General features: G+C 40.0%; 53 protein-coding genes, 2 tRNA genes, 3 rRNA genes and 1 pseudogene (1 of these 59 running past the window's edge). 36 read left to right on the top strand and 23 right to left on the bottom strand.

What is annotated here, in order from left to right:
• The 10 genes from AC52J8_RS17420 to AC52J8_RS17375 form a co-directional block, all read left to right on the top strand.
• A protein-coding gene (locus AC52J8_RS17420; protein WP_002114115.1) for a metal ABC transporter solute-binding protein, Zn/Mn family crosses the window boundary here: on the top strand, nt 1-412 show its 3' portion. It extends 428 nt beyond the left edge of the window; 412 of the gene's 840 nt are visible here — the last part of the coding sequence; the start codon falls outside the window, past its left edge; its stop codon occupies nt 410-412.
• A gap of 170 nt (nt 413-582) precedes the next feature.
• Complete coding sequence (locus tag AC52J8_RS17415; RefSeq protein WP_005072004.1) at nt 583-981, top strand: ATP synthase subunit I; 399 nt, start codon at nt 583-585, stop codon at nt 979-981.
• A 104-nt stretch (nt 982-1085) separates the two neighbouring features.
• Nucleotides 1086-1961 carry a F0F1 ATP synthase subunit A gene (gene atpB / locus AC52J8_RS17410; protein WP_002114072.1) on the top strand — a complete coding sequence of 292 codons (876 nt, stop codon included), beginning with the start codon at nt 1086-1088 and terminating at the stop codon, nt 1959-1961.
• An 84-nt stretch (nt 1962-2045) separates the two neighbouring features.
• Complete coding sequence (gene atpE / locus AC52J8_RS17405; RefSeq protein WP_000424060.1) at nt 2046-2291, top strand: F0F1 ATP synthase subunit C; 246 nt, start codon at nt 2046-2048, stop codon at nt 2289-2291.
• A 38-nt stretch (nt 2292-2329) separates the two neighbouring features.
• Nucleotides 2330-2800, top strand: a complete 471-nt coding sequence (locus tag AC52J8_RS17400; protein WP_001024691.1) for a F0F1 ATP synthase subunit B — start codon at nt 2330-2332, stop codon at nt 2798-2800.
• A 12-nt stretch (nt 2801-2812) separates the two neighbouring features.
• On the top strand, nt 2813-3349 hold the full coding sequence (locus AC52J8_RS17395) for a F0F1 ATP synthase subunit delta (protein WP_002114070.1): 537 nt from the start codon (nt 2813-2815) through the stop codon (nt 3347-3349).
• A 46-nt stretch (nt 3350-3395) separates the two neighbouring features.
• A complete protein-coding gene (gene atpA, locus AC52J8_RS17390; protein WP_002114049.1) occupies nt 3396-4940 on the top strand; it encodes a F0F1 ATP synthase subunit alpha in 1545 nt (514 codons plus the stop codon).
• A gap of 77 nt (nt 4941-5017) precedes the next feature.
• On the top strand, nt 5018-5887 hold the full coding sequence (gene atpG, locus AC52J8_RS17385) for a F0F1 ATP synthase subunit gamma (RefSeq protein ID WP_002114131.1): 870 nt from the start codon (nt 5018-5020) through the stop codon (nt 5885-5887).
• A 30-nt stretch (nt 5888-5917) separates the two neighbouring features.
• The gene (gene atpD / locus AC52J8_RS17380; RefSeq protein WP_002114045.1) at nt 5918-7312 is read left to right on the top strand and encodes a F0F1 ATP synthase subunit beta; all 1395 of its coding nucleotides are present in this window, start codon (nt 5918-5920) and stop codon (nt 7310-7312) included.
• Nucleotides 7313-7329: 17 nt separating this feature from the next.
• Complete coding sequence (locus AC52J8_RS17375; RefSeq protein ID WP_002114076.1) at nt 7330-7749, top strand: F0F1 ATP synthase subunit epsilon; 420 nt, start codon at nt 7330-7332, stop codon at nt 7747-7749.
• A 58-nt stretch (nt 7750-7807) separates the two neighbouring features.
• Here the strand turns inward: AC52J8_RS17375 and AC52J8_RS17370 are convergent, their stop codons facing one another.
• From AC52J8_RS17370 to AC52J8_RS17355, 4 genes are all read right to left on the bottom strand, one after another.
• Complete coding sequence (locus AC52J8_RS17370; RefSeq protein WP_014208127.1) at nt 7808-8404, bottom strand: PM1805 family lipoprotein; 597 nt, start codon at nt 8402-8404, stop codon at nt 7808-7810.
• Between the two features lie 141 nt (nt 8405-8545).
• Nucleotides 8546-9091, bottom strand: coding sequence for a glutathione peroxidase (locus AC52J8_RS17365; RefSeq protein ID WP_086398783.1), 546 nt, complete (start codon nt 9089-9091; stop codon nt 8546-8548).
• A gap of 120 nt (nt 9092-9211) precedes the next feature.
• The gene (locus AC52J8_RS17360; protein WP_208753430.1) at nt 9212-9976 is read right to left on the bottom strand and encodes a helix-turn-helix transcriptional regulator; all 765 of its coding nucleotides are present in this window, start codon (nt 9974-9976) and stop codon (nt 9212-9214) included.
• Nucleotides 9977-9997: 21 nt separating this feature from the next.
• Nucleotides 9998-11212 (bottom strand): MFS transporter, encoded by a 1215-nt coding sequence (locus AC52J8_RS17355; protein ID WP_046813020.1) that lies wholly within the window; start codon nt 11210-11212, stop codon nt 9998-10000.
• A 135-nt stretch (nt 11213-11347) separates the two neighbouring features.
• On the opposite strand from AC52J8_RS17355, the gene AC52J8_RS17350 reads away from it, so the two are divergent.
• Together AC52J8_RS17350 and AC52J8_RS17345 are read left to right on the top strand one after the other, a co-directional pair.
• Nucleotides 11348-12001 carry a TetR/AcrR family transcriptional regulator gene (locus tag AC52J8_RS17350; RefSeq protein ID WP_079380979.1) on the top strand — a complete coding sequence of 218 codons (654 nt, stop codon included), beginning with the start codon at nt 11348-11350 and terminating at the stop codon, nt 11999-12001.
• Between the two features lie 104 nt (nt 12002-12105).
• The gene (locus AC52J8_RS17345; protein WP_002114137.1) at nt 12106-13026 is read left to right on the top strand and encodes a DMT family transporter; all 921 of its coding nucleotides are present in this window, start codon (nt 12106-12108) and stop codon (nt 13024-13026) included.
• A gap of 392 nt (nt 13027-13418) precedes the next feature.
• Here the strand turns inward: AC52J8_RS17345 and tsaC are convergent, their stop codons facing one another.
• Genes tsaC through AC52J8_RS17330 form a run of 3 tightly spaced genes read right to left on the bottom strand, consistent with a single transcriptional unit; the run spans nt 13419 to nt 16348 of the window.
• On the bottom strand, nt 13419-13988 hold the full coding sequence (tsaC, locus tag AC52J8_RS17340) for an L-threonylcarbamoyladenylate synthase type 1 TsaC (RefSeq protein WP_086398782.1): 570 nt from the start codon (nt 13986-13988) through the stop codon (nt 13419-13421).
• A gap of 51 nt (nt 13989-14039) precedes the next feature.
• On the bottom strand, nt 14040-15173 hold the full coding sequence (gene dprA / locus AC52J8_RS17335; RefSeq protein ID WP_086398859.1) for a DNA-processing protein DprA: 1134 nt from the start codon (nt 15171-15173) through the stop codon (nt 14040-14042).
• Between the two features lie 20 nt (nt 15174-15193).
• Nucleotides 15194-16348 (bottom strand): LysM peptidoglycan-binding domain-containing protein, encoded by a 1155-nt coding sequence (locus AC52J8_RS17330; RefSeq protein ID WP_086398781.1) that lies wholly within the window; start codon nt 16346-16348, stop codon nt 15194-15196.
• Between the two features lie 122 nt (nt 16349-16470).
• Here AC52J8_RS17330 and def point away from each other — a divergent pair, with 122 nt between their 5' ends.
• The 4 genes from def (at nt 16471) to AC52J8_RS17310 (ending at nt 19917) form a co-directional block, all read left to right on the top strand.
• Nucleotides 16471-17001, top strand: coding sequence for a peptide deformylase (gene def, locus AC52J8_RS17325; RefSeq protein WP_032055797.1), 531 nt, complete (start codon nt 16471-16473; stop codon nt 16999-17001).
• A gap of 43 nt (nt 17002-17044) precedes the next feature.
• On the top strand, nt 17045-17470 hold the full coding sequence (locus tag AC52J8_RS17320; RefSeq protein WP_002114087.1) for a DUF2946 family protein: 426 nt from the start codon (nt 17045-17047) through the stop codon (nt 17468-17470).
• Nucleotides 17471-17542: 72 nt separating this feature from the next.
• A complete protein-coding gene (locus AC52J8_RS17315) occupies nt 17543-19657 on the top strand; it encodes a TonB-dependent copper receptor (protein ID WP_086398780.1) in 2115 nt (704 codons plus the stop codon).
• A gap of 53 nt (nt 19658-19710) precedes the next feature.
• Nucleotides 19711-19917 carry a hypothetical protein gene (locus AC52J8_RS17310; protein ID WP_086398779.1) on the top strand — a complete coding sequence of 69 codons (207 nt, stop codon included), beginning with the start codon at nt 19711-19713 and terminating at the stop codon, nt 19915-19917.
• Nucleotides 19918-19984: 67 nt separating this feature from the next.
• Here the strand turns inward: AC52J8_RS17310 and AC52J8_RS17305 are convergent, their stop codons facing one another.
• Nucleotides 19985-21199, bottom strand: coding sequence for an oxygenase MpaB family protein (locus tag AC52J8_RS17305; protein WP_086398778.1), 1215 nt, complete (start codon nt 21197-21199; stop codon nt 19985-19987).
• A gap of 87 nt (nt 21200-21286) precedes the next feature.
• Here AC52J8_RS17305 and AC52J8_RS17300 point away from each other — a divergent pair.
• The 7 genes and pseudogenes from AC52J8_RS17300 to cysK all read left to right on the top strand — a co-directional run bounded on the left by AC52J8_RS17300 (nt 21287) and on the right by cysK (nt 28847).
• Nucleotides 21287-21857: pseudogene (locus tag AC52J8_RS17300) on the top strand (TetR/AcrR family transcriptional regulator).
• 519 nt (nt 21858-22376) lie between these two features.
• Nucleotides 22377-23914, top strand: a 16S ribosomal RNA gene (locus tag AC52J8_RS17295).
• Between the two features lie 59 nt (nt 23915-23973).
• Nucleotides 23974-24050 (top strand) — tRNA-Ile (locus AC52J8_RS17290).
• A gap of 55 nt (nt 24051-24105) precedes the next feature.
• Nucleotides 24106-24181 (top strand) — tRNA-Ala (locus AC52J8_RS17285).
• A 352-nt stretch (nt 24182-24533) separates the two neighbouring features.
• Nucleotides 24534-27424 (top strand): 23S ribosomal RNA (locus AC52J8_RS17280).
• Nucleotides 27425-27610: 186 nt separating this feature from the next.
• A 5S ribosomal RNA gene (gene rrf, locus AC52J8_RS17275) occupies nt 27611-27725 on the top strand.
• The 16S, 23S and 5S rRNA genes sit together here with 2 tRNA genes alongside, the layout of an rRNA operon.
• A 123-nt stretch (nt 27726-27848) precedes the next feature.
• On the top strand, nt 27849-28847 hold the full coding sequence (cysK, locus tag AC52J8_RS17270) for a cysteine synthase A (protein WP_086398719.1): 999 nt from the start codon (nt 27849-27851) through the stop codon (nt 28845-28847).
• Between the two features lie 56 nt (nt 28848-28903).
• Here the strand turns inward: cysK and AC52J8_RS17265 are convergent, their stop codons facing one another.
• From AC52J8_RS17265 to AC52J8_RS17250, 4 genes are all read right to left on the bottom strand, one after another.
• A complete protein-coding gene (locus AC52J8_RS17265) occupies nt 28904-29485 on the bottom strand; it encodes a lytic transglycosylase domain-containing protein (protein ID WP_214287875.1) in 582 nt (193 codons plus the stop codon).
• Nucleotides 29486-29792: 307 nt separating this feature from the next.
• On the bottom strand, nt 29793-30026 hold the full coding sequence (locus tag AC52J8_RS17260; RefSeq protein ID WP_086398721.1) for a DUF2798 domain-containing protein: 234 nt from the start codon (nt 30024-30026) through the stop codon (nt 29793-29795).
• A gap of 4 nt (nt 30027-30030) precedes the next feature.
• Complete coding sequence (locus tag AC52J8_RS17255; protein ID WP_086398718.1) at nt 30031-30597, bottom strand: flavodoxin family protein; 567 nt, start codon at nt 30595-30597, stop codon at nt 30031-30033.
• A gap of 18 nt (nt 30598-30615) precedes the next feature.
• Nucleotides 30616-31101: a DUF2938 domain-containing protein gene (locus AC52J8_RS17250; protein WP_086398717.1), complete on the bottom strand. Its 486-nt coding sequence runs from the start codon at nt 31099-31101 to the stop codon at nt 30616-30618.
• Nucleotides 31102-31182: 81 nt separating this feature from the next.
• Between AC52J8_RS17250 and AC52J8_RS17245 the strand changes: the two genes are divergently transcribed.
• From AC52J8_RS17245 to AC52J8_RS17230, 4 genes are all read left to right on the top strand, one after another.
• A complete protein-coding gene (locus AC52J8_RS17245) occupies nt 31183-31587 on the top strand; it encodes a helix-turn-helix domain-containing protein (RefSeq protein WP_086265381.1) in 405 nt (134 codons plus the stop codon).
• Nucleotides 31588-31737: 150 nt separating this feature from the next.
• A complete protein-coding gene (locus AC52J8_RS17240) occupies nt 31738-32997 on the top strand; it encodes an esterase-like activity of phytase family protein (protein WP_086398716.1) in 1260 nt (419 codons plus the stop codon).
• A 212-nt stretch (nt 32998-33209) separates the two neighbouring features.
• Nucleotides 33210-35588, top strand: coding sequence for a YgiQ family radical SAM protein (locus tag AC52J8_RS17235; protein ID WP_005065662.1), 2379 nt, complete (start codon nt 33210-33212; stop codon nt 35586-35588).
• Nucleotides 35589-35902: 314 nt separating this feature from the next.
• A complete protein-coding gene (locus AC52J8_RS17230; RefSeq protein WP_017385843.1) occupies nt 35903-36403 on the top strand; it encodes a DUF2726 domain-containing protein in 501 nt (166 codons plus the stop codon).
• Nucleotides 36404-36550: 147 nt separating this feature from the next.
• Here AC52J8_RS17230 and AC52J8_RS17225 read toward each other — a convergent pair whose 3' ends face one another.
• The 5 genes from AC52J8_RS17225 to creB form a co-directional block, all read right to left on the bottom strand.
• Complete coding sequence (locus AC52J8_RS17225; RefSeq protein ID WP_086398715.1) at nt 36551-36904, bottom strand: RidA family protein; 354 nt, start codon at nt 36902-36904, stop codon at nt 36551-36553.
• Nucleotides 36905-36979: 75 nt separating this feature from the next.
• Complete coding sequence (locus AC52J8_RS17220) at nt 36980-37183, bottom strand: hypothetical protein (RefSeq protein ID WP_014208145.1); 204 nt, start codon at nt 37181-37183, stop codon at nt 36980-36982.
• Between the two features lie 47 nt (nt 37184-37230).
• A complete protein-coding gene (creD, locus tag AC52J8_RS17215) occupies nt 37231-38634 on the bottom strand; it encodes a cell envelope integrity protein CreD (protein ID WP_086398714.1) in 1404 nt (467 codons plus the stop codon).
• Nucleotides 38635-38709: 75 nt separating this feature from the next.
• Entirely contained in the window at nt 38710-40137 is a 1428-nt protein-coding gene (gene creC / locus AC52J8_RS17210; protein WP_250621367.1) for a two-component system sensor histidine kinase CreC, read from the bottom strand.
• A gap of 42 nt (nt 40138-40179) precedes the next feature.
• Nucleotides 40180-40902, bottom strand: coding sequence for a two-component system response regulator CreB (gene creB / locus AC52J8_RS17205; protein ID WP_086398712.1), 723 nt, complete (start codon nt 40900-40902; stop codon nt 40180-40182).
• A 167-nt stretch (nt 40903-41069) separates the two neighbouring features.
• On the opposite strand from creB, the gene AC52J8_RS17200 reads away from it, so the two are divergent.
• Entirely contained in the window at nt 41070-41186 is a 117-nt protein-coding gene (locus AC52J8_RS17200) for a hypothetical protein (RefSeq protein WP_081310191.1), read from the top strand.
• A gap of 4 nt (nt 41187-41190) precedes the next feature.
• Here the strand turns inward: AC52J8_RS17200 and dinB are convergent, their stop codons facing one another.
• From dinB to AC52J8_RS17180, 4 genes are all read right to left on the bottom strand, one after another.
• Nucleotides 41191-42246: a DNA polymerase IV gene (gene dinB / locus AC52J8_RS17195; protein ID WP_002121640.1), complete on the bottom strand. Its 1056-nt coding sequence runs from the start codon at nt 42244-42246 to the stop codon at nt 41191-41193.
• A gap of 1 nt (nt 42247) precedes the next feature.
• Entirely contained in the window at nt 42248-43006 is a 759-nt protein-coding gene (locus AC52J8_RS17190; RefSeq protein WP_086398711.1) for a glycoside hydrolase family 25 protein, read from the bottom strand.
• A gap of 76 nt (nt 43007-43082) precedes the next feature.
• Entirely contained in the window at nt 43083-44474 is a 1392-nt protein-coding gene (gene mdtD / locus AC52J8_RS17185; RefSeq protein ID WP_033851272.1) for a multidrug transporter subunit MdtD, read from the bottom strand.
• Nucleotides 44475-44645: 171 nt separating this feature from the next.
• Nucleotides 44646-45269, bottom strand: a complete 624-nt coding sequence (locus AC52J8_RS17180) for an LOG family protein (RefSeq protein WP_002062375.1) — start codon at nt 45267-45269, stop codon at nt 44646-44648.
• Nucleotides 45270-45595: 326 nt separating this feature from the next.
• Between AC52J8_RS17180 and AC52J8_RS17175 the strand changes: the two genes are divergently transcribed.
• The 6 genes from AC52J8_RS17175 (at nt 45596) to AC52J8_RS17150 (ending at nt 54166) form a co-directional block, all read left to right on the top strand.
• Nucleotides 45596-47185: a TerC family protein gene (locus AC52J8_RS17175; protein ID WP_002121643.1), complete on the top strand. Its 1590-nt coding sequence runs from the start codon at nt 45596-45598 to the stop codon at nt 47183-47185.
• 73 nt (nt 47186-47258) lie between these two features.
• Nucleotides 47259-47726, top strand: coding sequence for a YchJ family protein (locus tag AC52J8_RS17170; protein ID WP_057084826.1), 468 nt, complete (start codon nt 47259-47261; stop codon nt 47724-47726).
• Nucleotides 47727-47771: 45 nt separating this feature from the next.
• Nucleotides 47772-48416, top strand: coding sequence for a trimeric intracellular cation channel family protein (locus AC52J8_RS17165; protein WP_002121256.1), 645 nt, complete (start codon nt 47772-47774; stop codon nt 48414-48416).
• A gap of 82 nt (nt 48417-48498) precedes the next feature.
• Nucleotides 48499-49818 carry a niacin transporter NiaP gene (gene niaP, locus AC52J8_RS17160; protein ID WP_068930527.1) on the top strand — a complete coding sequence of 440 codons (1320 nt, stop codon included), beginning with the start codon at nt 48499-48501 and terminating at the stop codon, nt 49816-49818.
• A gap of 151 nt (nt 49819-49969) precedes the next feature.
• On the top strand, nt 49970-52189 hold the full coding sequence (parC, locus tag AC52J8_RS17155; protein ID WP_086398710.1) for a DNA topoisomerase IV subunit A: 2220 nt from the start codon (nt 49970-49972) through the stop codon (nt 52187-52189).
• Between the two features lie 297 nt (nt 52190-52486).
• The gene (locus AC52J8_RS17150) at nt 52487-54166 is read left to right on the top strand and encodes a long-chain-fatty-acid--CoA ligase (RefSeq protein ID WP_002121274.1); all 1680 of its coding nucleotides are present in this window, start codon (nt 52487-52489) and stop codon (nt 54164-54166) included.
• A 40-nt stretch (nt 54167-54206) separates the two neighbouring features.
• Here the strand turns inward: AC52J8_RS17150 and AC52J8_RS17145 are convergent, their stop codons facing one another.
• Nucleotides 54207-54599, bottom strand: a complete 393-nt coding sequence (locus AC52J8_RS17145; protein WP_014208156.1) for a hypothetical protein — start codon at nt 54597-54599, stop codon at nt 54207-54209.
• Nucleotides 54600-54705: 106 nt separating this feature from the next.
• On the opposite strand from AC52J8_RS17145, the gene AC52J8_RS17140 reads away from it, so the two are divergent.
• The gene (locus AC52J8_RS17140; protein ID WP_002121258.1) at nt 54706-55104 is read left to right on the top strand and encodes an MAPEG family protein; all 399 of its coding nucleotides are present in this window, start codon (nt 54706-54708) and stop codon (nt 55102-55104) included.
• 127 nt (nt 55105-55231) lie between these two features.
• A complete protein-coding gene (gene ppa, locus AC52J8_RS17135) occupies nt 55232-55756 on the top strand; it encodes an inorganic diphosphatase (RefSeq protein ID WP_002121243.1) in 525 nt (174 codons plus the stop codon).
• A 106-nt stretch (nt 55757-55862) separates the two neighbouring features.
• Here the strand turns inward: ppa and AC52J8_RS17130 are convergent, their stop codons facing one another.
• Nucleotides 55863-57158 carry an OprD family outer membrane porin gene (locus AC52J8_RS17130; RefSeq protein WP_086398709.1) on the bottom strand — a complete coding sequence of 432 codons (1296 nt, stop codon included), beginning with the start codon at nt 57156-57158 and terminating at the stop codon, nt 55863-55865.
• Between the last annotated feature and the right edge of the window lie 513 nt (nt 57159-57671).

Raw genomic sequence — 57671 nt, 5'->3', positions numbered from 1 at the left:
ACACCCTGAAAATAAGGCAAAGTATTGGAATAACGCCAATGTGTTCGCTCGTAAAATGTTCCAGGCAGCACAAGCTTACGATAGTTCAAGTAATGGCAAACCGTATTGGGCATATCATGATGCCTATCAATATTTAGAACGCTCACTAAACTTAAAGTTCGCTGGTGCTTTAACAGATGATCCTCACGTTGCACCAACAGCAGCTCAAATTAAGTATCTTAATGATAGTCGACCAAAAAATCAGATGTGTTTGTTGGCAGAGAGTTTTACCACTAAGAGTCAATATCAAAAATTAGGTAACATTACTTTTCAACCAGTAGACGAGAGCATGAATAATGAGGATGATTTCGTCACTGCATGGAAGAAACTGGCTATAAAAACAGATAAATGTGTATTAAGTACGCAAAAGTAAGATAAAAAGTAAACAAAGGCTGACTGTAGCGTCAGCACCACCTGTCATGAAAAACCCCGACTAAAGTCGGGAAAAGATTGCATGTTCAGGGGTGTAACTCTATAATGCCTGCGATTAAAAGCGATCATCAGCTAAACTTGTCAAGCATTTATGCTGTGAGTGGATAAATAATGAGCCAAACTAGTCGCTTGATTGACCGACGATTAGCAAAAGCTTTGGTCTTCTTACAAGCATGTATGATCCCTGTTTCCGCACTTGTGGCGTGGAGCATAAAAGACATGACAGCAGCATTAAGTGCGGCACTTGGTGCGTTGGTCTGCTGGCTTGCTACGGGTTATTTTTCGTGGCAATCCTTCAGAACAGCAGGTGCACGAGCATCAAAACAAGTGCTGTCTAACATGTATAGGGGCATGTTAGGCAAATTTGCAATCATGATCGTTGGATTTATTTTGATTTTGAGCAATGTTAAACCTTTATCACCGTTAGCATTGCTGTTTGGTTTTATTCTCGTTCAGGCAATGTCGTGGGTCGCTCCGTTTTGGGTGTCACGTCTACAAAAACGGGTGTAGAAACAAGAAGAATTGAAGATTTTTTGGAGGGTGGCGAGATATCGACAGTACGCCGATGTTCGTTTCCCTTCTTTTTAGTAATTGACATTGACCAGGTGTGATTTATGGCTGCTGAAGAACATGCCCTCACTTCGACAGAGTATATCAAGCATCACTTGACCAATATGACCTATGGCAAAATGCCAGACGGTACATGGAAATTGGCTGAGACTGCTGAAGAAGCTCATTCGATGGGGTTCACTGCAATTCACTTGGATTCAATGGGTTGGTCAATTGGCCTTGGTGTGATTTTCTGTTTGATGTTCTGGATCGTTGCGAAAGCTGCAAATGCAGGTGTTCCAACTAAATTCCAGTCAGCAATCGAAATGATCATTGAGTTTGTTGACTCAAGTGTCCGTGATACTTTTCATGGCAAATCACGTTTAATCGCTCCGCTTGCACTCACTATTTTCGTGTGGATTTTCCTCATGAACTTAATGGACTTGATCCCAGTTGACTGGATTCCTCAAGTTGCAGCGTTTGTAGGTGCAAACGTATTTGGTATGGACCCTCACCACGTTTACTTCAAGATCGTTCCATCTACAGATCCAAACATTACTTTAGGTATGTCTTTATCTGTATTTGTACTTATCTTGTTCTACAGCATCCGCGAAAAGGGTGTTGGTGGTTTCGTTGGCGAGTTGGCACTTAACCCATTTAACCCAAGTAATCCAGTTGCAAAAGCGTTGCTTATTCCAGTGAACTTGATTTTGGAATTGGTAACATTCCTTGCTCGTCCGATTTCATTAGCTCTCCGACTATTCGGTAACATGTATGCCGGTGAGTTGATCTTTATCCTAATTGCTTTATTGCCGTTCTGGATTCAATGGGCGTTGTCTGTGCCTTGGGCGATCTTCCACATTCTTGTAATCACGTTGCAGGCATTCATCTTTATGATGCTTACCATCGTTTACTTGAGCATGGCAAGCGAAAAACATTAATGGTATTGCCTAACTATCAAATGATGGTTGGGCTGAATTTTTTTAATTTAATTTGGTAATAACCTAACCTCTGAGGAATTTTTCATGGAACTCACTTTAGGTCTAGTTGCAATTGCATCTGCTATCTTGATCGCTTTCGGTGCTTTAGGTACTGCGATTGGTTTTGGTCTTTTGGGTGGTCGCTTTTTAGAAGCTGTTGCTCGTCAACCAGAATTGGCTCCACAACTTCAAACTCGTATGTTCTTAATCGCGGGTCTTCTTGATGCTGTGCCTATGATCGGTGTTGGTATTGGCTTGTTCTTCATCTTCGCTAATCCATTTGTAGGTTAATCATCTTAATTCCTAAATCCACTATTTGAGGAATTGCAATGAATATCAACCTCACATTGATTGGTCAAGCGATTGCGTTTGCATTCTTTGTTGCATTCTGCATGAAGTTTGTTTGGCCACCACTAATCAATGCGATTAGTGAGCGTCAGCGTAAAATCGCTGATGGCTTAAATGCAGCAGAAAAAGCGAAAGCTGACCTTGCCGATGCACAAGCGCAAGTTAAGCAAGAACTTGATGCAGCTAAAGCACAAGCGGCTCAATTGATCGAACAAGCGAACCGTCGTGCAGCGCAATTGATCGAAGAAGCTCGTACTCAAGCTGCGGCTGAAGGTGAGCGTATTCGTCAACAGGCTAAAGAAGCTGTTGATCAAGAAATCAATTCTGCTCGCGAAGAATTACGTCAACAAGTAGCTGCTTTGGCAGTAACTGGTGCAGAAAAAATCCTGAACCAGCAAGTTGATGCAGAAGCTCATAACGCCATGCTGTCTCAGCTGGCTGCTAAACTTTAAGCGAGGCGAATTATGGCTGAACTCTTGACGTTGGCACGTCCGTATGCCAAAGCAGCATTTGCTTATGCTTCTGAGCAAGGTGCAACAGACAATTGGTCGAATGCGTTACAAGTGCTCAGTGCTGCGGTGCAAGACGAAGCATTTTCCGCTTATTTAAATCGCCCTGAACTTACTCCTGCGGAGCAAGTGAAGCTTTTTGCTAAAGTTTTAGGTGAAGATCAATCTCAAGCAGTGTCTAACTTTTTGACACTTCTTGCAGATAACGATCGTTTAATGCTGTTACCTGAAATTGAAGCAGAATATGAACAGCTTAAATCACAGAATAACAACAATGTGGATGTCGTGATTGAATCGGCTTTCCCGTTAACTGCTGAACAAGAGCAACTGTTGAAATCTGCTTTAGAAAAGCGTTTTAACAGCACAGTAACTGTTTCAGTTGAAGTTAAACCTGAGCTTATTGCAGGTGTTGTAATTCGTGCAGGCGATCAAGTGATAGATGATTCTGCGCTTAACAAGCTTGAAAAAATGCGTACTCGTCTTCTTGCATAATGCAAATGATGAAGACTGAACTAATAAAAGATTGAGGAATAGCGCAATGCAACAACTGAATCCATCCGAGATCAGTGCGCTCATTAAACAGCGTATCGGAGATCTGGACACCAGCGCGACCGCTAAAAACGAAGGTACCATTGTTATGGTATCCGACGGTATCGTGCGCATTCACGGTCTTGCTGATGCAATGTACGGTGAAATGATCGAATTCGACGGCGGCTTATTTGGTATGGCACTGAACCTAGAACAGGATTCAGTGGGTGCCGTTGTTTTAGGTAACTACCTAAGCCTTCAAGAAGGTCAAAAAGCTCGTTGTACAGGTCGTGTATTAGAAGTTCCAGTTGGTCCTGAACTTCTTGGCCGTGTTGTCGACGCTTTGGGTAACCCAATTGATGGTAAAGGCCCAATTGATGCGAAATTAACTGATGCTGTTGAAAAAGTAGCACCAGGCGTAATTTGGCGTCAATCTGTAGATGAACCTGTTCAAACTGGTTATAAGTCAGTTGATACAATGATTCCTGTTGGCCGTGGCCAACGTGAGTTGATCATCGGTGACCGTCAAACTGGTAAAACAGCGATGGCGATCGATGCGATTATCGCTCAGAAAAACTCTGGCATTAAATGTGTATACGTTGCGATTGGTCAAAAACAATCAACAATTGCAAACGTTGTGCGTAAGCTAGAAGAAACTGGCGCTATGGCGTATACAACTGTTGTCGCTGCTGCGGCTGCTGATCCTGCTGCAATGCAGTACTTAGCTCCGTACTCTGGCTGTACAATGGGTGAATACTTCCGTGACCGCGGTGAAGACGCTCTTATTATTTATGATGATTTGTCTAAGCAAGCTGTTGCTTACCGTCAAATTTCATTACTTTTACGTCGTCCACCAGGTCGTGAAGCGTATCCAGGTGACGTATTCTATCTTCACTCACGTCTTCTTGAACGTGCTTCTCGTGTATCTGCTGACTACGTTGAGAAATTCACTAATGGCGCAGTAACTGGTCAAACTGGTTCTTTAACTGCATTGCCAATTATTGAAACTCAAGCAGGTGACGTATCTGCATTCGTACCAACGAACGTAATTTCGATTACTGACGGTCAGATCTTCTTAGAAACATCATTATTCAACGCAGGTATTCGTCCTGCTGTGAACGCGGGTATCTCTGTATCTCGTGTTGGTGGTTCTGCTCAAACTAAGATCATCAAAAAATTGTCTGGTGGTATCCGTACTGCTTTAGCACAATACCGTGAATTGGCTGCGTTTGCTCAGTTCGCTTCTGACCTTGACGAAGCAACTCGTAAGCAACTTGAACATGGTCAACGTGTAACTGAGTTAATGAAGCAAAAACAATATGCTCCTTACTCAATTGCTGACCAAGCTGTTTCTGTTTATGCATCTAACGAAGGCTACATGGCTGACGTAGAAGTTAAGAAAATCGTAGACTTTGATGCTGCGTTAATTTCTTACTTCCGCTCAGAATATGCTCCGTTGATGAAACAAATCGATGAAACTGGTGATTACAACAAAGACATCGAAGCAGCAATCAAAGCAGGTATTGAAAGCTTTAAAGCGACTCAAACTTACTAAGTTTAGTTTTAGTTAAGTTTGGTTCACGGATCAACCTTCGGAAGCTCGAAAGAGCTTTCGAATACTAGGTTAAGCGTATGGCAAATTTAAAAGAAATTCGCGCCAAAGTAGCTAGTATCAAGAGCACGCAAAAGATTACTCGCGCGATGCAAATGGTAGCTGCTTCTAAAATGCGTCGTGCGCAAGAGCGCATGGCTCAGGGCCGTCCGTATGCCGATAATATGCGCCGTGTAATTGCTCACTTGGTACAAGCAAACCCTGAATACAAACACCGTTATATGGTTGACCGCCCAGTTAAGCGTGTTGGCTATATCGTAGTGTCTTCAGATCGTGGTTTGGCAGGTGGCTTGAACATTAACTTGTTCAAGAAAGTTGTGCAGCATGTCAAAGCACAACAACAGCAGTCAATTGAAGTTGAATTTGCTTTAATTGGTCAAAAAGCGGTTTCGTTTTTTAAGAATTACGGCGGTAAAGTGCTCGGTGCAACTACCCAACTTGGCGATGCGCCGAGTTTGGAACAGTTAACTGGCTCAGTCCAAGTTATGCTTGATGCATTTGATAAAGGCGAATTAGATCGTATCTATCTCGTATCAAATGGCTTCGTTAATGCAATGACTCAGCAGCCTAAAGTAGAACAACTTGTTCCTTTAGCACCAGCAGAAGAAGGCGATGATCTCAACCGTACTTATGGTTGGGACTATATCTACGAACCAGAAGCAGAAGAATTGTTAAATGGTTTGTTGGTTCGCTATATCGAGTCTATGGTTTATCAAGGTGTGATTGAAAACGTTGCATGTGAGCAGTCAGCTCGTATGGTCGCGATGAAAGCAGCGACAGACAACGCAGGACAATTGATTAAAGACCTACAACTCATTTACAACAAGCTGCGTCAAGCCGCGATTACTCAGGAAATTTCCGAGATCGTTGGCGGTGCCGCTGCCGTTTAACATTATTAAGTTTGAATTGAGGAGACAGCAATGAGTAGCGGTCGTATCATTCAGATCATCGGCGCGGTTATCGACGTCGAGTTTGAGCGCAATAGCGTTCCTAAGATCTATGACGCTCTCCAAGTTGACGGTACTGAAACTACATTAGAAGTTCAGCAACAGCTTGGCGATGGTGTTGTTCGTACCATCGCAATGGGTTCTACAGAAGGTCTTAAACGTGGCCTTAATGTAACTAGCACAAATGCACCGATTTCTGTTCCAGTAGGTCCAGCTACGCTTGGTCGTATCATGGACGTTTTGGGTCGCCCAATTGATGAAGCAGGTCCGGTAGCGACTGAAGAGCGTTTGCCGATTCACCGTCAAGCACCTTCTTATGCTGAACAAGCAGCTTCTACAGATCTTTTAGAAACTGGTATTAAAGTAATTGACTTACTTTGCCCGTTCGCAAAAGGTGGTAAAGTTGGTCTATTTGGTGGTGCTGGTGTTGGTAAAACCGTTAACATGATGGAGTTGATCAACAACATCGCGAAAGCTCACTCAGGTTTATCTGTGTTTGCTGGTGTTGGTGAGCGTACTCGTGAAGGTAACGACTTCTATCACGAAATGAAAGATTCTAACGTTCTTGACAAAGTAGCAATGGTCTACGGTCAGATGAACGAGCCACCAGGTAACCGTTTACGCGTAGCGTTAACAGGTTTGACTATGGCTGAATACTTCCGTGATCAAAAAGACGAAAATGGTAAAGGTCGTGACGTATTATTATTCGTCGACAACATCTACCGTTATACACTTGCGGGTACAGAAGTATCAGCATTGTTAGGTCGTATGCCATCTGCGGTAGGTTACCAACCTACACTTGCAGAAGAAATGGGTGTTCTTCAAGAGCGTATTACATCTACTAAATCTGGTTCGATCACATCGATCCAAGCAGTATATGTACCTGCCGATGACTTAACAGATCCATCTCCTGCAACTACATTTGCTCACTTAGATGCAACAGTAGTATTGAGCCGTGACATCGCATCTTCTGGTATCTATCCAGCGATCGATCCACTTGACTCAACTTCACGTCAGTTAGACCCATTAGTTGTTGGTCAAGAGCACTATGAAATTGCGCGTGCAGTACAAAACGTATTGCAACGTTATAAAGAGCTTAAAGACATCATCGCAATCTTGGGTATGGATGAATTAGCTGAAGAAGATAAATTGGTTGTTTACCGTGCGCGTAAAATCCAACGTTTCTTCTCTCAACCATTCCACGTAGCTGAAGTGTTTACTGGTGCTCCTGGTAAATTAGTACCGCTTAAAGAAACGATTCGTGGCTTTAAAGGTCTATTAGCTGGTGAATACGATCACATCCCAGAACAAGCGTTCTATATGGTTGGTGGTATTGACGAAGTGATTGCTAAAGCTGAGAAACTCTAATTTAAGGAGATCATCTCATGGCGACTATGCAATGTGATGTCGTAAGTGTTAAAGAGTCTATTTACTCTGGCGCAGTAACGATGTTAATCGCGAAAGGTGCTGGTGGTGAGCTTGGTATTTTGCCAGGACATGCTCCACTTGTAACCTTGCTTCAACCGGGCCCGATTCGTGTTCAGTTGGAAAATGGTACAGAAGAAATCGTCTATGTATCTGGCGGTGTTTTAGAAGTTCAACCTCATGTTGTAACGGTTCTTGCAGATACTGCAATCCGTGCAGACAACTTGGATGAAGCGGCAATTTTAGAAGCACGTAAAAATGCTGAACAATTGCTTGCAAACCAAAAGAGTGATTTGGACTCAGCTGCTGCGTTGGCTGCCTTGGCAGAAACAGCTGCACAGCTTGAAACTATCCGTAAAATCAAAAACCGCGCACTATAATTGCCGGTTTGAGATTGAAAAAGCCACCGTAAGGTGGCTTTTTTTATAAGTTGTTTTTTTAAGATTCAGTTTTTGAATCTGACTTTTCATCTCCTGCCATAATCATGGCAGCAAGCTTCACCATATCCATTTGAATGGTATTAAGCTGTTTTTCAATTTGGTCAAAATTGATTTGATCTAATTTCCCATTGAGTAATGGCATGCTAAGAGCTTGTTGGTTGGCATGTAATAAACTTTGGCGAATATTCTCAATTTCCTGACTTTTGATATCTAAAGTCAAAAGTGCTTGATTTAAACCTTCTAGTTGCTGTTTTAACGTAGTGACAGTAGTTTTTAGTTCATTCTGATTCTTATCTTGGATGGCTTGTTCAACATCAAGCTGAGTATCTTTAAGCTGTTCAACATAGTCACCAGCTTTAAGCTGTAAATTAGCAGCGTCGCGGACCATATAAAAAATATTGCCGCTTTTAAGTTCGGCTTTGTTGGGTGCAATTTCTGACTCTTGTTGTTCAATGTTTTGGTCAGATGCCTGTTCAGTTATTTCAGTCTTTTCTTGTTCGGTAGCATGGTCTTGTGCCTGATCGCACCCGAGTAAAAGCATCCCTGAGGCAAAAATTACAAAAGGAAGAAATGCGCCCTGTAAAACTTTTTTCATAACTACAAACAACATCAAATAAAGCAAATGGATACTATAGGCATAAAATATGAAGAAAGATTGTATTTTTGCAAACGAACAACACTTTGAGGAGAGTATAAAAAAGAGCGTATAAAACGCCCTTTGTCACGTTTTAAAATATTATTTTGCTAACTCTGCTTCAACTGCTTTAACGATTTGTTCATCGTCTGCTGTTAGGTTCGGAGCAAAGCGAGCTACGACTTCGCCATTTTTATTAATTAAAAACTTTTCGAAGTTCCATAAAACTTCTGGAGCAGGGTTGGTTGGAATACCTAAGCCTTCTAAACGCTCACGGAAAGGACCTTCACCAGTGCGTTCCGGCTGAGCCGCTGTCAAAGTTTGGTAAAGTGGGTGCTTATCTTCGCCGACTACAGAAACCTTAGAAAATAAAGGGAAATGAACATCATAATTTAATGAACAGAACTGTTGAATTTCTTCATCAGAACCTGGTTCTTGCTCTTTAAAGTTATTTGCTGGGAAACCTAAAATTTCAAGACCTTGCTCTTTTTTTGCTTGGTAAAGTTTTTCTAAGCCTTCGTATTGTGGAGTTAAACCACATTTAGAAGCAGTATTTACGATAAGTAGAACTTTACCTTTGTATTGTTCGAGGTCAACCGTTTCGCCTGAAATAGCTTTTACTGGAATGTGATATACAGATTGTGTCATGAGTCTTTCCTAAAGATTGTAATTGATATCAAGTAACGCATTTGTTTTAACTGCTATTGAGGGGTAGTGCAATAATATTCGTGTTCAAAAAAGAAAAAGTTTTTAAAGATAAGCTGAATTCTAGTTATTTCTGATTTGGATAGGTGTTTGCCCAGTGTAACGTTTAAAAAATTCAATAAAACTTGAGCTATGTTGATAACCTAAATCGTATGCTAAACGCTTGATATACGTCCCTTGGCGAATCTGATGAATGGCATAAACAATTTTGGCCCGATTTCTCCATTCGGACAATGAAAGCTGAAGCTCTTGTTGACTCAAACGTAATAAGTGGCGATCACTGACCGAAAAGTTTTGTAGTAACTGCTGTAAAGACTGATCAAAAAGTAAAGGATCTGAAAGTTTTTCTAAAATAGGCAATAAAACAGGATGCCGCGTTTGCGGTAAATAATGTGAATATGCAGGAGCTTGTTTGAGTTGATCGAATAAAACTTGTAAAAGATGTTCTAAGTATTCAGGTTGTTCGGTTTTTTTTTGCTGCTCTAGAATTTGTAAAACTAAAGTGCGAAAAAAAGGCTGAATACTAAAGCATCGACAGCTATTTCCTAAAATAGAGCATAGGCGAGGGTGCAGTCGAATACAGATATAATGAATTTCATGGTCGATATGGGTTGACTGATGAACAGTTTGAGGTGGAATCCAAAGACCATAGCTAGGAGGAGAAAGATATAGCTGTTCTTCAATCTCCATTTCTAATATGCCATTTAAACTGAAATTAAAATCTCCCCAAAGAGATGCATGAGGACGAACAATATCTTCTTTTTGGTATAGAAATTCATGAACTTCTATACTGTTTAATAATGAAAATTGCTGATCCTCATTGTTCATCTATATGCTCTGACTCATATTTTAGTTTTCACAAGTAGCTTTAGGGTTATTAAGACCTTTCGCTAAGGTAAATGTACTCAGTAATGCTAGGGCAACGAAGCTTAATACACCATAAATTAAAGTATTTTCATTGAAATGATCAACTACATATCCCCCTAATAATGAACCTGTCGCAATCATCACCTGAAACATACCTACAAAAAGCGGCATACCTTTTTCAACTGCATTTGGCGCATGTACAAACATCCAAATATTCGCTGAGGTAGGGAAGGCACCAAATGCAAATCCCCATAACGCGGTTAAGACAATAGCACCAAACTCATGAACGGCAAAAAGAGGAAATCCAAAGAATACGATTGCAAAGCATGTACCCACAAAAGCTAATGTATAACGGACATTTAGATTCCCACTATATCCGGCAAAAGCATTTCCGAAAATACCAGCGATTCCATAGAGCAATAATAATGAACTAATGGTTGTCCCATTAAAACCAGCAACATTTTTAAAGAAAGGTGCTAAATAGCTATAGGCACAAAAGTGAGCGAGTCCGATCAATAAAACAATCAACATGCCACTACGTGCTTTAGGAGTGCGTAAAAGGGCTGGCAAATCTTTCATGTGAATTGCCGAATCTGGTACAAGTTTAGGTAAAAAGATTAATTGTAAGATTAAAACAACTAAGCCAATGCCTGCAGTAATTCCAAAAGCACTACGCCAGCCATAAAACTCGCTTAACCAAGTTCCAATCGGTACACCTAGAACTGTAGCAAAAGTCACACCTGCCATCACGACCGCAGTTGCTTTAGCAATAGGAAGGTGTGAGGGAGCTAATTTTCCACTTAGAGCAATGGCGGTCGCCCAGAAACCACCAATTGAAATACCTAAAATTAAGCGACTTAACAATAAAATATGAAAGTTTTCAGCAAATGCGGTAATGGTATTGGCAATAACCATAATAGCTGTCAGCAAGATAAGCACATAACGCCGATCAAGTTGTTTTACTGATACAGGCAATAGAGGGGCTGCAATTGCTGCCATAATGCCGGGTACGGTAATAATCAGGCCTGCTGTACCTACAGAAATATTTAAATCTGTTGCGACACTATTTAAAACGCCAACGGGTAAAAATTCACTTGTAACTAAGGCAAATGCTGCGATAGAAACGGCCAAAATGGCAAACCAGCTTCCTTGAGTGGAGGTCGTGGGTCGCGCTTTAGAGATAGACGATTGGTCCATAGGAAATCCTTACTTGGCTAAATTTGGAGTAAAGAAAGGCAATTTATTAATTAACTAACGATCATTATGAAAATAAAATAGTTGATAAAAAATCGAACGTCAATTAATTTAATAACGATTGTTATAAAAATAGATGTGATCTTTATGACAAATAGGCATGAAACGAATTTAGCTGTTACAGAAGATACGCTGAAAAAAAAGCGCGGACGTCCTAAATGCTTTGATGAACAAGAGGTTTTGCAAAAAGCAATGTTGCTCTTTTGGGAGCATGGCTATGAAGCAACGTCTATTAGTGATTTAACGCAAGCTTTGGAAATTACAGCACCTAGCCTATATAGTGCTTTTGGTGATAAGGCAGGGCTGTTTTATAAAAGTATTGATTACTATTTGGCTCATGAAGCCTGCCCTATTGAGACCATCTTTTTAGAAGCAAAAACTGCAAAAATTGCGTTTGAGTTATATCTTTATGACAACGTAAAACGACTGGTTCAACCCAATAAACCAGCTGGTTGTATGTTGGTGGTTGCTGCCATGAATTGTTCTGATGCAACTCAAGATGTGCAGCAGAACCTATTAGACAAGCGCATAAAAACCAAAGAAAAATTATTGGAGCGTCTCAAACAAGGTGTTGAGCAGGGTGATTTGCTATCTAATGCTCCTCTACAAGAAATGACGGACTTTTATGCCACTGTCATTCAAGGCCTTACCATTCAGGCAAGAGACGGTGCCAGTACTGATCAATTACATAAAGTTGTAGAACATGCCATGAAAGCTTGGACATTATTCTAAAAAAGATGATGTCTTAAGTTCGATATCAATGTCGGAAATACGATATTTCAATTTATTAAGACATTCTTCAAAATAAAACCATCTTTTGTAGATGGTGTATTGCTATGAGTCAGGTCATGAAATATCACAAATGGGCGTTTATTTTTCCCATTTTGGCAGTATTGATTTGGTCTTTAAATATTGTAGTCACCCGCTATGTCTCGGATTATATCTCTCCGGTAAGTATTAGTTTTTATCGGTGGTTAATCGCTTTTATTATTTTGACTCCATTTATGTTTATGTCTGTGTGGAGACAAAGACGACTAGTAATACCATATTTACCTAAGCTTGCTGTGTTAAGTGCATTTGGGATGGTACTTTATCAAGGCTTAGCTTATACGGCTGCCCATTATACCAGTGCAACCAATATGGGGATTGTGAATGCATTTATTCCCATCTTTACGATCTTTGTTTCGCTTGCCATTTTAAAAGATGTGCCTAATCGCTTTGCAGTTTTTGGCAGTATTTTGTCTTTTGCTGGTTTGCTATATGTCATGTCCCAAGGAAATATTAATAAGCTTTTAAGTGGTGGCGGACATCTTGGTGATGCATTGATGATTATTGCCGTATTCTTCTATGCATTTTATGGTGTTTTTCTTAAAAAATGGCAGCTGCCTCTACCAATTATGACAAGCTTATATGTTCAGATTGGGTTTTCTGTAATATTTCATATTCCTTTAATTCTCTGGTTTGGACTTGATGCTTTAAATGTTGAAAATGCACCAAGTGCTATTTATGCAGGAGTATTTGCTTCACTCATTGCGCCGTTAGTTTGGATGTTAGCTGTTCAACAACTCGGTCCTAATAGAACAAGTATTTTTATGAACTTGGTACCTGTCTTTACAGCAGTTATTGCAAGCGTCTGGTTGTCTGAGCAGTGGACCATTTATCACACATTAGGTGGGATTGTTATTTTAATTGGTATCATTATGGCTCAGAAGAAGGTGAGTCCTAAAAAGAGCGAATTAATGCAAGAACAAAACTAAAGTCAGTAAAAAAACTATGGCATATTTTGAAAAAAACTCATAAAAATATGCCAATTTTTTCTTAGTTAAAGTTTTTCTATATGATTTATAAATAGTTTATAAAAATAGGTTGTAATATAAATATTAAAAAAGCCGAGTAAAAATATTAATATAATTTTAATTTATATGCAAAAAACCGTAAATTCCCTACACTTTTCATGCTTTTTTTAGAGAAATAATATATTTCTCTCATTGAACCTCTTACCACATAATAGCGGCCACTACGAAAGGCGCTCTTTTCTTTGTAAATTATCTTTCGTTCCCCAGATATCCAAACCCTCTGGATGTGGTATATACCCATCCTTTTTTATGCTCAGTTATCCCTATATAACTGAGCTTTTTTTTGTTTGAAATTAGGCGCGAATAATCTCTCTGGTAAGAGCGTTAATGATTCTGCTTGGTTGTTGGCTCTGGCCTAAGTCACCATTCAGATAGTTTAATTGTGAACCAAAGTATTGGCAGGCATCCTGTAGTGAGTGTGCAGGTTCTTGTCCACTTGGGTTCGCACTAGTCGAGACAATAAAGCCATGAAAAGCATTGCATAATGCCACACATAAAGGATGTGTAGTGACTCGAACAGCGACAAGAGGATGCTCACCTTTAATCCATGAAGGAATATGTTCGCCAGCAGGTAATAGCCAAGTTGTTGCTCTTTCTGAAGGTTGATGATTAGTCCAACAATCAATAATTTCTTGTTGGGTTGTTTGAGGTAGAGAAGTTAGCAGGTGCTCGACTTGGCTAATATGACCTGCTAATAAAATTACACCCTTTTCAATAGGCCTTTGCTTTAGTTCAAGAATCTTTTGAAAAGCTTGCTTATTAAAAGGGTCGCAACCTAGCCCCCAAACTGCCTCAGTTGGATATGCCAAAACTTGACCTTGTTGTAAACATTCGGCTGCTTCGGTAACTGAGGTGGTAATCATGGTAATACTCTTCCTTTCAATCAGACAGAATTGCTATTGTGCGCTCCAATACTAAGAACGACAACGTAAATACAATCCTGATTGTTGCATACATAAACCAAGTAGTTCTAGTTCCATCAGTGAAGAGGTGAGTTCTGCAACAGGCTGCGAGTGATGTAAAACAAGCTGATCAATATTTTGTCCGACCCAGTCTAAAGACTGATAAAGGTTAACTAAATGCTCAGGAATTTCTGGGGTACTAGAAACTACAGCCTGCTCGGTGGAGTTTTGTTGCTGACTTTGCCACTGTGTGGGTAAAGCAAGGTCTTCAATAATTTGTTCAGGATGATCGACTAAAATTGCTCCCTCACGAATAAGTTGATGGCAACCTTGATGAAACTCACTGTAAATATGACCAGGAATGGCAAATACAGTCTTACCTTGTTCGGCAGCTTTGTTCGCAGTGATGAGAGAACCACTTTTTAAGGTAGCTTCTACCACTAACACGCCTAAACTCAAACCGCTGACAATTCGGTTTCTACGTGGGAAATGCTGTTGTAATGGAGGTGTTCCAGGCAAAAACTCAGTAATAATCGCGCCGTTTTGAGCCAAAATATGTTCTACAAGTTTTTTATTTTGAGTAGGGTAGGTACTGTCTAAACCAGTTCCTGTCACAGCAATCGTACGTTGATGAGCTGAAGCTCCTTGGTGAGCAGCTTCATCAATGCCATATGCCAAGCCACTACTCACATAAAAACCTTTTTCACTTAAGTAATAGGCAAAATCATAAGCAACCTGACGACCATGGGGGCTTGGTTTTCGGCTACCTACAATCGCAATTTGCGGTTGCAATAAGGCTTGTGCCTGACCTTTTCCAAAAATGATAGGTGGGTGATCTGTATAAGGTAATAGCTGAGTGGGATAGCCTGAGTCATCTGCTGTTAAAATAAAGTCGGTATGCTGATGGACCTGTTGAACCAGTTTTTCAAACTGAGCTTGACCCTGAGCAGTTTGAAATTCATCTACGCGTTTTAAATGATTAGCGTGTAAGCCAAGATTTGACCACTGTGCCAAACTAGCTGGTTGGACTGCCTTTTCGCAGTTACCAAAATAATCGACAATTTTTTTAAAGCTGACTAAAGAGTGTTGCACCAAATACCACACTTTAAGCGTGTGGTAATGGTGTGAAGAAAGTTGAGTAAGCATTGTAAAAGGTACATCCAGCATTAATCATTAAAGCGGGGTGGCTGAATGCTTGAACCAACTTTAACTGGTAAATCGCTTTCTAATACGTAGGCATAACTCAACTGATCAAAAGTTCTAAAGACCATCAAACTACCAATTTGTTGTCCTGGTAACTGTATTGGTTCTTTGGTTTTAGGATCTCTAATGGTTTCACCTTGTTGCGTAATATCAAAAACTTGTCCTACTTGGATACCTTGTGCTGTACCTCGGTCCAAAGTCACCACACTATTTTTGGCAGCAGTACCAATTGATCCCATTACACGAATAATTTTGCCGCCCTCTGTCACCTGAGTGGCATCTACCGGATAAAACAAAGTAGGTAATGTTGCTTCTTCTTCTGGCATCACCCGATCACCACGACGTACTTCAGAATTGTAGCTATCAGTTAACTCAAGCGTGGTAATGTCTTTTTCAGAAGAGATCGCAATCCCTGAGGCAACTTGTTGTAGCTCAATACCTAGACTGTGCTTTTTGCCTTTATTATCGGTGAAATAATAAGGTTCACCTTCACGATAAACTGCATAACGTTGACCATCAATTAAACCTTGTCCGCGCGCATAAATAGTTTGACCTTTTGCCGCCAGTACACGTTGATCGGCAGTACCGACTACATAAGGAGTATGTTGAATTGCATCGATAGGTAGAATAGTGCTGTGTTCTAACCATTGTTTGATATGTTCAAGAGGAATAACAGGTACGTTATTGTTAAGTGACTCCACACGAACTTGAGGTTGTAAATTTGTCATTTGGCCTGTGTAACGGCGAATAATGCCGACACAGCCATCTCCCTCATCTTTTCCAACCAATGGACGGCCATCTAAACTACACAGCAGTAATCGATCACCAGGATAAATCCAGTGTGGATTTTTGACATGCTGATTATTTGCCCAAATTTCAGGCCAGCGCCAAGGTTTACTCAGAAAGTGACCAGAAATATCCCATAGCGTATCTCCTCGTTTTACTATGTAGACATGTGGTGCATTACTTCTAAGAGAGGGTGGATTATGGTTCGGACTAGCAGCATAAGTCTCTACTACCGTACTGAATGCAACCCCTGTAAAAAGTGCCAAAGCAAGTAAATGCTTTTTTATCCCCAAAGCATGAAATTGAACCATGCCGTCAAAAACCTTTTTCATTATGATAATTCCTAAAAATTATGCGTGCAGATGCGTTATAATAGGCGGCTAACACACAATTTTTCGATGAAGTATTTCCTTCATTTGGTTTTTCAATCAATGGCATAAGTGAGGACGTCAGTATGGCCTTATTACCTATTTTAAGTTTTCCTGATCCCCGTCTTCGTACCATTGCTAAGCCTGTTGAAGAAGTTACTGATGAAATTCGTCAACTTGCAGCAGATATGCTTGAAACCATGTATGCGGCACCAGGTATTGGTTTAGCAGCTTCTCAGGTCGATCGTCATATTCAGCTTATCGTCATAGATTTGTCTGAATCTAAAGATGACCCTATGGTTTTCATTAACCCCAAAATAACTCCACTGACAGAAGATAAGCAGCAGTACGAAGAAGGCTGCCTATCGGTGCCACAAATATACGACAAAGTTGAGCGCCCGTCACGTGTGAAAATTGAGGCAATTAACCTTGAAGGTCAAGCATTTGAGATAGAAGCTGATGGACTTCTCGCTGTTTGTATCCAACATGAAATGGATCACTTAAATGGCAAATTATTTGTGGATTATTTGTCACCACTTAAACGTCAGCGTGCTCGAGAAAAAGTTGAAAAAGTTGTTCGTCAACGTGAGCGTGAAAAAGTTGCAGTAAAACGTTAAAAATTTCTATTCTTGAAACATCAATGTAGTGTGGATGTGATTTTTGGTTTTTCGTAGTGGTTTACTGCTTGCATGTGCAGCAGTATTTTTACAGGTCGCGGTATTTCTACAGCCGCTATTACCGAAGCAGTATCAAATTGCTCCGGTCTGTGAAACTATTACCCTCGCTTTGCTTAAACCTAAAGCACAGATGGAAACCATGTCACATGCCATGCATTCACATCATGAACATCATATTGAACAGGCACAAGCCTCTGGGCAACATGATCATCATGATGCAAATCACCAGTGTCAATATTGTACCGTCTATGCCAATCTGGTTTTGCCACCTGAATTTGGCGTAAAAGAAGTTTTAGTCCGCATACAAGTCCGCTTAGTCGCTTATCAACAAGCATTTAGACATGTCTACTTTGCACTACAGCGACTTTTTCTACTCCCGCAAGGGCGTGCACCACCTCTATTTGCATAAATAAAAGCAATTTTTTGTTGGGGTCTTAACTGACTTCGATATCACTTTATTTATGTTTTAGAGCGTATAAAAATGCCACATTCTAAATTTTTACTACAACCTTTATGGGTTGCGATGTTTGCTGTCTCTCATTCGGGGCTAGTTTTTGCTAATTCAGAAGAAAATGATGCCGATACCCAAGCGCTTCACTCATTAGCACCTATTGTTGTTACAGCACAACAAGGCAACGATGCAAATGGCTTGATTGTACATGCAGACCCAAAGCAACCGATTCAGCCAGTGCCTGCTACAGATGGTGCAGACTATCTACAAAGTATTATGGGTTTTAACTCAATACAAAGTGGGGGAACGAATGGTGATGTGACATTCCGAGGTATGTTTGGGTCACGCATCAAAATTTTGACAGATGGAACTGAGAACTTAGGTGCATGCCCAAACCGTATGGATGCACCGACCTCTTATATTTCACCAGAAAGTTATGATCGTATTTCTGTGATTAAGGGTCCGCAAACTGTTCAATATGCCAATACAGGTTCTGCTGCAACAGTCCTTTTTGAACGTCAGCCTGAGAAACTTACCTCTGAAAAACCTTATCGTGGGCAAGCAAGTGTCTTGCTAGGTTCATATGGGCGTATTGACCATAATATTGAAGCTGCAGTGGGCGATGAGAAAAAATATATCCGTTTAAATGCCAATCGTTCAGAGTCGAATAGTTATCAAGATGGTGATGGAAATACCGTGCCGTCAGCATGGAAAAAGTGGAATGCTGATGTAGCACTTGGCTTTACTCCAGATGAAAACACGTGGGTCGAACTCACTGGTGGAAAATCTGATGGTGAATCGCTTTATGCTGGACGTTCAATGGATGGATCTCAATTTGCGCGAGAAAGCTTAGGTCTGCGGTTTGAAAAGAAAAATATCACCGATGTCATTAAGAAAATTGAAGGGCAGGTGAACTATAGCTATAACGACCATATTATGGATAACTTTAGTTTGCGCACACCGCCATTAGTTGAAATGAATCATGGTGGTATGACCATGCTGATGCCGAATCCAATGGCAATGCAAGTGACACGCCGTACATTAAACTCACGTTTGGCAATGACTTCTGAATGGAACAAATGGAGTTTGATCACAGGCGTTGACTCTCAATTTAATAAACATGGCGGTAGCATGTCATCGCCAACAATGCCTTCAATGAATATTCCATATCGTCAAGATATGCGTTTTCAATCTTATGGTGCTTTTGGCGAACTGGGCTATCAATGGAACGATTTCAACAAACTGGTTACAGGTGCACGTTTAGATCGAGTCACAGTTGAAGATGAGCGCGTTGATTCTCAAGTAAAAGGCTTTAATACTAAACTTGAAAAGACTTTACCGAGTGCATTTGTGCGTTGGGAAAATCAACATCCTGAGCATGACCTAAAAAGCTATATTGGTTTAGGTTATGTAGAGCGTATGCCTGATTACTGGGAACTTTTCTCGCCTAAACATGGTAATTCGGGCTCAACCAATACTTTTAATGGTGTGAATCCTGAGAAAACATTACAGTTGGATCTGGGTTTCCAGCAACAACATGGTGCTTTAAACACATGGGCTTCTGCTTATGCAGGTTTGGTGGATGACTACATTTTAATGAGTTATCACCATCACCCAAGTACTGGAATGGGTGGGCATGATATGAGTCATGATATTACTGCGGGTGCCAAGAATGTCGATGCAACCATCGCAGGCGCGGAAGCGGGTATTGGATATCAATTCACTGACCATATTCAGGCAGATTTGAGTGCGATGTATGCATGGGGTAAAAACACCACAGATGACAAACCACTACCTCAAATTTCACCTTTAGAAGGTCGCCTAAATATTCGCTATGTGGCTGATAAATATAATTTAGGATTATTATGGCGAGCGGTTGCTGAGCAAAACCGCGTGAGTCTACATCAAGGTAATATCGTAGGATATGACTTAAAACCAAGTAAAGGTTTCTCGACTCTTTCTCTAAACGGAAGTTACAACCTTCGTAAAGATATCGATGTCTCTGTTGGCATTGATAACGTATTAGATAAGACCTATACCGAACACTTAAATAAAGCGGGTAGTGCTGGCTTTGGATTTGCGAGCGAAGAGCAGTTTAACAATATCGGAAGAAACTACTGGGTCCGTATGAGCATGAAGTTTTAAAAAGCTTAACGAATTAAATGAACTGAAAATATTAATTTAAAGAGAGAAATGAAATGACTAATAAATTATCACCTGAACAATCTTGGTGGGGATGGAAGTTACTTATTGTGGCTTCTATTCTGAGTTTATTGTTTATGATTGTTTTTTACTTGGCGATCAACAACGAACCTGACTACATGCCAAGTCAGAAAAAGAAGCAGATGACGGAGCCACACGAGCAAATGAATCACGCTGAAATGCACAGTTCATCAGCTCAATAAGTTCCTTAATATTTGAAAATGGAAGTCTAATTAACGGGCTTCCATTTTTGTTTTTAAGTTTTAAAAGTTATTGATGCATACTCACTAAGGTTTTTGCCTTACCTTGATTCTGATAAAGCGTTAAGCCAAGTTTTTGTATATTACGGCCTGATTTAGATAAAAACTTTTCAACTTTTGGTGAAAGCTTTGCACCATTATAAAGTAGTGAATTACGCACAATTAGATAATAAGCAAACCATGAGGCAGACTGCTGAGGCAATCCGAGTAGTTTCATTCTCTTCTTCCCAATAAAAAATTGGGTAAGTTCTAAATGTTGTCGATAAGCAAGCTTCTGCTGCAAAGAGCGTAAATGCAGATATTTTCTCTCAAAAGGCTCTTTAGATAAGCTTGATCCTAACTCAACACTGCTGTGGTCGGAGCGAGGGTGAGCAAACTGCATCCAGTAAAGTAACCTCCAACCCTCAGATTCAGATTGAATAAGCCATTTTTCATCAATACCCATCAACCAGCCAACATAACGCCAAAAATGTAGAAAACTCTTGGCTTCTTGTTTGGTCGGCCATACACCTAAAGCCCTAATACCGAGTAAAACTACACTGCTAAAAGCCAAATTAGTCATGGCTAAATCAAATTGATTAAGTGGAATTCCCCAAACTTCACTATCCCAACGATCAGACTTTTTTAATTGTCGGCGAACGAGTGCATGAATAAAGCGAACATAAATCGTTGATGTAAAACCTGCGCTTAGACGCTCAAGTCCTTGAGGTTCAGTAATATCAACCCACCATTTTGTGGTTTCAGCTAAACGAGTACCCGCCTGTTTCTTTAATGCACCCGTTAAAATTAGCGGCTGATTAAATCCCGGATATAAATATCCCGCCATTAAGGATAAATCTCTAAGAATAAGACCATTATTTATTCCTAAACGATGAGTAAATTTAACAGCCTCATCAATTTGACGCTGATCTAACCATTCAGGCTTTTGCTCAATGTAATTAAAGAAATTTTCTAACTCAGTAGGTAGCGGCTCAGATAGGTTATCGCGGCCTTGAAATAATATCTTCTCAAAAATCATTCGGTGACCTTTGGGATCTTCCATAACCCAATCAATCACCTTATCCATTTCAACGTCTCCTTCACAAAGAGCACGTTGTAAAGACACATATTCTTTATAGTTTGGTTGTACAGGTTTTTCGCAACAGATATTTAAAAACTGAGTAAAGAAATTACTGTCTTGCATGTCATTAAAAGAAGCAAGTCGAGTCGGGCTAATCATTTGCATATCGTTACTTACTTATTGAACTGAATAATAAATAGGCTAATATGAATAATTATTCGCATTCAATTCGCATTTAACGAATAAAAAACGATGAGAAAAGCCCCACAGCAACAGCGTTCAAAAATTATTGTTGACCATATTTTAGAGGCGACACAGCAGTGTATCGCCCAGTATGGATTACTACATACGACGACGCCTAAAATTGCAGAGAAATCTGGAGTAAGTGTTGGGTCGATTTACCAATACTTTGAGAATAAAGATCAAATCATAGAAGAACTATTGCGCCGTAAAAGCGAATTGCTGGGGCAACAACTTAAAGAATTAGTTGTGCGACAAGGAAATATTCCTTTAGAGCTGCTCATTCCCTTAGCAATAGAGTTGGGATTTAATGCATTAAAAGCCGATCATGGATTTTTTATAGAAGTGCTGAAACACTGGCATGACTATAGTCATTCGCAAGCTGCTCAGATTTTAGAAAAGCATTTTTTTGAAGTAGGGCTATATACATTCAGTAGAAATCCTCATCAGTGGGACTTCGAACAGGTAAAGTATAAATCCTTTGTAATTATTAATAGTACGCTTTTTACGATGATGCGTTATGTAAGCCAGAACAATTTTCTTATCTCAGAACAACAACTTAAACGCGAATTATCGAGCATGATACTGGCCTATTTAAGTCAAAAATAAAAAATTAAAATAATTATCAATATAAAACAATAGCTTAATACGTGTGGTGGTTTAAAAGTAAACGCTCAAGTCATTAATTTTTAATTTTCGCTTGCAAAGGTAAGTTAATGGTCTATAATGCACATCCATCGGCGGTGATGCAGATAGAAACTTGTTGAAAAACAGTTACTTGTGATTAAGTTAATTGCTTTAAGTGATGAATTTGATGATAAGTTGGTTTGATAGATAAGTTTTAAAAATATCGAAATTACCTGTTGACTTTTAAGAGATTAAGAGTAATATAGCCGACCTAGCTTGCTGGTGACGAACCAGGAAGAAGATCATTAAGAGAATTGAAGAACAACTTGTGTGGATTTTTACTGATTGATTAATCGAAATAATTTTCATTGATTGATTGGTTTAAATTACTCGAAGTTTATTTGAGCGAAATTTAAGTCAGTAATTGATGAGCCAGAATTGGTACCTTGTCTTTAAATAAGGTACAAAATGATTTTAACTGAAGAGTTTGATCATGGCTCAGATTGAACGCTGGCGGCAGGCTTAACACATGCAAGTCGAGCGGAGAGAGGTAGCTTGCTACTGATCTTAGCGGCGGACGGGTGAGTAATGCTTAGGAATCTGCCTATTAGTGGGGGACAACATTTCGAAAGGAATGCTAATACCGCATACGTCCTACGGGAGAAAGCAGGGGATCTTCGGACCTTGCGCTAATAGATGAGCCTAAGTCGGATTAGCTAGTTGGTGGGGTAAAGGCCTACCAAGGCGACGATCTGTAGCGGGTCTGAGAGGATGATCCGCCACACTGGGACTGAGACACGGCCCAGACTCCTACGGGAGGCAGCAGTGGGGAATATTGGACAATGGGCGCAAGCCTGATCCAGCCATGCCGCGTGTGTGAAGAAGGCCTTATGGTTGTAAAGCACTTTAAGCGAGGAGGAGGCTACTTTAGTTAATACCTAGAGATAGTGGACGTTACTCGCAGAATAAGCACCGGCTAACTCTGTGCCAGCAGCCGCGGTAATACAGAGGGTGCAAGCGTTAATCGGATTTACTGGGCGTAAAGCGCGCGTAGGCGGCTAATTAAGTCAAATGTGAAATCCCCGAGCTTAACTTGGGAATTGCATTCGATACTGGTTAGCTAGAGTGTGGGAGAGGATGGTAGAATTCCAGGTGTAGCGGTGAAATGCGTAGAGATCTGGAGGAATACCGATGGCGAAGGCAGCCATCTGGCCTAACACTGACGCTGAGGTGCGAAAGCATGGGGAGCAAACAGGATTAGATACCCTGGTAGTCCATGCCGTAAACGATGTCTACTAGCCGTTGGGGCCTTTGAGGCTTTAGTGGCGCAGCTAACGCGATAAGTAGACCGCCTGGGGAGTACGGTCGCAAGACTAAAACTCAAATGAATTGACGGGGGCCCGCACAAGCGGTGGAGCATGTGGTTTAATTCGATGCAACGCGAAGAACCTTACCTGGCCTTGACATAGTAAGAACTTTCCAGAGATGGATTGGTGCCTTCGGGAACTTACATACAGGTGCTGCATGGCTGTCGTCAGCTCGTGTCGTGAGATGTTGGGTTAAGTCCCGCAACGAGCGCAACCCTTTTCCTTATTTGCCAGCGAGTAATGTCGGGAACTTTAAGGATACTGCCAGTGACAAACTGGAGGAAGGCGGGGACGACGTCAAGTCATCATGGCCCTTACGGCCAGGGCTACACACGTGCTACAATGGTCGGTACAAAGGGTTGCTACCTAGCGATAGGATGCTAATCTCAAAAAGCCGATCGTAGTCCGGATTGGAGTCTGCAACTCGACTCCATGAAGTCGGAATCGCTAGTAATCGCGGATCAGAATGCCGCGGTGAATACGTTCCCGGGCCTTGTACACACCGCCCGTCACACCATGGGAGTTTGTTGCACCAGAAGTAGCTAGCCTAACTGCAAAGAGGGCGGTTACCACGGTGTGGCCGATGACTGGGGTGAAGTCGTAACAAGGTAGCCGTAGGGGAACCTGCGGCTGGATCACCTCCTTAACGAAAGATTGACGATTGGTAAGAATCCACAACAAGTTGTTCTTCATAGATGTATCTGAGGGTCTGTAGCTCAGTTGGTTAGAGCACACGCTTGATAAGCGTGGGGTCACAAGTTCAAGTCTTGTCAGACCCACCATGACTTTGACTGGTTGAAGTTATAGATAAAAGATACATGACTGATGATGTAAGCTGGGGACTTAGCTTAGTTGGTAGAGCGCCTGCTTTGCACGCAGGAGGTCAGGAGTTCGACTCTCCTAGTCTCCACCAGAACTTAAGATAAGTTCGGATTACAGAAATTAGTAAATAGAGATTTCGGTCTTGGTTTATTAACTTCTGTGATTTAAGTATCACGGTATTAAGCATGACCTGACGAAGGCGTGTTTATTCATTAACAGATTGGCAAAATTGAGTCTGAAATAAATTGTTCACTCAAGAGTTTAGATTAAGCAATTAATCTAGATGAATTGAGAACTAGCAAATTAACTGAATCAAGCGTTTTGGTATATGAATTTAGATTGAAGCTGTACAGTGTTTAAGTACACAGACAACAGATAGTAGCGATGAAGAATCGCACGGACAACACTCACTTGTAGGTGTTGACGACTGTTTGGGGTTGTATAGTCAAGTAATTAAGTGCATGTGGTGGATGCCTTGGCAGTCAGAGGCGATGAAAGACGTGATAGCCTGCGAAAAGCTCCGGGGAGGCGGCAAATATCCTTTGATCCGGAGATTTCTGAATGGGGGAACCCACCTACTTTAAGGTAGGTATTGCAACATGAATACATAGTGTTGCAAGGCGAACGAGGGGAAGTGAAACATCTCAGTACCCTTAGGAAAAGAAATCAATTGAGATTCCCTCAGTAGCGGCGAGCGAACGGGGATCAGCCCATTAAGTTATGTGTGTTTTAGTGGAACGCTCTGGGAAGTGCGAACGTAGAGGGTGATATTCCCGTACACGAAAGGGCACACATAATGATGACGAGTAGGGCGAGGCACGTGAAACCTTGTCTGAATATGGGGGGACCATCCTCCAAGGCTAAATACTCCTGACTGACCGATAGTGAACCAGTACCGTGAGGGAAAGGCGAAAAGAACCCCTGTGAGGGGAGTGAAATAGATCCTGAAACCGCATGCATACAAGCAGTGGGAGCACCTTCGTGGTGTGACTGCGTACCTTTTGTATAATGGGTCAGCGACTTATATTCAGTAGCGAGGTTAACCGTATAGGGGAGCCGTAGAGAAATCGAGTCTTAATAGGGCGTTTAGTTGCTGGGTATAGACCCGAAACCAGGCGATCTATCCATGAGCAGGTTGAAGGTTGGGTAACACTAACTGGAGGACCGAACCCACTGTCGTTGAAAAGCCAGGGGATGACTTGTGGATAGGGGTGAAAGGCTAATCAAGCCTGGTGATAGCTGGTTCTCCCCGAAAGCTATTTAGGTAGCGCCTCGGACGAATACCATAGGGGGTAGAGCACTGTTTCGGCTAGGGGGTCATCCCGACTTACCAAACCGATGCAAACTCCGAATACCTATGAGTACTATCCGGGAGACAGACTGCGGGTGCTAACGTCCGTAGTCAAGAGGAAAACAATCCAGACCGCCAGCTAAGGCCCCAAAATCATAGTTAAGTGGGAAACGATGTGGGAAGGCATAGACAGCTAGGAGGTTGGCTTAGAAGCAGCCACCCTTTAAAGAAAGCGTAATAGCTCACTAGTCGAGTCGGCCTGCGCGGAAGATGTAACGGGGCTAAAACTATGTGCCGAAGCTGCGGATTTGACATTAGTCAAGTGGTAGGGGAGCGTTCTGTAAGCCGATGAAGGTGTATTGAGAAGTATGCTGGAGGTATCAGAAGTGCGAATGCTGACGTGAGTAACGACAAAACGGGTGAAAAACCCGTTCGCCGAAAGACCAAGGGTTCCAGTCCAACGTTAATCGGGGCTGGGTGAGTCGACCCCTAAGGCGAGGCCGAAAGGCGTAGTCGATGGGAAATTGGTTAATATTCCAATACTTCTGTGTAATGCGATGAGAGGACGGAGAAGGTTAAGTCAGCCTGGCGTTGGTTGTCCAGGTGGAAGGATGTAGGTATGTATCTTAGGCAAATCCGGGGTACTCTATACTGAGATCCGATAGCAAGCTGTACTTGTACAGTGAAGTGGCTGATACCATGCTTCCAGGAAAAGTCTCTAAGCTTCAGTTACACAGGAATCGTACCCGAAACCGACACAGGTGGTCAGGTCGAGTAGACCAAGGCGCTTGAGAGAACTCTGCTGAAGGAACTAGGCAAAATGGTACCGTAACTTCGGGAGAAGGTACGCTGTTGTTGGTGATGGAACTTGCTTCCTGAGCTGACGACAGCCGCAGAAACCAGGCCGCTGCAACTGTTTATTAAAAACATAGCACTCTGCAAACACGAAAGTGGACGTATAGGGTGTGATGCCTGCCCGGTGCTGGAAGGTTAATTGATGGGGTTAGCGTAAGCGAAGCTCTTGATCGAAGCCCCAGTAAACGGCGGCCGTAACTATAACGGTCCTAAGGTAGCGAAATTCCTTGTCGGGTAAGTTCCGACCTGCACGAATGGCATAATGATGGCGGCGCTGTCTCCAGCAGAGGCTCAGTGAAATCGAAATCGCTGTGAAGATGCAGTGTACCCGCGGCTAGACGGAAAGACCCCGTGAACCTTTACTGCAGCTTGACACTGAACTTTGACCTTACTTGTGTAGGATAGGTGGGAGGCTTTGAAGTTGGAACGCTAGTTCCAATGGAGCCGTCCTTGAAATACCACCCTGGTAATGTTGAGGTTCTAACTCTGTCCCGTTATCCGGGACGAGGACCGTGTCTGGTGGGTAGTTTGACTGGGGCGGTCTCCTCCTAAAGAGTAACGGAGGAGTACGAAGGTGCGCTCAGCGTGGTCGGAAATCACGCGTAGAGTATAAAGGCAAAAGCGCGCTTAACTGCGAGACCCACAAGTCGAGCAGGTACGAAAGTAGGTCTTAGTGATCCGGTGGTTCTGTATGGAAGGGCCATCGCTCAACGGATAAAAGGTACTCTGGGGATAACAGGCTGATACCGCCCAAGAGTTCATATCGACGGCGGTGTTTGGCACCTCGATGTCGGCTCATCTCATCCTGGGGCTGAAGCAGGTCCCAAGGGTATGGCTGTTCGCCATTTAAAGAGGTACGCGAGCTGGGTTTAGAACGTCGTGAGACAGTTCGGTCCCTATCTACCGTGGGCGCTGGAAATTTGAGAGGATCTGCTCCTAGTACGAGAGGACCAGAGTGGACGAACCTCTGGTGTACCGGTTGTGACGCCAGTCGCATCGCCGGGTAGCTATGTTCGGAAGGGATAACCGCTGAAAGCATCTAAGCGGGAAGCCTACCTCAAGATAAGATTTCCCTAGGAATTTATTCCTCTAAAGAGCCGTTCGAGACTAGGACGTTGATAGGTTGGATGTGGAAGCATAGTGATATGTGAAGCTGACCAATACTAATTGCTCGTGAGGCTTGACTATACAACACCCAAGCAGTTGTATATGAAGCATCAATCGATTCATAAACATGCAAAGCAACTTGATTTAGTTATACTACTAGCTAAAATGAACAACGAAAAATCAGACCAATCAGCCCATCTGTAAAGATTTGGAAAACGCAACGTATCACACAGTGAATAAAACGAAGCAAGTATCCATACCAGTTGTGCTGGCGACCATAGCAAGAGTGAACCACCTGATCCCTTCCCGAACTCAGAAGTGAAACCTCTTAGCGCTGATGGTAGTGTGGGGTTACCCATGTGAGAGTAAGTCATCGCCAGCTCATTATTCCAAACACCCCCGTTCTAATGAATGGGGGTGTTTTTTATTGCGTGGAATTTGTATCCTCAATTCTTTATATGATTATAATGGAAGAAATTCATATCAAGTCTAATAAGGATATAACATGTCTACCGATCAACAATTCCCAACAACCAATAATTTAGGTATCGCAGTTTATTCAAATAATGCAGAAGCTATTGGTAACACTCCTTTAGTTCGTATCAACCGTTTAATTAAAACTGGTGCAACTGTATTAGCGAAAGTAGAAAGTCGTAATCCTGCCTTTTCTGTGAAATGCCGTATTGGGGCTGCACTTATTGCAGATGCAGAAAAAAGAGGTGTGTTGAAAGAAGGTATGCATATTATTGAACCAACTAGTGGTAATACAGGGATTGCATTGGCTTTTGTTGCGGCAGCGAAGGGTTATCCAATTACTTTGACTATGCCAGCCAGCATGAGTCTTGAACGTAGAAAAGTATTAAAAGCTTTAGGTGCTAATTTAGTTCTAACTGAACCGGCGAAAGGGATGAAAGGTGCGGTTGATGAAGCGGTACGATTAGCAACTGAGCAACCAGATGTTTATTTCTTACCTCAACAATTCGAAAACCCAGCCAATCCACAAATTCATGTAGATACAACTGGCCCAGAAATCTGGCAAGCAACAGGTGGGCAGGTTGATATTTTAGTTGCTGGCGTAGGTACTGGAGGTACGATAACGGGTATTTCTCGTTATTTTGAACAGGTCCAAAATAAGCCATTGTACTCAGTAGCAGTTGAACCTGCTGAATCTCCAATTATTACTCAAACCAAAAATGGTGGAAGCATTACGCCTGCACCCCATAAAATTCAGGGGATTGGTGCAAACTTTATTCCAAAAAATCTTGATTTAGATTTGGTTGATGAAGTCTTGCCTGTGAGTAGTGAAGAAGCAATTCAATGGGCGAGAAACTGTGCAACTCAAGAAGGTATTTTGGTAGGTATCTCAAGTGGAGCCGCCTTGGCTGCTGCAGCTAAAATTGCAGAGCGTCCTGAAAATGCTGGTAAAACAATAGTTGTTATTCTTCCTGATAGCGGGGAACGTTATTTATCTTCTGTTTTATTTGAAGGTTTATTTGACGAATAAAATTAACTATGTAAAAAAGCCCATTAATAGATGGGCTTTTTTTATTTGACTTTAATTTATAAAGCACTTTTTAAAGTTTTCTGATGACGTTTCACAGATCGAGCATATTTTTTAGCTTTGTGTCGTGTCCAGAAGCTTCGCTCATATCCAGTTGGTCCCACATTATAATAAGCAGTTGCTTTGAACCAACTATCAGCTGACTGATAATAGTGATTCAAAATATAAGCACCACATTGAATATTAGTGGTTTCATCATATAAATTCCCCGCACAAGTTTGTTGCCAATAACTTGGAATAATTTGAGTTAAACCGACGGCGCCAGTAGGAGAGCGAGCGTTACTATTGTAACTAGACTCTTGCCTGATGACTGCTGCGAGTAAAAGAGGGGGGACATTATATTGGTCAGCACTTTGAATAATCATTGGAGATAGCCGATTGGCTGTGCTCGCTGGAACAGAATAAGCTTTTTGTAAGCCAGACGAGAGTTTATTTGAGCGCCAAGAAAATGAGCCACTGTTAGGCCCTAAGCTTGTACACCCTGTCATTATTATCATTAAAGCAATAATAAAAAATTTGAGGCTAAGACGGTGTAATTGTGATGGTTCAAAATGATCTTGAGCTAAAGATGAGGTAAGCAAAATACAAAACCAATAATCAAATTTTAAATGAAATGATGGTATTCAGCCGTACCTACCAGATCAATATAAGTTCTGTTGCTCAGCACATTTAGAAAGTAAGAATTTTGTATAATTGAAATGAAAAAACCCCGACATCCTGTCGAGGTTTCTTCGTATTCAGCTTTATGTAGCTAACTCCTGTCAACTACCGCTTCCTGCGTTCTTATTCTTCTTCAATGAGACATCCTGTCTCTCTATGATTTATATACTATGAAAAAATACTAAAGCTGAATATCCGAAAATCACCGCAAGTTTCGTACGTTTTAACTTACAGACGTGCTTTTTCAACTTTCTTAAATATGATGTCGACTAGTTTCTGGGCTATAGGAGCACAAATTAATACACTTGGGAAAGCTAATATCCATGCAATAATCCAAGCTGATACCCATAATGAAACGAAGTGATGATTTAGCCCTACAACCTTGAAAGTTGAAATACCTGAAACTATAAAAGACATCATTCCCGATAAAATTAAGAGGAATAAAAGTTTCTGTGCTTTCATGGTTTTATATTGCTTGATAAGCATTTAGGGTCAAAGCAAAATTTTCTCCAAATTGTTGAGCGGTTTTAATATCTCCTTCATCAAAACCAGCTGCATTACTGCCATGTTCAGCTTGAGCCATTAAGCCTGACCATGAACCGAGACGGTTAGCTGCTTTTGCATAGGCAACACCTTGATGTTGTTCTGGCAGAATTGGATTGCCAATCCAGAGCATACCGTGTTGCATACAAAAGGTAAAAATGGAAATTAGCGTGGATTGTTTATCACCAGCAGGAAGAGATGAAACGGTAAATCCAGCCGCTAATTTTCCTTTAAAACTTTGTTTTTTCCATAATGGACCAGTTGCATCCATAAGTTGTTTTAACTTGGAGGATACACCACCTAAATAAGTGGGGGTTCCCCAAATTAAGCCCTCATATTGGATAAGAATTTCTGGGCTGTTGATAATATCTTCAGTATTGAGTAAATCTGCTTTCATATTTTTATGGCTCAAAATACCAGTTTGAATTTGCTGAGCAATAAATTGGGTGTGACCTTGGCGGCTATGGTAAATAATGGCAACAGTTTTCATGAGCAGTCTCCTCTTTATTTAAATTTGAAATAGTTTTGCAGTGAGATATAAGCCACAACCAAAAACACTATGGTTCATCAAACTTTTTAGACAGTTCAAAAAAGGATGAAGTGTTTTTGATGAAGCAAAGCCACTACCCATCGCAGGTTGCATAATAAAAAATGGAATGAGGACGGTGACTACACCAAACATTAGAGCTGAGTAAAACTGAGGATGGCTAAGCCAAGTTGAACCAATAATGAAAAGAAAACTCAATGCAAAGATAATCCCAACACTATAGTGAGCAATCCAACCCAATAAATATTCGCCCTTAATTTGAGGGCTTTTGGCAATAGATTGATGGATGAGTTTCCATTGAAATATCCAACCAACCCAGCGGCCGAGGAAAGCAAAATTTAAGGTCGGAATTTTGAACATCTTTAATATTAATAGCCAGATATCCATAATAATTGTTGCACCAATACCAAGATATAAAGCTTGAAAGAACAACGTAGAGGTATTCATTTTTACACCTTGCTTTTATACGTATGAAACGTGATAAATTTATTGTGCAAGTTCAAGTTCACTTGAAGTCAAGAGGCTATTATGGATATTGGTGAAGTTGCTAAAAAGGCAAAAGTCACAACGGCTACACTACGCTTTTATGAAGAGAAAGGATTAATTAAATCGATAGGGCGGCAAGGCTTACGTCGACAATACGGCAAGCAGGTCATTGATCAATTGGCATTAATCTCTTTAGGTCGTGCTGCGGGTTTTTCCTTAAATGAAATCGCAACAATGTTTGGGCAAGATGGTAAGCCTGAGCTTGACCGGCAAAAATTAAAAGATAAAGCTCAACAATTAGAGCAAATGGCAAAGCGATTGCATTTTATCAGCCAAGGATTAGAACACGCTGCTGTATGTCCTGCCGAAAATCATATGGAATGTCCAACTTTCCAAAAATTTTTAAAAGCAGCAATTGCTGGAGAATATCAACCAACAAAACTTTAAGCAGTTTTTAGCGAAGAGGTCTAATTTTTGAGGTTGTATTAAATAGTTGGTCTTGTCATATTTTCGCCATAAAGATTTCATCTTTTTGAAGTAAAAACTTCATATAAGCTTGATTAAATTTGCTTAATTTTTTACCAACTGTATAAAACCATGAGCAAAAAAACATTAGCGGTATTATTATGCTGTGCCAGTTTAGGATTGGCGGCATGTAATGATGATAACGACCAAGAACAAACTTCACCTACTGAAACCGTTACCGAACCAACCTTAATTTCTTTTGCTAAATTACCTGTAGAAACTTATGCTGCTGGTCCAGACTCTGGTGCATATGTGAAAGGTGCAAATGGAATTTATCCTCCATTTAAAGGTCAACCTGTACAAGGCTTTTCTGCTGCATTAAAAAATGTAGATGGCAGTTATATGGCAATGGCCGATAACGGTTTTGGAACTCAAGATAATTCAGCAGACTTTTTACTTCGTATTTATAAAATAAAGCCGGATTTCAAAACTAAAGCTAAAGGCACGAGCCAAGTTACTGTACAAAGCTTTATCCAACTGCGTGATCCGAATAAATTAATTCCATTTAATATCGTGAATGGTGATACAGCTGAGCGTTTATTAACGGGTGCTGATTTTGACCCAGAGTCGATGCAGCGTACTAGTGACGGGACCTACTGGATTGGAGATGAGTTTGGACCTTATTTACTTCATTTTTCAGCAGATGGCGTGTTATTAGATGCGCCGATTGCTCTGCCAAATCCGTTAAATCCGACTCAAGAATTACGTTCACCACAAAATCAATTTAATAAAGCGCAAATTAATTTTGTAGAACCTCTAGTTCAGCAAAGTGGTGGTTTTGAAGGAATGGCAATTTCGCCAGATGGACAGTATCTTTACCCACTTGTAGAAAAGCCAATTAAGTCAATTCGAGAAACGGAAAGACAATTATTGATTTCTCAATTTGATGTGAAGAAAAAAGCGTATACAGGGAAATATTATTGGTTCCAGCTAGACAGCAAGGCAACCAATATTGGTGACTTCCAACTCTTTAATGATAAAGAAGGGATCATTATTGAACGTGATGCCACCCAGAATAATTTAGGCGGCTATAAAAAATTAATTCGTATTAAATTGAATGAGTCAGGCCAGCTAGTAAGCCGTGAAGATTTGGTTGATTTAATTAAAATTGCTAACCCGAATATGCTGTATGGCACAGCTAGAGCAGGTGATATTGGTACGGGACAGGCTTTTGCTTTCCCATTTGAAACCATTGAAGATGTGATTATTGAAAATGCTACAACTCTTACCGTTTTCAATGATAATAATTTCCCTGGTTCTACAGGACGTAACGCAAAACTGGCTGACGATAACGAGATTATTCAAATTCGTTTGCCAAAAGCTTTGTTCTAAGCTCTATAAATAAAAATTAAAACTGCGGCGGATTTTGATCCGCCGTATTTATGCTAAGAATAAAATATTGAATAAACTTTGATCAAATTAATTTCTATATTGTTGTTTTCGCATGTTTTATAAACAGGGAAAATGAATGAAATTCATGTTAAAATGATCGGCTTTCATCTTTAGATGTCTCTCCTTCATCTGCTAGCCGAGATTCGCAAGCCATGTCTACTGCCTACACCATGCAAACTGCGCCAAAAGCGTTGTTTGATTACGACAAATATTGGGCGTCGTGTTTTGAACCAGCGCCATTTTTGCCGATGTCACGAGAAGAAATGGACCAACTCGGCTGGGATGCTTGTGACTTTATTTTAGTCTGTGGTGATGCTTATATTGACCATCCATCATTTGTATCGGGTGTGATTGGACGTGTGCTTGAGGCACAAGGTTTCCGTGTCGGAATTATTGCGCAGCCAGACTGGACCAATGTTGAAAGCTTCCGCGTTTTAGGTAAGCCAACAATTGCTTGGGGTGTAACCGCAGGTAATATGGATTCGATGATTAACCGTTATACGGCAGATCGTAAAATTCGTTCGGATGATGCTTATTCTCCAAATAATGAACCAAATAAACGTCCAGACCGTGCAGCAACAGTTTATTGCCAACGTTGTCGAGAAGCTTTCCCTGATGTACCTGTGTTATTGGGTGGTATTGAAGGCAGTTTACGCCGTATTGCCCACTACGATTATTGGTCAGATAAAGTCCGTCGTTCGATTTTGATGGACTCAAAAGCCGATTTGCTCATGTATGGTAATGGTGAGCGTGCCATTATTGATGTAATGCATCGTTTGGCTAAAGGTGAAAAAATCCACGAGATTACTGATGTTCGTGGTACGGCATTTATTATTAATAAACATAACAAAGCATCAAAAGCAAAGTTTGTTGAAGTTGCGAGTAATGATGTAGATACGGTTGGGCGTGTTGATCCAATTATTAACCCATATGTCATGACAGAAGATATTGATGGCTGTGAGGTTGAAAAAGAAAAGGGTAACTCTTTAGCTCAGTATCAAAATTTCCAAAAAGAGATTGTTGCGAATCCGATTGTGCGTGAAGGCGACAAACTCGATGACGACACTCAAATCGTTCAATTAAAGCCAGCACCGTCAAAAGCAATTAAACACAAATTACCACCACGAGAGTTGGCGGTTATTCGCTTACCTTCTTTTGAAGAAGTGGCAAATGATCAAGTGCTTTACGCGCATGCAAACCGTATTTTGCACCTTGAAACCAACCCGGGTAATGCCCGTGCGTTGGTGCAACGCCATGGTGAGCGTGATGTGTGGATTAACCCACCTCCAATTCCTCTAACCACTGAGGAAATGGATTATGTGTTTGATTTACCATATGCACGTTTGCCACATCCTACTTATGGTGATGCTCGTTTCCCTGCATTTGATATGATCAAATTCTCGGTCAACATTATGCGTGGCTGTTTTGGCGGCTGTACGTTCTGTTCGATTACAGAACATGAAGGTCGTATTATTCAAAACCGTTCGGAAGATTCGATCTTACGTGAGATTGAAAAAATCCGTGATACGGCACCAAACTTCACCGGTATTATTTCAGATTTAGGTGGCCCAACAGCAAACATGTACCGTTTGCACTGTAAAGATCCTGAAATTGAGAAGAACTGTCGTAAACCTTCTTGTGTTTATCCGGGTGTTTGTCAAAACTTGCATACGGATCATGCACCTTTAGTACAGCTTTACCGTAAAGCGCGCGCTATTAAAGGTGTGAAGAAAATTCTGATTGGTTCTGGTTTACGTTATGACCTTGCGGTACTCAACCCTGAATATGTAAAAGAACTAGTACAACACCATGTTGGTGGTTATTTAAAAATTGCTCCTGAACATACCGAACAAGGTCCGTTATCTAAGATGATGAAACCGGGTATTGGTACGTATGATCGTTTCAAACAAATGTTTGACCGTTTTAGTAAAGAAGCAGGAAAAGAGCAATATTTAATTCCTTACTTTATTGCTGCGCATCCGGGTACTTCAGATTATGACATGATGCACCTTGCAATTTGGTTGAAAAAGAATGGTTTCCGTGCCGATCAAGTACAGACGTTCTATCCCTCGCCAATGGCAACTGCAACAACCATGTATTATTCGGGCAAAAACCCGCTTGCTAAAGTCGCTCGCTATACTGAAAAAGTTGATATTGTAAAAGGTGAAAAACGCCGTCGTCTGCATAAAGCATTCTTGCGTTATCATGATCCAAACAACTGGCCATTACTTCGTGAGGCCCTAAAAGAGATGGGTCGCGCAGATTTAATTGGTAATTCGAAGCAGCATTTAATTCCGACTTATCAGCCAAAAGGCACAGAAGGGGAATATAAGTCTGCTCGTAAGAAAAATTCGTCTACAGCAGGTGATTCGGTTAAACGTAATAATCAGCAAACGAATAATCATTCGAATCAGAAGCGTCCACAAAAAGGACAGGTTCTAACGCAACATAATGGTTTACCTCCTCGTGAAACAGGAGAAAAAAGACCGTTTGGCGGGAAAAGTAAACCTAAATCTAAAGTTCGTGGATAATGATAAAACAGGCTCTTAAATAGAGCCTGTTTTGTTTTTTATGACTCTATTTAAATCGTATAATGAGATTTTCGAGGATTTAAAGTACAAAAAACGTAACGAATAATGATAAATAGCCAAAATCTGACGAGCTGCACTTGATTGTTATTGATTCTATGATTATAAATAATGTGAGGGTGGCTAAATTTAAGCCAAGCTTGATAACTACAAGTGAAATTACTAAGTGAACCTTTTAAAAAACGGCTGTGTCGTTATCAATTAAAACAAAGTGTGATCTAGCAAAATCATTATAAAAAACTTAAAGGATTAGGCCCATGTATTATTTAATCACGATCTTATTATTATTTTTGGTTGTTGTTATGGCAGTGAAAAGTCTGTCACGAAGGCATCAACATGATAGTGCTTTAAAGCGCCGTGCAGTGTTAACTAGCCATGAGCAAATGACCTTAACCAGACTACAAACTGTTTTGCCCAAATTTACAGTATTAGCGCATGTATCTTTTGATGCACTTCTAACTACAAAATACGCGCATACACGTCGTAAATATCAAAATATGTCAGCTGATTTTGTTGTGCTTGATCAAAATTATCAGGTAGTTGTAGTTGTTGTTCTAGGGGAAAACGGTTTACGCCGAGCGCATCAACAATATGAGCGTCGCCTATTACAATTGGCTGGCTATCGTGTGCTTCATTATAGTAGTGTGCCTGATTATCATGACTTAAGAAGAGACTTATTGAGTCCTGAATCAGAATTAGCAACTTTGCATGCGACACCCCAGCTAGAAAGAATGTCAAATGCTTTTGTGAAGCCTTAAAAATTCGACATTAGCGCAACTAATCTGAGAGCTCATTTAAGAATATCTTAATAAAATGCTGAAATTCAAAATTTTAAAATTACTAAAAAATTGAGCAATATCACCTAAGATATTGCTCAATTTTATGTAGGTTTATAATTGTAAAAATTATGGAAGTACCGCAACAACTGTCATTTCTACAAGTACATCTGGCGCATAGAGTTTTGATTCTACGCATGTGCGTGCTGGTGGGTTCCCTTCACTAATCCATGCATCCCAAACCGCATTCATAGCTGCATAATCTTTTTCAATATCTTTTAGGAAAATCATGACAGAAAGAATATGGGTTTTATCTGTTCCAGCTTCTGCCAATAGACGGTCAATATTAGCTAAAGTTTGTTGAGTCTGTCCTGTAACATCTGCGCTTGTATCGTCTGCGAGTTGTCCTGCTAAGTGGACTAAATTACCTGAAATCGCGACTTCGCAGTAGCGTGAAGTAATGTGTAAACGCTGCACAGACATAAGTTTTACCTGATATAAAAACGATAGAAAAGATTGTACTTGATACAATTCTAATGCAGTGTAAATTTCTTTAAATTAGGCTGAAAAAGTTTCTATTTCCATTAATTTACGCTGTTTAAAAATAAGAATAGAGCGGTATTGTGGGCAAACGATAATATTACCTAAATTTAAAAATTGGATTTTGGCGCGCCGAAGCTGATTCAAGCAAGCTGCAACGGAGCTTTGATTTGGACACAATTGTTTGAGTTGATTTAAAGCTGATTTGGTCGTTTGATACATGGTAAGATCCTAATTTTAATATAAAAATTTAACTTCGTCCGATAGATTTAGATGCGCTGTTGTTCGGACTGATACCAATTAACATGGCGTGTGATGTACATGACACATGCAATTAGTATGAACGAAAGAATAGAGCCAAAAAGGAAGGTCTTGCCGCTGGATTGTAGTAATAGATACATCATGCCGTATAAAGCACTGAGCAAAACACCGAAGAGTATGGCGGCTTTAAAACCTTGAACGACAAAGTATAAATACCAAGTAATCAAACCAATACATGCAACTGCCGCAACGAGGTAGGCTAGGCCAAAAGCATAATATTCACTTATAGATAAAAGCAAAACAAAGAATACACCTTGTGCCATAGCCACCAGAGCGTACTGAATAGGATGAATTTTAAGACTTTTCAATACTTCAAATAAGAAGAAGCAACCAAAGGTAATAATGATCATCATAATGCCATATTTGATGGCACGATCAGTTTGGGTATAAATATTAACGGGTTCTAAAAACTGCGTTGAAATACCAGAAATGTTGTTTGAAGATGTATTTGAAGTAGCATAAGCAGCGTCAACATTACTGATCAGATTGCTTTGAGTATTTACAGCTTGGTAAAAACACTGACTATTTGCACAGGTTGAGAGACGATCTAAATTACGTTTACCTAAAGCAATATTTTTCCAGTCAGCTTCAAAGAATTGTTTTTTGCTCAGTTTCTTAAAAGGCAAACTTTGACCATCGTATTTGACATCTCCCCAATTGCCTTTAGCTTGATAGGTCATCTCGTAACTGGTTGGAACAAAGGCAAATTCGCTTAAACCTTCTAAATCAAATTGCAGACTAAAGCTAAAACCTTTTTGCAATTTTAGGATCAGTTCAGGATATTGCTTGCTGGTGATATGAAGAAGATCAAAGCCATGTTGACCTTGGCTTTGCGCAGAAAAGTCAAATTTATAATTTTTTCCATCAATATTAAATGTTGGCTTGGCGTTTAGACCGCGAGCATCTTGGATAGGAAAAATGATTTCAGCTTGATCCCAAAGATAGTTGCGTTGTGATTCAAGCATTGTGCCTTTAAATACACCTTTACCTAACATGTGATTTTGATAGCTAATTGCTTTATACATATTGCGTTTGTAAGTGTTATCAGAAACTTTAAACTGAGCTTTCCAGTCCGTTGATTCTGCCCCTAGGGTGACAAATAATGTTTGGATACAAGCGTAAGTTTTCTTTTGCTCATCGGTACATATGGTTTGAACTTGATAAGGGATTTTTAAATATGGTGCGATCACTTGTTGGGGGCGAATTTGTTCTTTTGCAATGTCTTGAATTACTTGTTGTTGATAGCTTTGGCGTTCATCTACCAAGTTTGAAATAAAAAAGAGGCCAATATAAAAAATCAAAATTAGGAATAAAACCGCTCCTATTTTAAGATTGATAAAGTTTCTACGCATAGTGGATTCCATTGTCATTCTGATATGACCAGTGTCTCGAATCGATATGCGTTTTAAATGAGTTGCAGTTGAAGCTTATGTGAAGTTTTGATGAAGTAAAATTTTTACCAATACTCCCGATTTGTGTTGCTTTAAAAAATCCAAATAATTTTCAGGGATATTTTGAATAGTGATATGACCTTGATGCTGTTGGATAATCTGCTGCACGATACTTAGCCCGATACCTGTACTTCTTTGCTGGTTATGCGGACGTGGTAATGAAAAATAGGTTTCAAATACACGATTTAAGGCATATTCAGGAATGGCTTCACCTTCATTGAATAACAGAATTTCAATGCCATCAGTGACAGTATTTTTCCTGACTTGAATGGTGAGAAGACCTTGTACAGAGCAAAAGTCTCTTGCATTATCTAAGAGATTATTGATGGCTTGTTTAAGCCAAAAGGGATCAGCATAAATTGTACAATCTTCAGGAAGATTCAGCTTTATTTGAATTTGTTTAATTTGAAAAATACTGTGTTGTTGAATCAAACAATCTCGAATTAGTTTTAATAAATCAACATTTTGGAATTCTAAAACATGCTGATTTTTCTCTAGGCGTGTCAGCAACAGCATTCGTTCAATGAGAGATTGCAAGCGATGACTTTGCTCAACAATATGTGCAGCAAATTGTTGTTGATCTTCTAAGGGCAGATCATCTTGTAATAGTTCTGCACTGGCTTGAATCGCCGTGAGTGGACTTTTCAATTCATGGGTTAAAGTATTTACATAATTTTCGACATAAGCACGATCTTCGAGTTTCTCTCGCATTTCACTGAGTGCTTGAGTGACTTGGTTCAGCTCTTTTGCAGAATAAAAAAATGGAGCTTGATTGACAGGTGCTAGTGCTTGAGCATAACGACGTACTTTATCAATACTGTGTCTTAACCAATATGCCACCATGCTTGCAAGTAATAAGCTGAGTGCAGCGATCCACAGCGCTTGATAAATCAGTTGACGTTCGGCACGTGCGATATACGGTTGCACGGATTGATTTGGTTTACCAATACTGACTACACCTATTAATTGGTGTTTGTAGATAATCGGCGCAGCGATATACATTACACTGCTGTTTCGGTCATAAGGTGTGGTTGCAGTAGAACGTGCACCGTACTTACCTTGTAGGGTTAAATAAATATCATTCCATTTTGAATAATCTTGCCCAACGGCTTGACCTTCTGAGTCGTAGATTACTATGCCGTGCTGATCTGTTATATAAAGTTGTTGATTAATTTCATCTTTTTTATGCTGCCAAATTGTAGCATTCAGTTGGCGAGATAATGCTGCTTGAATTTTTTGATCAAATTCGGGCGTACTAACTTGTTTTTGTGCTACATCTTCTGCAATCAGTTGGGCAATAATATTGGCATTTTCAGCAAGTGTATCTTCGACCACTTGGCGGACATTTGGTTTGACCTGTTGGTTTAATGTATAAGCAATAAAGCTTAGGCTCAGTACCACCACTAAGCTAAAGAAAAACCAAATGCGGATAAAGATGGACATTGATTAACCGAACTTCACTAGACTGTATCCGAACCCTCGATGCGTCTGAATGGGATCATTATCAGGGGTAATTTGTTTTAGTTTTTGCCTTAAACTTTTGATATGCGTATCGACTGTGCGTTCTAAGCTATGCTCAGGATATTCCCAAATATGATCCATTAATTGCTGACGGCTAAAGACTTGTTCAGGATGTTGAATCAACAAAAATAACAATCGATATTCATAACGTGTCAGTTGTAATGATTTTCCATAATATTTAATTTGCAAAGATTGTGGATTGCATGACCATATCGAGCATGGAGCAAATATTGCCGCCTGAGAGATTGGATTGTGACTTGAATTACTTTGTATTTGTACTTCCATTCTACGCCAAATGGCTTTAATTCTAGCCACAATTTCCCGTGCACTAAAAGGCTTTGTACAATAATCATCTGCACCGATTTCCAAACCGACAACCCGGTCAATTTCATCATCTCGTGCAGTAAGAAATAATAAAGGTGTTTGATATTTTTGGCGTAGTTGTTTGCAGACTTCAAAGCCATTAAGATCAGGTAAACCGATATCTAAAATAATAAAATCAAAAGCTTGTGCTGAAAGATATTGTAATGCTTGAGTCCCCGTATTTGCCCAACTGACATTCCAGCCTTCACGTTCAAGCGCATAACGTAGAGGAAGCACAATAGCAGCTTCATCTTCAATACATAAAATTTGTTTAGGACTCATCATGGTTAACTAATTAATATGTTGTAATTTTATTGAGTTATTTTAACGGAAGATGCGGTAGAGAAATGCTGTAATATTAATTCTTTATAAGATAAAGGGCACATTTGTGCCCTGCAATATTCGGATTTGGTCGTCACGCCAATCACAGGACGATATGCCGAAAGTAAAGGTTGCTTTGGCATGTTGCAAATACATGGGTAATGAATATGCGTGGATTAGGTTACTCTAAAGTTTTAGTAAAAGGGAGTCTATTTTGTTTAAAAGTTGCTCTTTTGAGTGAAAATTAGTCAATTACCAGAGGTTAAGCTGGAAGTCATCAGCTTGGGTCTGTAATTGATAAACGCCTATACCAATCAAGCGAAACTGGAAATGTTCGGGAATCTGCATTTCATTTAATAATAAAAATAAAACTTGGATTAAGTCCTGTAGCGACTGGATCGGTCTTTTAAAGCTTTTACTATGTTGTAAAGTCTGAAAATTCTTGAGTTTAAGTTTGATATTCACACCACGTGCATTGAGTTGTTTTTTCTCTAGTGTTTGCCAGACTTTTTCAGCTAATCCCTGCCAATAGGGCTGACATTGAGCCAAAGTAAAATCACTGTCAAAAGTGGTCTCTTTCGAAATTTGTTGGCGAGCTCTTTCAGCTTGAACAGGTCTATGGTCAATGCCCTGAGCATATAGATAGAGTTGTTGTCCGTATTTACCAAAGTGGTGAACCAAAACAGCTTCTTCAATTTTCTGTAAATCACCTAAGGTATGTAGCTGAAGCTGTTGTAATTTTTCCTGAGTGACTTTGCCCACACCAGGAATCTTTTTAAGCGGAAGGTCTTGAATAAAAGTAGCAACTTGTGAAGGTTTGATTACACATAAACCATTAGGTTTATTCCAGTCGGAAGCAATTTTTGCCAAAAACTTATTTGGTGCTACACCTGCTGATGCGGTCAATCCGGTTAATCTAAAAATATCTTCCCGAATATGCATGGCAACTTCAGTTGCACTCGCAATCTGTTTTAGGTTTTCAGTGACATCTAAATAAGCTTCATCTAAAGATAAAGGCTCAATAAGTAGTGTATATTGCTGAAAGATTGAGTGAATTTGAGCGGAAACCGTACGGTATTTTTCAAAATTTGGTTCAATAATGACAACTTGAGGACATAGTTTTCTTGCCTGACTCATCGACATGGCAGAACGCAAACCAAATTCACGGGCAGGGTAGGAGGCAGCAGCAATCACAGCTCGCGGATGATGCGAAGAAATAACGACGGGAAGATGCTTTAGATCAGGACGCTCTCGCAATTCGACTGATGCATAGAAGGCATCCATATCGATATGAATAATTTTGCGCATATTATTGTGCTTTCACGATGCCTTGCTGCTGTAAAAATTGATGCCATTGTTTGATAGATCCCTCGTAAACATTGAGATCTACAGACTTTGTGATGCCTTCAATTTTACCTTGATTACTATGCTGCCAAAAGAGCCATTTTCTTTTGTCTTTCAGCTCAGGTTTTCCTTCGTAATCTCTGACCCAAAGTGGTGTATTAGGGAAACTTCCTATTAATACAATGTGGTAAAAAGTTTTGGAAATATAAAAAATAGGCTGTTTGCCATAGTGCTGCTTTAAGCGGTCATGCATGATGCCTATTTCTTTAAGTAATTGTTCTTTGGTGTGTGCATTAATACAGTTACCGTCATATTCTAGATCGATAACAGGAGGAAGGGCATCGGCTTTGTTGGGTACAGTCGCAATAAAGTTATCCGCTTGCGTTTTACCATCACGGCATAGACGATAAAAGTGATAAGCGCCTACATGAAAACCATGTTCACGTGCCTTGAGCCAGTTTTCCTGAAATTTTGAATCTTTGTAATCGCCGCCTTCAGTCGCTTTTAAATAGACGAATTGGAATTTTTCCGGTGATATTTTTTTCCAGTTAATATCACCTTGATGATGAGAAACATCGAACCCTTGCACCGGATAATCCTGCGCAATAGCTTTTTGTTGATAGAACAGACCAAAATAAGCTAAGACTCCCATAACACAAGCTAAGCCAATTCCGATTAGGGTATTGTGCTGTGATGTGAAAAAAGTTTTAGCCAGTTTGCTCATTCAAAACTCATTAAAATTTGAAGTCGACATCATAGCGTGATTCACGAGCGAGAAACCATGCTAAAAATGCAACCGCTTATACAGACGTATCCTTTGGAATTTGCCAGAAAATAAAAGCAGTAATGACATTGATACAACCGAGGCAAATTAAAGTGACATGGAATGCAGTGGTTACATGAGCTGGGCCATAATAATTGGTAAATACGTTAATGAGTGTACCTGCCAGTGCCACGCCAATACTCATTGATAGCATCATGATCATCGATAGAAAACTATTACCGCTACTCGCATCTTGTTGAGGCAAGTCTTTCAAGGTTAATGTATTCATGCCAACAAATTGCAGTGAATTTAATGTGCCAAACAAGAAAAAGTGCAAGGCTCTAAACCAAGTTGGAGTATCGACGGTCATAATTGCAAAAGAGGCAATACATAGCCCAACTAATGTTGTGTTAATGAGTAAAAAACGTCGATAGCCAATTTTTTGAATAATAGGCCTGACAATTGGCTTTGAAAATAATGAGCCCAAGACCAATGGAATCATCATTAAACCTGCAATAAATGGTTCAAAACCAAAAGCGACTTGTAGCATGAGTGGTAAAACAAAAGGCAAAGCATTACCTCCAAAGCGGGCAAAGAAGTTACCTAAAATACCAATCGCATAAATTTTGTTTCTAAAGAGTCGGCTACGAAATAACGCATTTTGATGAGTATGTGAATGATAGGCATACCATAGTGTTGCGATTATTCCGACGACTAATAATGAAATGCTAAACCATTTTGAATATTCAGGTGAGGCTAGGTGTTCGATCCCTAAAGACCATCCAATCATTGCCACCACTAATAAGATGAAGCCGCCTAAATCAAATGTTTTGACTGAGGGTTCTTTTACATTTGGCATGACTTTTAGTGTCATTAGTATACCAAGTATGCCCATAGGAATATTAATCAGGAAAATCCAATGCCAAGTTGCAACTTCAACCAACCATCCGCCCAAAGTTGGACCAGCCAAAGGCCCGAGTAAACCCGCAAGGCTCATTAAGCTCATCGCAGCTAAGAACTGAGTTCGAGGAATAATTTTTAAAAGTGATAATCGGCCAACAGGGAGTAGTAAGGCGCCGCCTATGCCTTGGATGACTCGGAAAAATAACAGCTGATTGAGACTTTGTGAAAGTCCACATCCTAAAGAAGCCAGAGTAAAAATGACGATTGCCGACAAGAAAATATTTCTGACACCAAAGCGGTCTGCCAACCAGCCACTTAGAGGAATACAGGCAGCAACCGATAATACATAGGCCACCACTACGCTGTGCATGCGTAAAGGATCTTCATTGAGATGATGAGCCATCGCAGGAATAGCAGTATTTACAATGGTTGTGTCCAAGGCCTGCATAAAAAAGCCAATAGAAACCAAAAGAACGAGTAGTCGATATTCGGGTTGCAAAGCTTGGTGTGTCGGCGTGGCATTCATAACATTTGAAAATTAACGTTTTGGTCTAGTGTAAAACAAATTGAATTTAAAAGAAGTAAGCCAATGTTGACTACCCCTTTACTAAATCTAAGTTCTTTTGAAGGCAGAGGTGAAAATAGTTAAAACAAAAAAAGCGGCAGAACCGCTTTTTTAAATAGAGTAGGGGGACAACTAGACAACAAATCTTTTTGGCATTTTTAAGTTTTTAATGACGTTATAAATTTGATCAACATCATCACATACAATTAATTTAGCTCGATGTTGAAGGGGAAGGAAACCTTCCTGAACTGCATGGTCTAATTGGGCAATAAGTGCGTTATAAAAGCCATTTACGTTATATAAAATCATGGGCTTTTGATGTTGGTTGAGTTGGCCCCAAGTGGCTATTTCCAATATTTCTTCAAATGTTCCTAAACCACCTGGTAACGCAATAAATGCACTTGCACGTTCAGCCATCATGGCTTTACGTTCATGCATGGTTTCTACGACATGTAATTCAGTTAGGCCTGCATGTGCGACTTCATAATCAAGCATAAATTCAGGGATCACACCGACAGCTTCACCGCCGTTTGCGAGAACGCTCTCAGCGACTTGTCCCATTAAGCCGATACTGGCACCGCCATAGACTAATCCAAAGCCTTGTTCAGCGATTCCATGAGCGAGTTCAATTGCTTTTTCTCGGTAGATTGGATTATTTCCTGCACGTGAACCACAATATAATGCAATAAGAGGTTGTTTTGTTTTTACAGCTGTTATTGGTGAATCATTTACTGCCATTGTTAATACGCTATTCATTGTTTTATTTTTACCTTATCACGTTCATATTTCTTGTCTACAGTAAGCAAAAGATATGACAACTTTATAAGCAGATTTATAAGAAAGATTCATGTTTTGTATGGGTTTGGTGAATGCTAGTCATGAACAAATAAAAATGATGAATTTATGTTAAATCTTGCCTATACTAAAAATTCGTTTAACAACATATGAACAAATATGGGTAGTGGTTGTAGTCGCTCCGTTTTAATTTCTTGTCTTAAAAAAACATTTTCCCCCCTTTGTATAGGCGCGCCTGTTGTGTTGCCAAATAAAGATAAAATCCAAACAACACAGGAGCAGGATCAATGATCTTTGAATGGATGTCTGATCCCTCTGCTTGGGTGGGTTTAGCAACTTTAATCGTTCTTGAAATTGTATTGGGGATCGATAACCTCGTTTTTATCGCGATTTTGGCTGAGAAATTGCCGCCAGAGCAACGAGCTAAAGCACGTATAGTTGGTTTGGTGCTCGCGTTAGGAATGCGCCTTGTACTCTTGGCCTCGATTGCTTGGGTCGTGACGCTGACTGAACCACTCTTCCATATTTTTGATCATCCATTCTCTGGTCGTGATTTGATTTTGTTATTCGGTGGTGTGTTCTTATTATTTAAAGGCACCATGGAATTGCATGAACGGATGGAAGGAAAACAACTTCATAAAGAAGATAATCCGGTTCATGCTGCATTCTGGATGGTCATTGTCCAGATTGTTGTGCTTGATGCTGTATTCTCGTTAGACAGTGTGATTACAGCTGTAGGTATGGTGAAAGAGCTGTCAGTCATGATGGTTGCGGTTGTGATTGCTGTCGGAATCATGTTGTGGGCATCAAAACCACTCATGGACTTCGTCAATAAACATCCAACAGTTGTCATTCTGTGTCTTGGCTTCTTGATGATGATCGGTTTCTCTTTGGTGGTGGAAGGCTTTGGTTTCCATATTCCGAAGGGCTATTTATATGCTGCAATTGGCTTCTCGGTTTTGGTAGAAGTTATCAATCAGAGCATGCGTCGCAATCAGGAAAAGCTAGTTACCACTACAGACTTACGTTATCGCACTGCCTCTGCGGTTTTACGTATGTTAGGCAGTAAGAATAGTAGTTCTTCAGATACTCAATCTTCTGATAAAGAAGATGTATTAGCGACACAAGCTTTTGCTGATGAAGTTTTTGACGAAGAAAATGGTGCTTATCACAGTGTGCTTGTACAAGGTGTGCTTGGTTTATCAGAGCGTCCTGTAAAATCTGTTATGACTCCACGCCCTGAACTTGAGTGGATTGACTTAGACGATGAACCTGAAGTTTTAAAAGAACGTTTAATGTCGATGACACATTCTCGTTTGATCGTTGCACGCGGTGAACTTGATAATATTGAGGGTATTGCGCTTACGCATAAAGTTTTAAACAACTTTATTGAAACAGGTGTAATTGATTTCCAAAAGCATCTACGTGAACCTGTGATTGTGCATGAAAATGCTCAAGTACTTATGGTGATGGAGCAATTACGCCAAGCACCTTTACAAATGGCGATCGTATTAAATGAATATGGTTCAATCGAAGGTATTGCAACACCAATTGATATCTTAGAAGCAATTGCGGGTGAATTCCCAGATGAAGATGAGTTAGACGCTGCTGCTGAAAGCTTGGCAGATGGTTCATTAATGCTTGAAGGTTCAACTGATATTCGCCATGTATCACTTTTATTAGGTCGTGATCTCGTTGACGAAAGTGAACAGTATTCAACTTTATCGGGCTACTTGTTATTCCATTTAGGCCGTTTACCGGAAAATGGTGAAGCTGTTGAGGCAGACGGTTATCGCTTTGAAGTGATTACGATGGAAGGTCATAAAATTGAGAAAGTTCATATTGTTTCTATCGAACAAGATGAATCAAAAGATTAAATGACGTTTTAAGTCTAGAAACATCATAAAATAGCTCAACTCTGAGCTATTTTTTTTATTTGAGAAGCACTAAATGACCCAACAAATTTGTCCATGTGGAAAAGGCAGCTATACCCAATGTTGTGAGCCTTTACATTTAGGCACAGCCAAAGCACTAACGGCAGAGCAGCTTATGCGTTCACGTTATAGCGCTTTTGCATTACAGCAAATTGATTATATTGTGCAAACGACCGCTTTAGGTCAGCAAACAGTACTTGATAAAGATGCTATCGCAGAGTGGAGCAAACAAAATCAGTGGTTGGGTTTAGAGGTGGTTAACGCCAACGAAAAATTAGATAAAACCCATGCACGGGTTGAGTTCAAGGCTCATTATCATGATGGGCAAAAAGCCCAAATTCACCACGAGGTTTCACATTTTGTTTATCACCAGCAAAAATGGTTTTTCCTCGACCCAACGGTCGATATGCAGGTCACCATGAAACAACCTTGTATATGTGGTTCAGGAAAAAAATTTAAGCAATGCTGTGCACAATTTCTGTAAGTTTATCTTAAAATACGCCCACTGTTTGGCCTGAGGGAAAGGGCGATGTTACTCACCGTTATTTATATTATTGCGATTACTGCGGAAGCCATGACAGGAGCATTGTCTGCTGGTCGACGGAGTATGGACTGGTTCGGTGTCGTACTGATTGCCTGTGTAACTGCTTTGGGTGGTGGTTCTGTGCGCGATGTATTACTTGGTCACTATCCTTTAACTTGGGTAAAACATCCAGAATATTTGGTTCTGACCTGCTGTGCTGCATTTGTCACGATTATTATTGCCAAATGGATGCGTCATTTACATAACATCTTTTTGGTACTTGATGCTTTAGGCTTGATTGGTTTTACAATTATTGGTTGCCAGATTGCCTTACAAATGGGGCATGGTTTTGTCGTATCAGCAGTAGCTGGGGTGTTGACTGGAGTATCTGGTGGTATTTTACGTGATATTTTATGTAACGATGTCCCGTTCGTTTTCCGCCGTGAACTCTATGCGAGTATCTCTTTTGTGGCAGTCATCTGTTACTGGGTTTGTCAGGATTTAGGATTAAGCCTAGAGTTAACCGTTATTTCAACTTTAATTTTTGGCTTTACCTTACGTCTGATTGCAATCTATTTTGGCTTAGAAATGCCTAAATTTATTTATAAAGATGATGATGCAGAATCGGCTTCTTCAACTGACGAACATTAATCATGCAGAATTCGATGTGAGCATGATATAACAATTAAATATATTGTCTTGCTCACTTATTTTTTCCAGTAGAGTTTTTCCTATGGATCTGGTTTCACGTATACAAAATCTTCCAATTGGCAAATTTCACTACACATTACTGTGGGTGGTTGGTTTAGGTTGGATGTTTGATGCGATGGACACCGGTATCATTGCTTTTATCATGACAACGCTTGTTAAAGACTGGGTATTAACGCCAGCAGAAAGCGGTTGGATTGTGAGTATCGGTTTTGTAGGAATGGCTATTGGAGCTGTTTGCTCAGGAGCTTTAGCAGACCGCTTTGGCCGCAAGACAATATTTGCAGTTACCATGGCCATCTATAGTATTGCGACTGCCTTATGTGCCTTTGCTCCAGACTTAAAGTGGTTATTAATTTTCCGTTTTATTGTTGGCCTTGGACTTGGTGGACAGTTACCCGTTGCAGTGACATTGGTGAGTGAATATATACCTGCCCATGTACGTGGTCGTTTTATCGTCCTACTCGAAAGTTTTTGGGGTTTGGGCTGGTTAGTTGCTGCACTCATTTCTTATTTTATTATTCCTAAATTTGGTTGGCACATTGCATTTCTTATGGGTGGCCTCCCACTGATTTATATTTTAGTAATTTGGAAAAAACTCCCTGAATCCATACCTTACCTGATTAACCGTGGACGTGTTGAAGAAGCACATGCATTGGTTCAAAAATTAGAAGCTCAAGCAGGCGTTCAAATTGTTCACCATATTGAAGTCGTGCCTGTAGCCATGCGACAAAAAGTCTCTTTTAAACAACTTTGGAGTGGTCAATTCGCTCGCAGAAGCTTAATGCTTTGGCTCATCTGGTTTGGAATTGTGTATTCCTACTACGGTATCTTTACGTGGCTGCCAAGTTTATTAGTGAAACAGGGCTATGACATTGTTAAATCTTTTGAATATGTTTTGCTTATGATTTTGGCGCAGCTACCAGGCTACTTGGCAGCGGCATGGTTTGTAGAACGATTGGGTAGAAAAATTACACTTGCTGCATTTATCGGGTTTTGTGCCTTATCTGCATATTTCTTTGGACAAGCCGATAGTGTAAATAGCATTATGTTTTGGGGTTGTCTTATGTCCTTCTTTAATTTGGGTGCATGGGGAGTGTTATATACCTATACACCAGAGCAATATCCAGCCAACATTCGGGCTTTTGGTTCGGGCTGGGCATCGGCAATGGGCCGTTTAGGTGGAATTTTGGCGCCGATAGTCGTCACTCATATGATGGTTTCCAAAAATGGGTTTAGCCATGTTTTTATGATGTTTACTATTGTTTTACTTTTGGTTGCAGCTGTAATTTTAATATTAGGTGAAGAAACACAAGGTAAAAGACTAGAGTCGATAGGTCTCTAGTTTGCCTAACTTTATAGCAAGTAACTAAAAATATAGAGAGATGAGACATAATTTGACGCTCAGGTGACAGAGTCCCTCTTGTGTCTGTAACATAGCCCACTTAGCATAAGACTCACTTAAAATAACGACTGATTTGGAAGATAAGCTGACTATGACCAGCCTTGCGCATCAAGCGACAGAAAACCGCTCTGTAGCCGAATTTACTGAACAGGCTTACCTGAATTATGCCATGTACGTCATTATGGACCGTGCATTGCCACATATCAGTGATGGCTTAAAACCTGTACAGCGCCGTATTGTCTACGCCATGAGCGAGTTGGGCTTAAAAAGCAGTGGTAAGCCAAAAAAATCGGCCCGTACTGTAGGTGACGTACTAGGTAAATATCATCCGCATGGTGATTCGGCATGTTATGAAGCCATGGTGTTGATGGCTCAGCCGTTTAGTTATCGCTATCCTTTGATTGAAGGTCAAGGGAACTGGGGTTCACCAGATGATCCTAAATCGTTTGCTGCGATGCGTTATACCGAGGCAAAACTTTCTGCCTACAGTGAGTTATTACTAAGTGAGTTAGGACAAGGCACGAGTGAATGGCAAGATAACTTTGATGGTTCATTAAAAGAACCGATTACTTTGCCAGCACGAGTTCCTAATATTCTGCTGAATGGTACAACTGGTATTGCGGTTGGTATGGCGACTGATATTCCGCCACATAATTTGCGTGAAGTGATTAAAGGAACAATTGCCTTAATTCGTAATCCGCAAACATCAGACGAGAAATTGGCTGAATATATTCCAGCGCCAGATTTACCAACCAAAGCTGAAATTATTACTCCGCCTGAAGAATTACTCAAAATCCAGACGACTGGACGTGGTAGTTACCGCATGCGAGCGGTTTATACCATCGAAAAAAATGAAATCGTGATTACCGAATTGCCGTATCAAGTATCGGGTTCTAAGGTGATCACTCAAATTGCCGACCAAATGCAGGCCAAAAAGCTACCATTAGTGGTGGATGTGCGTGACGAGTCGGATCATGAAAACCCAACACGACTCGTGATTGTACTTCGTTCTAACCGTATTGATGCTGAAGCGGTGATGAGCCACTTATTTGCTACTACCGATTTAGAATCAAGCTACCGCGTTAATTTAAACATGATTGGTGAGGATGGTCGTCCTCAGGTTAAGTCGATTCGACGTATCTTGCTTGAGTGGATTGAGATCCGTAAAAAAACGGTTACTCGCCGTTTGGAATATCATTTAAACCGAATTGAAAAACGTCTACATATTTTGGCAGGCCTTTTAATTGCTTATCTCGATATTGATACGGTTATCCGTATTATTCGTGAAGAAGATCAGCCTAAACCTGTATTGATGGATCATTTCAAAATTGATGAGATACAAGCAGAAGCAATTTTAGAACTCAAGTTACGCCATTTAGCAAAACTTGAAGAGATGGAAATCCGTCAAGAACAGGATGAACTCTCAGCAAAAGCAGCGATTATTCGTGAACAATTAGAAAACCCAGAATCTTTAAAAAATCTGATTATTGGTGAACTCAAAGAAGACGCGAAAAAGTTTGGTGACGAACGCCGTTCTCCAATTGTTGCACGTGCTGAAGCTGTTCAGATTAGAGAACAAGATTTAATGCCGGCTGAAGCAGTAACGGTAGTTTTATCTGAGGCGGGATGGATTCGTGCTGCAAAAGGTGCGGATGTTGATGCAGAGAATTTAAACTATCGTGCTGGTGACCAATATTTAAGTCATGCGGTGGGTAAAACCAATCAACGAATTTATTTCCTTGATGAGACAGGGCGTAGTTATGCCTTGCCTATTAGCAGTTTGCCATCAGCAAGAGGTTTAGGAGAGCCATTAAGTTCGAAGCTTGCTCCTGCAAGTGGAGTCGCATTTATTCAGGTCTATTTAGATGATGACGAGTCAGAACTTATTGCTGCTAGCTCATCAGGTTATGGCTTTAAAACTCAAGTCAAACAGCTAGATACCAATGCCAAGGCAGGAAAAAGCTTCTTGTCGGTACCTGAAAAGTCAAAAGCACTACCGTTAATATCTGCCCAAAACATGACACATTTGGCTGTACTCAGCTCAGCAGGTCGGCTCTTGATTATTGATTTATCAGAACTGCCAAATTTAAATAAGGGTAAAGGTAATAAGTTGATACAACTTGAAGCGAAAGAGCAGATTTTATCCATGACAACCCTGAACTTAGATGAAATAATTCAGGTGGTTGCAGGTCAACAACATCTAAAATTAAAAGGTGAAGATCTACAAAAATACATGGGTAAACGAGCTTCAAAAGGTCACCTCTTACCACGTGGATATCAAAAAGCAAATAAACTGTTGATTCAGAGATAAAGCTAGCGTCGGGCAACATAAATACGCTATATATGGCAATAAGTTCAAGCAATGAACTGAACTTATTGGTATTGAATAACGATTAAAAGGGCAGCAATTTGGAGTACGCAATTTGTACTCCATGCAAAAAATTTGGCAGGGTCAAATTGTCAAAACTTCTGTCTCATAATCTTGTTCGAAAGTGTCATGAATGTGCCAATAAGTTTTAAATATGTTCTGGCACCAAGAAGCTAAAGAATAGCTGGGGCATTGAATAACAGTTATTACTAAGGATTACGAATCGGAGATAATGGCATTATGGAAAAGATTTGGTTTGCAGAATACCAAAAAACAGGGATTCCAGAAACAGTAGCATTGCCTGCGGAAAATACCTCTCTTGTTGATATTTTTGAGAGTAATTTCCAAAAATTTGGTTCTCGTGATGCCTTTATCTTTATGGATAAAGCGATGTCATTTAACGAGTTGGAACTTGCAAGCCGTAAGTTCGCGACCTATTTGCAAAATTTGGGGTTAGCAAAGGGAACTCGTGTGGCAGTGATGATGCCAAACGTATTGCAATATCCTGTAGTTGCATTAGCTGTGTTACGTGCAGGCTTAGTATTAGTGAATGTAAACCCACTTTATACTGCGCGTGAGCTTGAGCATCAATTAAATGACTCGGGTTCAGAAGTGCTCGTTATTATCGAAAACTTTGCCAGTGTTTACCAAAGCATTTTAGGTAAAACTCCTGTGAAGCATGTTGTAGTTGCGACAGTAGGAGATATGCTTGGTACGCTTAAAGGTACATTAGTAAATTTTGTATTACGTAAAGTACGTAAGCAAATTCCTGCTTGGAATATTCCAGGGTACGTTAAATTTAATACAGCATTAAATAAAGTAAGTCCGAGTAATTATAAGCGTCCAAATTTAACTTTAAGTGATACTGCCGTGCTTCAATATACGGGTGGTACTACAGGTGTTTCAAAAGGTGCGGAATTAACACATCTTAATTTGGTTGCCAACCTTTTACAGTGTGATGGTATCTTCCAAAGTAAATTTGGTGCAAATGATGGTGCTAAAGGCGACCGTATTGTTTGCGCATTACCGCTTTATCATATTTTTGCGTTCATGGTTTGCGCGATGTACGGTATGTATAAAGGTCAGGCAAATATCTTGATTCCAAACCCACGTGATTTACCAGCGGTAATTAATGAATTACGTAAATATCAGCCATCATTCTTCCCAGCAGTAAATACATTATTTAATGCTTTAGTAAATAATGAAGAATTTAAACAACTTGATCATAGCAATCTAAAAATGGCGATGGGTGGTGGTATGGCAGTTCTACCTTCTACAGCAGAAGCGTGGAAGAAGATTACTGGTACAACCATTATTGAAGGTTATGGTTTGTCTGAAACTTCTCCTGTAGCGACTGCAAACCCTCCTGCATCTACTGAATTTAGCGGCACAATTGGTATTCCATTACCTTTAACAGAAGTTGCTATTTTAGATGATGATGGCAAAGAAGTTGCCTTAGGTGAGCAAGGTGAAATCTCTATTCGTGGTCCTCAAGTCATGAAAGGCTATTGGAAGCGTCCTGATGAGACTGCGAAAGTCATGACTGCAGACGGTTTCTTCCGTACGGGTGATATCGGTGTTATGGATAGCCGTGGATATACTAAAATTGTAGACCGTAAAAAAGATATGATTTTGGTTTCTGGCTTTAACGTTTATCCAAGCGAAATCGAAGAAGTTATTGCTAAACATCCAAAAGTATTGGAAGTTGCAGCAATTGGTGTTCCTGATGAAAAATCAGGTGAAGTGCCAAAACTCTTTATCGTGAAAAAAGACCAAAGCTTAACGACCGAAGAAATTTTGAACTTTGCTAAAGAAAACTTAACAGGTTATAAACGCCCTCGTTATGTTGAGTTTATGGATGAATTACCTAAATCAAACGTAGGCAAAATCTTACGTAAAGACTTACGTAAGCCAGCCTAAAAAGTTAATAAAAAAGCGCCTTAGGGCGCTTTTTTTGTTTTTACATTTTGTTGTGGCTCTTCATAAACCAGCGGTCTATGTAAGGACGACCAATTCCCACCATCCCAACAAAAACTAGCATTGTGCCCAATTGTAAACGTAGATGAGTTAAATCGAGCTGACCATAACTTAAATAATTATCTGCTAGGCAATATAGGGTAATCACAATTAACCAATGCCATAAAGGAAGTCGTTTAATACCGACTGCAATAAAAGTAATTGTTAAAATAACAAAGGTGCCTAATGTCGATTGCCAATTTAGATTTGCACAAATCACACTCAATAAAAAAGCGACAATAGGAAGTACGATTTTTAATATACGGTCTACCTGAAGTTGATTTTGTTTTTGCTTCTCTAAGACTTCAAACAATTCTTTTTGATCAGGTTGTTGCATACATGGCCCTATTAATCAGTGATGACAAGTGATTGCATAAAATTTCAGGTAAAAACGCAATGTTATGATAGCATGATCAACAGTATTTTCAGTGATGGATGGCACTATGCAGGGCATCAGCGGCATTATCTATATTATTTTAGTGGCATGTTTGCTGCCATACGCATTTACCGTAATTGCAAAATTTACAGGTGGTTTTCAGCCCGTCGATAATCAAAACCCGAGAGCTTTTTTGGCCAAAACAACAGGCCTTGCTGCTCGCGCTAATGCCGTACAACAAAATAGCTTTGAAAGCCTACCTTTATTCTTAACTGCTATTTTAATGGCTGAATATATGGTTGTTCCGGAATATTTCATTCTGAGATTAGGTTGGGCATATATTATTTTAAGAGTTATTTATGGCATCTGCTATTTAAGTAACTGGGCAACTTTACGCTCGATTGTTTGGTTCTTATCGATATTGTGTCCAATCTTTCTGTTAGTGGTCACGATAAAACTGACTTGAGTGTCATTCTGTCATCATTCATATCAACTTTCGCGTGTGCCCATTGTATAATCGGCATCATTTTGATGATATCCACGCTATAATCGAGTGGATTTTACATCTGACTTCATAACGAAAGAGTATTGATATGAGTTACAGCAATATCCCAGCAGGTAAAGATGCGCCAAATGACATCTATGTCATCATTGAAATTCCTGCAAATGCAGCACCAATTAAATATGAAATCGATAAAGATTCTGATGCATTGTTTGTAGACCGTTTCATGGGTACAGCAATGTTCTATCCAGCGAACTATGGCTATGTTCCAAATACTTTGTCTGAAGATGGCGATCCACTAGACGTACTTGTTGTAACTCCACATCCTGTTGCTGCTGGTTCTGTAATTCGTTGCCGTCCAGTGGGCAAATTAAACATGGAAGATGACGGTGGTATTGATGCGAAATTAATCGCTGTTCCACACGAAAAATTATCTCCACTTTACAAAGACGTGAAGGAGTATACAGATCTTCCTCCGTTATTGATTAGCCAAGTTGAGCATTTCTTCAGTCACTATAAAGATTTAGAGCCAGGTAAGTGGGTAAAAATCAGTGGTTGGGAAGGTGCTGATGTTGCTAAAGCAGAAGTATTAAAAGCAATTGAAGCTGCTAAATAAGCTTTAATTGATAAGCTTAGAATGTCTGAATTGATATTTTGAGCTTAATAAAAAACCTACATCTGTTGCCAGACGTAGGTTTTTTTATGCTTGATAGATTTGTGAATTAGAATAATTTCACAGGAATATCAAGGAAAATACGCCATTCGTTCGTATCACCGATGTAAGCATTGGTTTGATAAGCATCGCTTGCACGGTAGTATGAGTTACGAATACGAAGGCTTGCATCTTTAGCAAAACCACTTTGAACTGTATATTTCACTTGGTTAAAGAACTCACGTTCCTCAGCATCATCAGTTAAGCCTTTAACTTTGATGTCCCAACCATATACAAATGCAGTTGTCCAGTTCAGACCAGGTAATACACCTAATTTACCAAAGTCAAGACTGTACTGAATTTGAGCAGATTTTTCATCGTTACCGATGAAATCAGACAGGTAAGAGTTTGGCAAATAAATACTTTGACCGCCGTCAGCATTTTCACCATAGTCATAACCGACATTACCACTGTTTTGTTGGTAAGCAACCATGATGTTATGTGGACCAGTATTATAGGCTGTAGAGATTGCCCAAATATTGTTTTTACGATTAGATAGGTCATCAGTAGTTTGTGAATAAGTAGAAGCACCTTCATCAAACTTAGTGTGATACCCACTGAAATCGTAAGTTAATGAGCTGTCATTAGCCAATGGTTGTTTATAGTTTACATTAACGTAGTGACGTTCAAGTTTATCTTTACTATCTAAACCATAGTAAGATGCATTTAAATTATCATCAAACTTGTATTTAGCACCCCAAACAATTGCACGGTCAAGACGACGACCATCTGTGTTCACTTGGTCCGAATATTGGTTCTTAGTGAATTTACCAGCAATTACTTCTAAATCTTTAATTTCATGGCTCGTTAATAACGTACCTGTAAAATACTCAGGTACTAAACGAGCTGTGTTACTTGCAAGAACAGGTAGGTCGAGTACTTGAGTACCGTAACGTACTGTTGTGTTCGAGAAACGTGCTTTTACGTTACCGCCACCACGAGCCCAGTGATCATAAGCATCACCAGAGTTTTCTTTACCGTTCAATGTTTCGCGTGGAATCATGTTATTACCAGCGTTATTATTTTCGCCGATCTTAAATGAACCGTCACCAACAACGCCTACACCGAAGCCAACAATACCAGGGGTAAAGCCAGAATCAATATTTATGATTGCTGTTTGAGCAAATGAACTGGTGTCATCTACGCCATTTTTTTTGTCACGGCTGATGTAACCTGTACGGAAGAGAATAGAACCGTTCGCATCTTCAACAAATCCTTTTGCCTCACTTTGCTCGCTTGCCTGAGCTGAGGAAATTATTGCCGCAGAAATGAGAACTGCTAATGTAAGTTTTTGTGCTTTTAGCATATTTAAAGAACCTCATAAAAACGATAAATCCTGTGCCTTGTTATTGTTCAGGGCCTAGGATTTCCATCAATTGTATAAGTAATCTGTAAAAAAGATATATTTTTGTTCATTTTATTTTATATATGCTATGCAGGATTTGATTAATGTGGTAGGGGTTATTTAATAAATTTATAATTCGTCTTTTATACTTAATTTATTGTTTAAAATAAAAAAAGTAATTTAATTTTTAGTGGATTTTTACCATTTATTTTATATTTAAAGTTAAAAAAATAGTTGATTCTTGTGTTTATTTTTTACTCTTTTTTGTTGGATATGTTTACTTTTTAATCTTATTTTAAGTTTCTTTTTTCATCATTTTTATTTTTATACCCTTTAAATTGTTACTATATAACGTTATTTTAAAAATGGAATGTACAAAAATAGATCACTATAGGCGGTCAACAAAATATGTTTAGGTTGATCAAATTTAGTGCAACACATTGCTTATATTTTGTGCATTACTCTTTTTATCCA

The organism is Acinetobacter sp. S-1, assembly GCF_059579785.1.
Note: the sequence above shows the minus strand (reverse complement) of the source record. Positions and strands in the feature narration are given on the sequence as shown.

Excerpts from the sequence above, each read along its gene's own strand:
- AC52J8_RS17415 (WP_005072004.1), top strand. The coding sequence starts at position 583 with ATGAGCCAAACTAGTCGCTTGATTGACCGACGATTAGCAAAAGCTTTG.
- atpB (WP_002114072.1), top strand. The coding sequence starts at position 1,086 with ATGGCTGCTGAAGAACATGCCCTCACTTCGACAGAGTATATCAAGCAT.
- atpE (WP_000424060.1), top strand. The coding sequence starts at position 2,046 with ATGGAACTCACTTTAGGTCTAGTTGCAATTGCATCTGCTATCTTGATC.
- AC52J8_RS17400 (WP_001024691.1), top strand. The coding sequence starts at position 2,330 with ATGAATATCAACCTCACATTGATTGGTCAAGCGATTGCGTTTGCATTC.
- AC52J8_RS17395 (WP_002114070.1), top strand. The coding sequence starts at position 2,813 with ATGGCTGAACTCTTGACGTTGGCACGTCCGTATGCCAAAGCAGCATTT.
- atpA (WP_002114049.1), top strand. The coding sequence starts at position 3,396 with ATGCAACAACTGAATCCATCCGAGATCAGTGCGCTCATTAAACAGCGT.
- atpG (WP_002114131.1), top strand. The coding sequence starts at position 5,018 with ATGGCAAATTTAAAAGAAATTCGCGCCAAAGTAGCTAGTATCAAGAGC.
- atpD (WP_002114045.1), top strand. The coding sequence starts at position 5,918 with ATGAGTAGCGGTCGTATCATTCAGATCATCGGCGCGGTTATCGACGTC.
- AC52J8_RS17375 (WP_002114076.1), top strand. The coding sequence starts at position 7,330 with ATGGCGACTATGCAATGTGATGTCGTAAGTGTTAAAGAGTCTATTTAC.
- AC52J8_RS17370 (WP_014208127.1), bottom strand. The coding sequence starts at position 8,404 with ATGAAAAAAGTTTTACAGGGCGCATTTCTTCCTTTTGTAATTTTTGCC.
- AC52J8_RS17365 (WP_086398783.1), bottom strand. The coding sequence starts at position 9,091 with ATGACACAATCTGTATATCACATTCCAGTAAAAGCTATTTCAGGCGAA.
- AC52J8_RS17360 (WP_208753430.1), bottom strand. The coding sequence starts at position 9,976 with ATGAACAATGAGGATCAGCAATTTTCATTATTAAACAGTATAGAAGTT.
- AC52J8_RS17355 (WP_046813020.1), bottom strand. The coding sequence starts at position 11,212 with ATGGACCAATCGTCTATCTCTAAAGCGCGACCCACGACCTCCACTCAA.
- AC52J8_RS17345 (WP_002114137.1), top strand. The coding sequence starts at position 12,106 with ATGAGTCAGGTCATGAAATATCACAAATGGGCGTTTATTTTTCCCATT.
- tsaC (WP_086398782.1), bottom strand. The coding sequence starts at position 13,988 with ATGATTACCACCTCAGTTACCGAAGCAGCCGAATGTTTACAACAAGGT.
- dprA (WP_086398859.1), bottom strand. The coding sequence starts at position 15,173 with ATGCTTACTCAACTTTCTTCACACCATTACCACACGCTTAAAGTGTGG.
- AC52J8_RS17330 (WP_086398781.1), bottom strand. The coding sequence starts at position 16,348 with ATGAAAAAGGTTTTTGACGGCATGGTTCAATTTCATGCTTTGGGGATA.
- def (WP_032055797.1), top strand. The coding sequence starts at position 16,471 with ATGGCCTTATTACCTATTTTAAGTTTTCCTGATCCCCGTCTTCGTACC.
- AC52J8_RS17315 (WP_086398780.1), top strand. The coding sequence starts at position 17,543 with ATGCCACATTCTAAATTTTTACTACAACCTTTATGGGTTGCGATGTTT.
- AC52J8_RS17310 (WP_086398779.1), top strand. The coding sequence starts at position 19,711 with ATGACTAATAAATTATCACCTGAACAATCTTGGTGGGGATGGAAGTTA.
- AC52J8_RS17305 (WP_086398778.1), bottom strand. The coding sequence starts at position 21,199 with ATGCAAATGATTAGCCCGACTCGACTTGCTTCTTTTAATGACATGCAA.
- cysK (WP_086398719.1), top strand. The coding sequence starts at position 27,849 with ATGTCTACCGATCAACAATTCCCAACAACCAATAATTTAGGTATCGCA.
- AC52J8_RS17260 (WP_086398721.1), bottom strand. The coding sequence starts at position 30,026 with ATGAAAGCACAGAAACTTTTATTCCTCTTAATTTTATCGGGAATGATG.
- AC52J8_RS17255 (WP_086398718.1), bottom strand. The coding sequence starts at position 30,597 with ATGAAAACTGTTGCCATTATTTACCATAGCCGCCAAGGTCACACCCAA.
- AC52J8_RS17250 (WP_086398717.1), bottom strand. The coding sequence starts at position 31,101 with ATGAATACCTCTACGTTGTTCTTTCAAGCTTTATATCTTGGTATTGGT.
- AC52J8_RS17245 (WP_086265381.1), top strand. The coding sequence starts at position 31,183 with ATGGATATTGGTGAAGTTGCTAAAAAGGCAAAAGTCACAACGGCTACA.
- AC52J8_RS17240 (WP_086398716.1), top strand. The coding sequence starts at position 31,738 with ATGAGCAAAAAAACATTAGCGGTATTATTATGCTGTGCCAGTTTAGGA.
- AC52J8_RS17235 (WP_005065662.1), top strand. The coding sequence starts at position 33,210 with ATGTCTACTGCCTACACCATGCAAACTGCGCCAAAAGCGTTGTTTGAT.
- AC52J8_RS17230 (WP_017385843.1), top strand. The coding sequence starts at position 35,903 with ATGTATTATTTAATCACGATCTTATTATTATTTTTGGTTGTTGTTATG.
- AC52J8_RS17225 (WP_086398715.1), bottom strand. The coding sequence starts at position 36,904 with ATGTCTGTGCAGCGTTTACACATTACTTCACGCTACTGCGAAGTCGCG.
- AC52J8_RS17220 (WP_014208145.1), bottom strand. The coding sequence starts at position 37,183 with ATGTATCAAACGACCAAATCAGCTTTAAATCAACTCAAACAATTGTGT.
- creD (WP_086398714.1), bottom strand. The coding sequence starts at position 38,634 with ATGCGTAGAAACTTTATCAATCTTAAAATAGGAGCGGTTTTATTCCTA.
- creB (WP_086398712.1), bottom strand. The coding sequence starts at position 40,902 with ATGATGAGTCCTAAACAAATTTTATGTATTGAAGATGAAGCTGCTATT.
- dinB (WP_002121640.1), bottom strand. The coding sequence starts at position 42,246 with ATGCGCAAAATTATTCATATCGATATGGATGCCTTCTATGCATCAGTC.
- AC52J8_RS17190 (WP_086398711.1), bottom strand. The coding sequence starts at position 43,006 with ATGAGCAAACTGGCTAAAACTTTTTTCACATCACAGCACAATACCCTA.
- mdtD (WP_033851272.1), bottom strand. The coding sequence starts at position 44,474 with ATGAATGCCACGCCGACACACCAAGCTTTGCAACCCGAATATCGACTA.
- AC52J8_RS17180 (WP_002062375.1), bottom strand. The coding sequence starts at position 45,269 with ATGAATAGCGTATTAACAATGGCAGTAAATGATTCACCAATAACAGCT.
- AC52J8_RS17175 (WP_002121643.1), top strand. The coding sequence starts at position 45,596 with ATGATCTTTGAATGGATGTCTGATCCCTCTGCTTGGGTGGGTTTAGCA.
- AC52J8_RS17170 (WP_057084826.1), top strand. The coding sequence starts at position 47,259 with ATGACCCAACAAATTTGTCCATGTGGAAAAGGCAGCTATACCCAATGT.
- AC52J8_RS17165 (WP_002121256.1), top strand. The coding sequence starts at position 47,772 with ATGTTACTCACCGTTATTTATATTATTGCGATTACTGCGGAAGCCATG.
- niaP (WP_068930527.1), top strand. The coding sequence starts at position 48,499 with ATGGATCTGGTTTCACGTATACAAAATCTTCCAATTGGCAAATTTCAC.
- parC (WP_086398710.1), top strand. The coding sequence starts at position 49,970 with ATGACCAGCCTTGCGCATCAAGCGACAGAAAACCGCTCTGTAGCCGAA.
- AC52J8_RS17150 (WP_002121274.1), top strand. The coding sequence starts at position 52,487 with ATGGAAAAGATTTGGTTTGCAGAATACCAAAAAACAGGGATTCCAGAA.
- AC52J8_RS17145 (WP_014208156.1), bottom strand. The coding sequence starts at position 54,599 with ATGCAACAACCTGATCAAAAAGAATTGTTTGAAGTCTTAGAGAAGCAA.
- AC52J8_RS17140 (WP_002121258.1), top strand. The coding sequence starts at position 54,706 with ATGCAGGGCATCAGCGGCATTATCTATATTATTTTAGTGGCATGTTTG.
- ppa (WP_002121243.1), top strand. The coding sequence starts at position 55,232 with ATGAGTTACAGCAATATCCCAGCAGGTAAAGATGCGCCAAATGACATC.
- AC52J8_RS17130 (WP_086398709.1), bottom strand. The coding sequence starts at position 57,158 with ATGCTAAAAGCACAAAAACTTACATTAGCAGTTCTCATTTCTGCGGCA.